This is a genomic window from Stenotrophomonas sp. ISL-67 (assembly GCF_018612915.1).
Classification (GTDB): Bacteria; Pseudomonadota; Gammaproteobacteria; order Xanthomonadales; family Xanthomonadaceae; genus Stenotrophomonas.
In genome coordinates this window covers 115,344-173,014 of record NZ_JAGGRL010000004.1, presented here as the reverse complement: position 1 = coordinate 173,014, position 57,671 = coordinate 115,344, and the positions used below count along the sequence as shown (strand labels likewise).

Below are 57,671 nucleotides of genomic sequence, written 5' to 3'. Positions count from 1 at the left end.
AATCGGCTCGCGTCCGCGCGCCGTGGAGGCGCAGATCACGCCGATTTCGGCCCATTCCGCGCCTGCTGCGGTGGCCGAACCGCTGGTGCCGTTCGCCGGCAACCTGGATTCGCACTACACCTTCACCAACTTCGTGGAAGGCCGCAGCAACCAGCTGGGCCTGGCTGCGGCGTTCCAGGCCGCGCAGAAACCGGGTGACCGGTCGCACAACCCGCTGCTGCTGTACGGTGGCACCGGCCTGGGCAAGACCCACCTGATGTTCGCCGCCGGCAACGCCATGCGCCAGGCCAATCCGGCCGCCAAGGTGCTGTACCTGCGTTCGGAACAGTTCTTCAGCGCGATGATCCGTGCGTTGCAGGAAAAGACCATGGATCAGTTCAAGCGCCAGTTCCAGCAGGTGGACGCGCTGCTGATCGATGACATCCAGTTCTTTGCCGGCAAGGACCGAACCCAGGAAGAGTTCTTCCACACGTTCAACGCCCTGTTCGACGGCAAGCAGCAGATCATCCTCACCTGCGACCGGTACCCGCGCGAAGTCGAAGGGCTGGAAGCGCGCCTGAAGTCGCGACTTGCCTGGGGCCTTTCAGTGGCCATCGAGCCGCCGGACTTCGAGACGCGTGCAGCGATCGTGCTGGCGAAGGCCCGCGAGCGCGGTGCTGAGATTCCCGACGATGTGGCGTTTCTGATTGCCAAGAAGATGCGCTCCAATGTTCGCGACCTCGAAGGTGCGCTCAATACCCTGACCGCCCGTGCCAACTTCACCGGCCGCGCGATCACCACCGACTTCGCCCAGGAAACCCTGCGCGACCTGCTGCGTGCCCAGCAGCAGGCCATCAGCATTCCCAACATCCAGAAAACCGTGGCCGACTACTACGGGCTGCAGATCAAGGATCTGCTGTCCAAGCGCCGGACCCGCTCGCTGGCCCGTCCGCGACAGGTCGCCATGGCCCTGACCAAGGAACTGACCGAGCACAGCCTGCCTGAAATCGGCGATGCCTTTGCCGGTCGCGACCACACCACGGTGCTGCATGCGTGCCGGCAGATCCGGACGTTGATGGAGACCGACGGCAAGTTGCGGGAAGACTGGGACAAGCTGATCCGGAAGTTGAGCGAATGATGCATGCACGCCGCACGGGCGTCATCGCATAAAACGGTGCAAAATCCGGGTGTAAGCGAGGGACAGGCTGTGGATAAAAAAGTCGTCTGACGGGCGTCGAAAGTTATCCACAGTCTTCCCCACCCCTTGGGGGGTAGTAGTGCAGAGGGTTTCGAGGCAATAAAAGCCTTTATTTACAAATACTTAGATGTGTTTTCCCGCAATTCTGGCTCTACCATCACCACCAAGCTTTTGATTTATTCCACATCTTTTTAAAGCATAGGGGCACGGAACCACATGCGTTTCACACTGCAGCGCGAAGCCTTTCTCAAGCCGTTGGCACAAGTCGTCAACGTGGTCGAACGCCGCCAGACCTTGCCGGTTCTGGCTAATTTCCTGGTCCAGGTCCAGAACGGGCAGCTGTCGCTGACCGGAACCGACCTGGAAGTGGAAATGGTGTCGCGGATCGCGGTGGATGATGCCCAGGACGGCGAGACCACCATCCCGGCCCGCAAACTGTTCGAGATCATCCGCGCCCTGCCCGACGGCAGCCGGATCACCGTCTCGCAGAGCGGCGACAAGATCACCGTGCAGGCGGGCCGCAGCCGTTTCACTCTGGCAACGCTGCCAGCCAACGACTTCCCGTCGGTGGACGAAGTGGAAGCTACCGAGCGCGTGGCCATTGGCGAAGCGACCCTGAAGGAGCTGATTGAACGCACCGCGTTCGCGATGGCCCAGCAGGATGTGCGCTACTACCTCAACGGCCTGCTGTTCGACCTGCGCGGCGATGCCTTGCGTACCGTCGCTACCGACGGCCACCGCCTGGCGCTCTGCGAAACCGACCTGGAAAAGGCCAGTGGGGCCAAGCGGCAGATCATCGTACCGCGCAAGGGCGTGACCGAACTGCAGCGCCTGCTGGAAAGCGGCGACCGCGAGATCGAACTGGAGGTCGGCCGCAGCCACGTGCGCGTCAAGCGCGACGATGTGACCTTCACCTCCAAGCTGATTGACGGCCGCTTCCCGGACTACGAGGCGGTGATCCCGATCGGTGCCGACCGCGAAGTAAAGGTGGATCGCGAAGCCCTGCGTGCCTCGCTGCAGCGTGCCGCGATTCTGTCCAACGAGAAGTACCGTGGTATCCGCGTGGAAGTATCGCCGGGCAATCTGAAGATCAGTGCGCATAACCCGGAGCAGGAAGAAGCCCAGGAAGAGATCGAAGCGGACACCACCGTCAACGATCTGGCCATCGGCTTCAACGTGAACTACCTGTTGGACGCCCTGTCGGCACTGCGCGACGAGCACGTGGTCATCCAGCTGCGCGATTCGAACTCCTCCGCCCTGGTGCGCGAAGCCAGCAGCGAGAAATCGCGTCACGTGGTGATGCCGCTTCGCCTCTGACCTGAAGCTTGGTTCCACGTGGAACAGCGGTAACCAGGAAGCCCGGCCAAGTGCCGGGTTTCTTTTTGCCCAAACGTTCCACGTGAATCATCGCAGCCGACTGTGCGGATCTGCTTCTTGGCGTTATCCAAGACGCCGGCGAACTGGCGTATCCGCTTTCTGTATTTTCCAGGACGCCAGCGAACCGCCGTAGAGCCACGCCCTGCGTGGCTGCTATTGCTTTGGATAGCCGAAGTTGCGATTGCGCTCAAGCAACATTGTTCGGTTGCAAGGCGAAGAGCAGCCACGCAAGGCGTGGCTCTACACGCGTCGGAAGAACGCTTTGATCTGCCCTGAATCACAGCTCTATGCTTCTAAAAACTGTATATAAATCTAAAGCTAGGTGGTGGTGGTAGAGCCAGATTTGGTTGAGAAGTACCTTATCTGTATGATTTATAAGGGATATATAGGCCTGAAACCCCCGGTAGAAGAGGGTCTGAGCCTGGGGTTGAACCTGTGGATATCTTTCAGGGGGGCCAAGGGCACCTGTTTTATCCACAGATTGCACAGAGATTGTGCATAAGTCATACAGACCCCCTGTGGATAGCGCAAAAACCGACTGGGTGAATCTCGCGACATCTGAGAAGACCTGCCTTGCCTCGCTCTTCAGATTTCAAAGAATTCAGCGCGTGCTCGGGAGTCAGCCGTCATGCCGTCGATCGCGAGAAAGTGAAAATTCCTTGAAATCCGCGCGACTACACCGCTACCGCGCCCGCAGAATTCAAGAAATTCACGGTGTTTCGAAGCCATGGCCCACGACATTGCCAACAACCCGCCCCCGTGAAACGACCCCCATGCAGTAAGCTGCTCGATTACCCGCCCCCTTCTGCCGCATCTGCGGCCTAGATCCGACCGCATGTTCATCCGTCGTCTGTCCCTGCACCAGGTTCGTCGCTTCGACAGCGTGGAGCTGGCCCCACAACCGGGCATCAACCTGATCACTGGCGACAACGGCGCGGGCAAAACCAGCGTGCTGGAAGCCCTGCATGTGATGGCCTACGGGCGCAGTTTCCGCGGGCGCGTGCGCGATGGGCTGGTCCGCCAAGGGCAGGAGGCGCTGGATGTGTTCGTGGAGTGGGATGAGCAGCGTTCTGGCGCGGATTCGGCCACGCGCCGCAAAGCTGGGCTGCGTCACAGCGGCCACGATTGGAAAGGTAGGCTCGACGGCGAGGACGTTGCCCAGCTGGGAAACCTGTGTGCTGCCTTGGCGGTGGTGACCTTCGAGCCCGGCAGCCACGCGCTGGTCAGTGGAGGGGGCGAACCGCGGCGCCGGTTTCTGGATTGGGGGTTGTTCCACGTGGAACCAGACTTCCTTTCTCTGTGGCGGCGCTATTCGCGGGCCCTCAAGCAGCGCAATGCCCTGCTCAAGCAAGGCGGCCACCCAAATGCGCTGGACGCGTGGGATAGGGAACTGGCGGAAGCCGGCGAACCGCTCACCAGCCGCCGCCAGCACTACCTGGACCGCCTGCAGCACCGAACCATCAGCCTCGCGCAGGATCTGGCCCCCCATCTGGGCATTCAGTCGCTGACCTTGAGCCCGGGCTGGCGCAAGCAGGAGCTTTCCCTATCCGACGCGCTGCTGCTGGCCCGCGACCGCGACGGCCTGGCTGGCTATACCTCCGTGGGCCCGCACCGGGCCGACTGGAGCGTGGGCTTTGCCACCATTCCAGGCCGCGACGCGCTCTCACGAGGGCAGGCCAAGCTCACCGCGCTCACCTGCCTGCTCGCCCAGGCCGAGGATTACGCAGAGCAGCGTGGCGAGTGGCCGGTGATCGCGCTGGATGACCTGGCCTCCGAGCTCGATCGCACCCATCAAGCGCGGGTGCTGGATCGTCTGCGCGCGGCCCCGGCGCAGATCTTCATCACTGCCACCGAAACTCCGGCAGCCCTGCAGGACCGCACCGACATCACCCGGTTCCACGTGGAACATGGCCACGTCCAGCTTGTGCCATAGTGCTGGCAGGGGCGGTCACGCCCGGCTGGTATAATTGCTGTTGCAACCCCTTATCCATCGGTGCCCCGCTCCCCGCGGCGGCCCGACCTGCGGAGCCTATGGCAAGCGCAATGACTGAAGAACAGAACACTCCGGCACCTACCGGCAACTACGACGCCAACAGCATCACCGCCCTGGAAGGCCTGGAGGCGGTCCGCAAGCGGCCCGGCATGTACATCGGCGACGTCCACGACGGCACCGGTCTGCACCACATGGTGTTCGAGGTCGTCGACAACTCCATCGACGAAGCGCTGGCAGGCCACGCCGACCACGTTGCGGTGACGATCCACGCCGACGGTTCGGTGTCGGTGTCGGACAACGGCCGTGGCATCCCCACCGGCAAGCACGCGCAGATGAGCCAGAAGCTCGGCCGCGAAGTGTCTGCCGCCGAAGTGGTCATGACCGTGCTGCACGCCGGCGGCAAGTTTGACGACAACAGCTACAAGGTGTCCGGCGGCCTGCACGGCGTTGGCGTCAGCGTGGTCAACGCCTTGTCGCAGAAGCTCACCCTGGACATCTTCCAGAGCGGCTTCCACTTCCATCAGGAATACGCAGATGGCGCCGCCGTAAGCCCGCTGGCGCAGGTGGAAGCCAGCACCAAGCGTGGCACCACCCTGCGCTTCTGGCCGTCAGTGGTCGCGTTCCACGACAACGTTGAGTTTCACTACGAGATCCTCGCGCGCCGTCTGCGCGAACTCTCGTTCCTGAACTCCGGGGTCAAGATTGTCCTGATCGATGAGCGTGGCGATGGCCGCCGCGACGACTTCCACTACGAAGGCGGCATCCGCAGCTTCGTGGAGCATCTGGCGCAGCTGAAGACCCCGCTGCATCCGAACGTCATCTCGGTCACCGGCGAAGCCAACGGCATCACCGTGGATGTGGCGCTGCAGTGGACCGATTCCTACCAGGAAACGATGTACTGCTTCACCAACAACATCCCGCAGAAGGACGGCGGCACCCACCTTGCCGGCTTCCGCGGCGCGCTTACCCGCGTGCTCAACAACTACATCGAGCAGAACGGCATTGCCAAGCAGGCCAAGATCAACCTGACCGGCGACGACATGCGCGAAGGCATGATCGCCGTGTTGTCGGTGAAGGTGCCGGACCCCAGCTTCTCCAGCCAGACCAAGGAAAAGCTGGTCAGCTCGGACGTGCGCCCGGCCGTGGAAAGTGCGTTCGGCCAGCGCCTGGAAGAGTTCCTGCAGGAAAACCCGAACGAAGCCAAGGCCATTGCCGGCAAGATCGTCGACGCCGCCCGTGCGCGCGAAGCCGCCCGCAAGGCGCGCGACCTGACCCGCCGCAAGGGCGCGCTGGATATCGCCGGCCTGCCCGGCAAGCTCGCCGACTGCCAGGAAAAAGACCCGGCGCTGTCCGAACTGTTCATCGTCGAGGGTGACTCCGCAGGTGGTTCGGCCAAGCAGGGCCGCAACCGAAAGAACCAGGCCGTGCTGCCGCTGCGCGGCAAGATCCTCAACGTGGAACGTGCCCGCTTCGACCGCATGCTGGCCTCCGACCAGGTCGGTACGCTGATCACCGCGCTGGGCACCGGCATCGGCCGCGATGAGTACAACCCGGACAAGCTGCGTTACCACCGCATCATCATCATGACCGACGCCGACGTCGACGGCGCGCACATCCGCACGCTGCTGTTGACGTTCTTCTACCGGCAGATGCCGGAGCTGATCGAGCGCGGCCACATCTACATCGGCCTGCCGCCGCTGTACAAGATCAAGCAGGGCAAGCAGGAGCTGTACCTGAAGGACGACCCCGCGCTGGATGCCTACCTGGCCAGCAATGCGGTGGAAAACGCTTCGCTGGTTCCGGCCGAAAACGAGCCAGCCATCGAGGGCGTCGCCCTGGAGAAACTGCTGCTGGCCTTCGCCTCGGCGCAGGAAGCCATCGGCCGCAACGCCCATCGCTACGATCGCCAGCTGCTTGAAGCGCTGGTTGATTTCACCCCGATGGACCTGGAGCACCTGCGCAAGGCGGGTGCCGATGAGGGCCTGGCGGCACTGGCCAAGCGCCTCAACCAAGGCAGCCTGGGCTCCCCTCGTTTCAGCCTTGAATTGCAGGAACCCACCGAACAGCGCCCCGCCGCTCTGCTGGTGACCCGTCGCCACATGGGAGAAGAGCTGATCCAGGTCCTGCCGCTGTCGGCGTTCGAAACCGGCGAACTGCGTGCCCTGCACCAGTCCTCGCTGCTGCTGCACGGCCTGGTACGCGAAGGCGCCAAGATCGTCCGGGGTGCCAAGTCGTCGGAGATCAGCGGTTTCGCCGATGCCCGCAACTGGCTGCTGGACGAAGCCAAGAAGGGCCGCCAGATCCAGCGCTTCAAGGGCCTGGGCGAAATGAATCCCGAGCAGCTCTGGGACACCACCGTGAACCCCGATACGCGCCGCCTGCTGCAGGTGCGCATTGAAGACGCCGTGGCCGCCGACCAGATCTTCAGCACCCTCATGGGTGACGTGGTGGAACCGCGCCGCGATTTCATCGAAGACAACGCGTTGCGGGTCGCCAACCTGGATATCTGACACAATCGGCTCAGGGCCGGCCGGTTGCGACCTGCAACCGGCCCGGCCATCGCCCTTTGCTGCCAGGAACCCGATGTCCGCTACCGCCCCGGCGTCCGCCACGCCTCCGCTGCCACCCGCCTTGCCCAAGGCGCCCCAACGGAAACCAGGCTCCCCCGTTGCGGGATTCCTGATCGATCTCGGTATCGCCACCGTGGCCCTCCTTGGGCTGAGCATGGCCAGTGGCCTGCTCTGGACCGCCTACCGTGCGGTCGTCGTGGTCCGCGACACCGGCGGCCAGCAAGCCGAAGCGCTGGCCCAGCAACTGGGCCAACCCGGTGCACTCGCGCAGATCCTGATGGCGGTGTTCGCCACCGGCGGCGCGGCCGTGTTCCTGTACTTCCTTCGCCGCCGCGCCGACGCTTCCGAACGCATCGCCTCGTTCCAGGCTGCACGCCGCCCGTCCACCTGGGGCTGGACCGTGTTGGTGGCCGTTGCCGTGATCATCGGCAGCAACGGCATCGCCTGGCTGGCCCGGCAGGCGGGCATTGAGCCGGTGCCCACCAACCTGGCCCTGATGGAACAGGCGTTGGCCCGCTTCCCGTGGTTCCTGGCCCTGTTCGCCATCGTGCTTGCCCCGGCCTACGAAGAACTGCTGTTCCGGCGCGTGCTGTTCGGGCGCCTGTGGCAAGCCGGCCGCCCATGGTTGGGCATGCTGCTCAGCAGCCTGGCCTTTGCCCTGGTCCACGAAGTGCCCGGCACCAGCGCCAACGGTCCGTGGGAAATCGCCCAGCTGTGGCTGGTGTACGGCGGCATGGGCGCCGCGTTCGCCTGGTTGTACCAGCGCACCGGCACCCTGTGGGCGCCGATCGTGGCGCACGCGCTGAACAATGCCATCGCCTTGGCCGCCCTGGTCTTCCTGGGCTTGCACTGACCCCACGGCTTGACGAAACCTTACATTCCAGCCCCCACACTACAGACATGAACACGGGAGTCCCCGCCTTGAAGCCCTTGCTGCTCGGACTTGTCATCACCCTGCTGGTCAGCGCCTGCGCCACCACCACCTCGCCCACCGGGCGCCGGCAGATGGTGGGCGGCGTATCGCAGGCCGAGCTGGACCAGCTCGGCGCGCAGGCCTTCGCCGAGACCAGGAAAAAAGAGAAAATCAGCGGCGATGGCCGTCAGAACGCTTACGTGCAGTGCGTGGTGAACGCGTTGGTCGCGCAACTGCCTCCACAGTACCGTGGCGTACGTTGGGAGACCGCCGTGTTCGTCGATCCCGAACCGAACGCGTTTGCCCTGCCCGGCGGCAAGGTCGGGGTGAATACCGGCATCTTCACCGTGGCCAAGAACCAGGACCAGCTGGCTGCCGTGATCGGGCATGAAATCGGCCATGTCATCTCGCGCCACCACGAAGAGCGGCTGACCCGCCAGATGGGCGCCCAGACCGGCTTGGCCGTGCTCGGTGCACTGGCCGGCGCCGCGTACGGCGACGGCGCCGCCAGCACGGTCAACCAGCTGGGGGGTGCCGGCGCGCAGGCCGCGTTCCTGCTGCCCGGTTCACGCACCCAGGAAAGCGAAGCCGACGTGGTCGGCCAACGGCTGATGGCCGAGGCGGGGTTCGACCCGGCCCAGGCGGTCAACCTGTGGCAGAACATGATGGCGGCCAGCGGCGGGCGCTCCCCGCAATGGCTGTCCACCCACCCCGATCCCGCCAACCGGATCCGGGAGCTGCAGCGCGATACCCCCGCCCTGACCGGTGTTTTCCAGCAGGCCCAAGCCGCGGGAAGGCGCCCGAAGTGCGGGTGATTCGACTAAAGGATGCTGTATTGCAGCATCGGAAACGATTTCTCACGCCATCGGTTTCTGATACGTTTGGCGGCTCAGATTTTTCTGACAGTCCGTTTTGATGCCGCCACGGCGGTTCGATCGAGGTGAAAGATGATTTTCCGCAACCACAAGCAAGCCGTGCTTTCCGTCCTCATCGCGACCGCCATCGGTGGCGTCGTTGTTACCGATGCCGTGGCCCAGAGCCGCAGTTCCGAGCGCAACAGCGAACGACGCGGTGGCAAGCAGTCCCAGGCCAAGGCAGAAGTGCTGTTCCCCAACGCCACCCGTGAAGAGCCCAGCGTCAAGGCGTCTCCGAAGCTGGGCAAGCAGTTGCAGAAGCTGATCGACAGCTACAACGACCAGAAGTTCCCGGAAACCCGCGCCGCGGCCGACGAGATCCTGGCCAACAGCGCTGCCAACGCCTACGACAAGTCGCTGGCCGCCCAGCTGGGTGCGCAGGCTGCGTACAACCTCGACGACAGCGCCACTGCCAAGAAGTACCTGCAGCAGGTGCTGGAATTCAACGGCCTGGATAACAACGGCCACTTCCAGTCCATGCTGATGCTGGCCCAGTTGCAGATCCAGGACGACCAGACCGCCGAAGGCCTGGTCACCCTGGACAAGTACTTCGCCGAATCCAAGTCGACCAAGCCCGAAGAGCTGATCATCAAGGGCCAGGCCCTGTACCAGCTGGAGCGCTACAAGGAGGCCGTGCCGGTGATCCAGCAGGCCATCGCCGGCGCCACCGAGCCGAAGGACAACTGGAACCAGCTGCTGATGGGCGCCATGTCCGAAGCGGGCATGACCGGTGAAGCGGTCGCGCAGGCCGAGGCGCTCGCCGCCAAGAACCCGAACGACAAAAAGGCCCAGATGAACCTGGCCAGCATGTACCTGCAGTCCGACCAGATGGACAAGGCCGCGGGGATCATGGACAAGCTGTTCGCCGCCGGCCAGCTGACCGACGAGCGCGAGTACAAGCAGGCGTATTCGATCTACGCCAACTCGGAGAACAAGGAACAGCAGGTCATCGCCGTGATCAACGACGGTCTGCAGAAGGGCATCCTGAAGCCGGATTACCAGGTTTACCTGGCCCAGGCCCAGGCCTACTACTACTCCGACCCGCAGCAGACGGAAAAGGCAATTGAAGCGTGGCAGAAGGCCGCCCCGCTTTCCAAGGACGGTGAAACCTACTTGAACCTGGCACGTGTCTTGCATTCGGAAGGTCGCATTCCGGAAGCCAAGACGGCGGCCCAGCAGGCGCTGGCAAAGGGTGTGAAGAACCAGGCGGATGCCAAGAAAATCATCAACCTGAAGTAAGTAGGAATAACGCCTGAACGCCTGCGAGAGTGATGCGCAGGCGCTCAGGATTGGTATAAGCTTGGAGGTTCCTGCGGTGTCATGCACCGCTGATCATGGGCTACCTGCCCCTGGGTATCCCGGCCCCACTAATGAGCTCTTGGCGCATGACGGAACAACTAGTCGTTCACAGGTACGAACAACGCGATGACACCGGCTTCAGCTGGCCGCGTATCGTGGGTATCGCTTTTGTAATCGCACTGCATCTCGCCGCCTTCATGATGCTTCTGATTCCTGCCGTGGCCCCGAAGGCCGTCGCGGAAAAGGAACGCAACATCATGGTGACCCTGGTCGACGCTCCGCCGCCGCCGCCACCGCCGCCGCCGCCGCCGCCGCCGACTGAAACGCCGCCGCCGCCGGTCAAGAACCTGTCGCCGCCCAAGCCCTCGCCGGTGCCGCCGCCACCGCAGGCGCCGGTGATCGATGTGCCGGAACCGCGTCCGAACGACATCGTCACGCCGCCGAGTCCGCCGAGCCCGCCGCAGCCGCCGAGTTCCATCGAGGCCAGCGTCGATATCTCGTCCAAGGCCATGAATCCCCCGCGCTACCCGCCGGCCGCATTCCGCGCAGGTATCCAGGGTGAAGTGATCCTGATCATTGATGTCGATGCCAACGGCAACGTCACCAATGTGTCGGTCGAAAAGTCCAGCCGTAACCGCGATCTGGACCGTGCCGCGATGGAAGCCGCCCGTAAATGGCGCTTCAACGCAGCCGAATCGGGCGGGAAGAAAGCTGCAGGTCGCGTCCGCGTCCCGGTCAACTTTGCGCTGAACTGACAGGCCGGGTGGCCGCCGGCCACCCCTCTGTCACTTGAACCTAGCTACAACATTCATCACCACACACAACAAAGGTAAGCGTCATGCTGCAGGAACTCTTCATCGCCGCTGCTGCCGGGGGCAACCCGTCGAATGCCCTCTCGCAGATGGGCTTCGAGCATCTGATCCACGAAATGACCTCCAAGCCGGGCGACTTCGCCGTCTCCTGGGTCGTGCTTCTGACCCTGGTGATCATGTCGGCCATGTCCTGGTACTGGACCGTCATCAACATCTTCCGTGCTACCCGCCTGAAGAGCGCTGCTGACAAGGTCGTGAGCCTGTTCTGGGATACCCCGAACGCACAGGACGCCATCCGCGCCATGGAAGAACAGCCGGCTTCCGAGCCGTTCTCCAAGATCGCCCTGGACGCAGCCCAGGCTGCCGCCCACCACCAGCGTGCCGAAGGTGGCGCCACCGGTGGCGTGGGTGAAAACCTGAGCCGTTCGGAGTTCGTCGACCGCGCCCTGCGTCAGGCCGTGACCCGCGAAAGCAACAACCTGCAGTCGGGCATGACCCTGCTGGCCACCGTCGGCGCAACCGCTCCGTTCGTCGGTCTGCTCGGCACCGTGTGGGGCATCTACGGCGCGCTGATCAAGATCGGTGCAACCGGCTCGGCCTCCATCGACGCCGTTGCCGGCCCGGTGGGTGAAGCCCTGATCATGACCGCCATCGGTCTGTTCGTGGCAATCCCGGCCGTGTTCGCCTTCAACTTCTTCAGCAAGATCAACAGCGCCACGATCAGCAAGTTCGATACGTTCGCTCACGACCTGCACGACTTCTTCGCCACCGGTTCGCGCGTCCGCTAATTGCGACGCGCTGTACCCAGCGAGAACGTAGTCAACACGATCTAGACGGAGCCCGTTATGGCTTTCAGTAGTGGTAACAGCGGCGGCCCCATGGCCGACATCAACGTTACGCCCCTCGTGGACGTGATGCTGGTGCTGCTGATCATCTTCATCATCACGGCGCCCCTGATGTCCCATAAGGTCAAGGTCGACCTGCCCGAGGCCAACCTGGTGCAGAACCCTGACGATGCGGCCGACCGCAAGGGTCCCATCACCCTGGCGGTGAAGGAAGACGGCTCGATCTTCTGGAACGACGAAGAGATCGACAAGCAGACTCTCGAGTCGCGCCTGGCGACCGCCGCCCAGCAGACCCCCCAGCCCCCGCTCAATCTGCGTGGTGACCGCACCACCAAGATGCGTGTCATCAACGAGATGACCAAGATCGCGCAGGAGCAGGGCATGCTCGACGTTGGCTTCGTGGCCACCAAAGAGAAGGGGCAGTAAGCCATGGCATTCAGTACTGGTGGTGGCAAGGGCCCCATGGCCGACATCAACGTTACGCCCCTTGTGGACGTGATGCTGGTGCTGTTGATCATCTTCATCGTTACCGCGCCGATCATGACGTACCCGATCGCCGTGGACCTGCCGCAGCGCGTGCTCAACCCACCGCCGCAGCTGGTCGAACCGCCGCCGCCGATCGAGCTGCGGATCGACGCCAGCAACCAGGTGTTCTGGAACAACAGCCCGGTTGCAACGGCTGAGCTCCAGCAGCGTATGGAACAGGAAGTGCAGCGTGACCCGACCAACCAGCCCGAGCTGCGCATCGACGCCAGCCCGGACTCCGAGTACGACGTGATGGCCAAGGTTCTGGCCGCCGCGAAGAACGCGCAGATGAAGAAGATCGGGTTCCAGCAGCAGCAGTAAGACGCAATACCAAGTCATGACGCGACTGGAAAGCGCCCCTGGAAACAGGGGCGCTTTTTTTCCAGCTATGATCCGCGCATGCTTGCCACCTACCCCGCGCTTGCCGACTGGCTCCACTGGCTGGACGCCGTTCCACACCTGCGCCCACTGCTGATTGCCGCCTACGTGCTGTACCTGCTGTGGTTGATCGGCTGGATCATGCTGCAGAAGCGCGAACCGGTGGCTACCCTCAGCTGGATCCTGTCGCTGGCCGCGCTGCCCTACCTGGGGCTGTTCGTGTACTACCTGCTGGGCCCGCAGAAAGTGAAGCGGCAGCGCCTGCGCCGGGGCCGCGCACGCTCCGGCATGGAGCACTACAGCAGCGTGTGCCCGCCCGATGACGACTGCACCGAGCTGGCCAAGATCGCCCAGGCCACCACGGGCCTGGCGCCCAGCTCGGCGACGGAAGTGGAGTGGCTGGTGGATGGCGCGCAGACCTACGCCGCCCTGTTGAAGGCAGTGGCCCAGGCACGCGACCACCTGCACGTGGAGTACTACATTTTCAATCCCGACCACGCCGGTACCGCGCTGCGCGACGCCCTGGTCGAGCGTGCCCTCGCCGGCGTGCGTGTGCGCCTCCTGCTGGATGCAGTGGGCTCCTCAAGCATCCGCAGCGCCTTCCTCAAGCCACTGCTTGAAGCAGGTGCCGAAGTCGCGTGGTTCCATCCGCGCCAACTGCTCAAGCCATTCAAACGGCCGTGGATGAACATGCGCACCCACCGCAAGCTGGTGGTGATCGACGGCCGCGTCGCCTTTACCGGTGGCATCAACATCACCGACGAAGAAGACGAAAGCCGTCGGCCCGATGCCTACCGCGACCTGCACATGCGCCTGGCCGGCCACGTCGTGCGCAGCCTGCAGCTGGTCTTCATCGAAGACTGGATCTATGCCACCGGCGAGCCGAAGGAACGCTTCAACATCGCCCAGCTGTGGCCCAACGACATGCCCGGCCGCCAGGACGGCGCGATCGACGCGCAGGTGCTGGTATCGGGCCCGGACTCGTCGTGGGAAACCATCCACCGCCTGCAGGTCGCCGCCATCCACGAAGCACGCGAACGCGTGTGGCTGGTCACGCCCTACTTCGTGCCCGGCGAAGCCGCGCGCATGGCACTGACCTCCGCCGCACTCGGCGGCCTGGATGTGCGCCTGCTGGTGCCCAAGATGAGCGACTCCTGGTTCGTCACCCAGGCCGCGCGCTCCTACTTCGACGAACTGCTGCAGGCCGGGGTCAAGATCTACGAATACGGCCCGCGCATGCTGCACACCAAGGCCTTCATTGCTGACCACGACGTGTGCATTGCCGGCAGCGCCAACTTCGACCACCGCAGCTTCCGGCTCAACTTCGAGCTCTCCATGATGATCAGCAACGACGCATGCGTGGCGGAACTGGAGAAGATCCTGGCGGCCGAATTCGCCGCCGCCAGCCCGGTACGCGACGACCGCCGCCGCTCGCTCTGGCTGCACCGCGTGCCCGAGGCGTTTGCCCGCCTGGCTTCGCCCCTGCTGTAGCCGCCCCACGTGGAACCCCGCCCTGCCCCGGCGCTACACTGCGCAGGTCAACGGGGAGAATGACAATGTATTGGCTGTTCCTGCTGCTGTCGCTGGGCTGTTTCACCTTCGCCATCAAGACACCGTCCACCGGCATGATGATGCTGTGGCTGGCCGGCGCACTGCTGTTCCTGCTGGCCTGGATCCGCGGCCGTTACCAGGCCAGCTTCGGCGGCAGCCAGCGCGATGCCGCCGGCACCCACGACATCTACAACGCGATCGACCCCGCCGAGCTGCGCCGGCTGCGCGAGCAGGCCCAGGCCCGCCGCGAAGCCGACCGCGACCCGAACGACCTTCCCCCGAGCCTATGACCCACCTCAGCGTCAACGTGAACAAGATCGCCGTCCTGCGCAATTCGCGCGGCGGCCAGGACCCTGACGTACTGCAGGCCGCCACCGCCTGCCTGGACGCCGGCGCCCACGGCATCACCGTGCACCCACGCCCCGACCGCCGGCATATCCACGCCGAAGACGTGCTCGCGCTCTCCGCGCTGACCACCGCGCGCGGCGTGGAATTCAACATCGAAGGCAACCCGTTCGCCCCGCCGCGCCCCGGTTACCCCGGCCTGCTGCCACTGTGCGCGCAGACCCGCCCGGCCCAGGCCACCCTGGTGCCCGACAGCGAAGGCCAGCTCACCTCCGACCATGGCTTCGACTTCAGCCGCGACGCCGAGCGCCTGCGCCCATTGATCGCAGAGCTGAAGCGTTACGGCTGCCGGGTCAGCCTGTTCGTGGACGCCGGCAACCCCGACCTCGCCCAGGCGGCAGCAATTGGCGCCGACCGCATCGAGCTCTACACCGGCCCCTACGCCGACGCGCACGCCGCAGGCGACGCCACCGTCATGCTCGCCCTGTTCGCCGACGCCGCCCGCCGCGCCCAGGCCGCCGGCCTCGGCGTCAACGCAGGCCACGACCTTTCCCAGGAAAACCTCCGTGATTTCCTGCAAACGGTCCCGAACGTCCTCGAAGTCTCCATCGGCCACGCCCTCATCAGCGAAGCCCTATACACGGGCCTGGACACCACGGTAAGGGGCTATCTCGCCCTGCTCTGACCACCCGGCGGTCGCTGGCGCCGCATCGGTAGCGCCGGCCGTTGCTCGGCCCACGCACTGCACAACCGTGCGGCATGCCCAACGCATCTGTTCCTGCGCAATCACGTAGATCCGGGCCCTGCCCGGATGCCTTTCGCGCACTCCAACAACGCACCTGGTCCCCCTGTGGATAACCCTGGGGAACAAACCCGAACGATTCAGCCCAAACCCAACAGGGCCGCACATTCCGCTTTCCTCCGGGCCTGTGGTTAGTAATACTACTAACCCAAGAGCGCCGCAAAGGCCTCCACCCTGTCCCGCTCAACGTCTCAACCCCTGAGACACCCAACCGATAGCCTCAACGCAATGGGTATCGCAATCAAAGGCCGTGGTTCCACCACGCACCTCGCAGGCCGCTTCGAAGTAACGGTCAGCGAAGCCATGGACGACGGCTGGGAACCGGAAACCAGCGAAGAATTCGCCGCCCCGCGCCTGCGCACCGAAGTGCGCGCCGAAACCGCGCGCAGCATCATCAGCCGCAACAAATCCCCCGACGTAGGCTTCAGCCAATCGGTGAACCCCTACCGAGGCTGCGAACACGGCTGCTCATACTGTTTCGCCCGTCCCTCACACGCCTTCCTCAACCTCTCCCCCGGCCTGGACTTCGAAACCAAGCTGTTCGCCAAGACCAACGCCCCGCAGCTGCTGCGCAAGGAACTCTCGCGGCCCGCCTACACCCCGCAACCCATCGCACTAGGCATCAACACCGATGCCTACCAGCCGATCGAGCGCAAGCTGAAACTCACCCGCCAGCTGATCGAAGTGATGCTGGAAACCCAGCACCCGTTCTCGCTCATCACCAAGAATGCCCTCGTCGAGCGCGACATCGACCTGCTCGCCCCGCTGGCGGAGAAGAACCTGGTCAGCGTGCACTTCTCGGTGACCTCGCTGGACCCGCATCTGTCGGCGCGCCTTGAGCCGCGCGCATCGGCCCCACACGCGCGCCTGCGCGCCATGCGTCGCCTGCACGACGCCGGCATTCCGGTGGGCGTGATGGTGGCCCCGGTGATTCCCTGGATCAACGATGCGGAACTGGAAGCAGTGCTCGAAGCATCACGCGACGCCGGCGCCAGTACCGCCGGTTACGTGCTGCTGCGCCTTCCATTGGAAGTGGCGCCCCTGTTCCGCGACTGGCTCGATACGCATCACCCCGACCGCGCCGCGCACGTGATGAGCACCATCAACCAGCTGCGTGGCGGCAAGGATTACAACAGCGAGTTCGGCACCCGTATGCGCGGCGAAGGCGTCTACGCCGATTTGCTTTCCAGCCGCTTCAAGCTTGCCCGCAAGCGGCTGGGCTTCGATGCGCAGAACAGCCATTGGCCGAAGCTGGATTGCACGAAGTTCGTGCGGCCGCTGCCGCCGCGCGAGGATTCGCCGCAGGGAAGTTTGTTCTAGACGCCGGCGTGCACGCACCGCCTTCTGATTGGTTCCGCGCAATCAAGATGCCATTTCCCGCCCACCGCCTACCGCCGGCCTGAACTCCATCAACGACTCGTCCCAGGTCAGCCCAGAAGAGTTCGATGCCCAGTTCAGCGCCAACGCCAGGGCCGTGTTCGGCCAACAGAACGTCGCGCCCATCATGCGCATCGGCGGCTGTGACTCGCGAGCATCGCCAATCGCTATGGATACCTGACAGAGCACGCAACCAGCAGGCCATACGTCAAGGAGCCGAGTACCGCTATAGCCATTACCCAAAAAAAGCTGAAACGGCCATCAAACAGCGCGCTGTACGCCAAGAAGAAGGATCCCCACGAGGCCATGAACTCGAACGCGTTGATGAGCAGAATGGCTGAAAACGGCACCCGAGGATAGCTTGACGAAGAGGAGCTCCCCAGCCTTCTCAATATCCAAAGCGCAACGGTGGGATTTCGAAAAACAAAAACAGTCATGCGCACCTTACGTCGAACAGCGGCGGATTCCGCGAGGCCAAACTCAACCAGCGCATCGGCTCTGTCCAATTCAAAAACCTGATCCCACACTGTGTAGTGGAGAGATAATCGCTTTGAGACACCTGGAAGTGTCGTCTGCGACCTCTGGCGCGCGGGAAGCGTCTTCGCACACGGCCCATGAGCCAGATTTCCGCCGATCAAGGACGGATGCTTTCGGCAACCGGAGATCGAGCTCACGGCAGCGGTAGAGGTGTGGACGGGCTTCCTACTCCTCGATCTGGTGCCGGCACCGACCTGATTGCGCTGCGGGCGCGCCGCTACAGGTTCATCTTCATGCGGCGGCACTTCGCAGCGGCGGCGAACTCAAGCAGCCAGGGCAGCACGGTCAGCACGCCCGCCGGGACAACCAGCGCTATCCAGACTGAAAGGGCGCGGGGCTGCCAGACCCACTGCCAGCCGGCGTCGGCCATGACAAGAACGCCCACTGCGAAGACCCACGGGCAGGCGTCCAGCACGCTGTGAACGTGCTGCTCCACCGGCGCGATGCGGCGCACGCCATCGGCGCTGGCCGTGTCCCAGTAAGCCAGCAGGACGTGCACCGCCGCCAACGCAACCAGCACCGTACCGAGCAGGCGGTTAGGCACAAAGGACAGCCACGCCAGCACGCCAGCACCCACGCAGGCCAGCTGCGCCCCATGTAGTGCGCTCTCGCGAACGCCCGAGGTCACAGGCAGATGGGTACGCCGGTGCAGATGGAAGTCCCCGGTACCCGCAAGGAGCCAGAGCAGATAAAGGCCGTAGGCCAGGTAAACCAGCGTACCGCTTTCCACCATCACTCAATTCTCCGCCGCCCGTTGCACTGTTGTGGCCCCGCGCATGTACAAGACGCGTGAATTGCCAACGAGGGCGATCCGGCCAATCGCGTGGCGGCCATCGCCAATCAGGCTCGCGACGTCATTGCAGGGCTTGATCCGTGTGGCGAGATCGCCACACTTGCAGCATCGACGACCAGAGGGCCTGTTCATGCGCGTTGCCATCCTTGCCTATGACGGCTGCATGGGGGCCGAGGTGCTGGGCCTGTCCGATCTGTTGCTGGTGGCCAACCGCCTGAGCGCGGCGCGTTTGCCGGATGCACCGCCGCCGTTCTCCGTCACCATCATCGGCGCCCGGGAGGGCGAGGTGCGCCTGGCGGGCAACGTGCGCATGTCGGTCGGCGCGCCCGGCCGCTTCGATCTGCTCGTCGTGCCCGCCTTCGACTTCAATTCATTCCAGGATATGGACGCAGCGCTGTCCCATCTGGAAGATGAAAAAGCGCTGATCCGCAGCGCCGCCGACCAGCATGGCGTCGCGGCAATCTGCGGTGGCAGTCTGCTGCTGGCCGAGGCCGGCGTACTGGCCGGTCGGCGTGCCACCACCGCGTGGGCCTTCGCCGACGAAATGTCGCGACGCTACCCGGATGTGGACGTACTGCGCGACGCCATGCTGGTGCGCGATGGAAGCATCATCACCTGCGGTGCATTCACCGCTTATGGCGAGCTGGCACTGCAGCTCATCCGTGACCGCGCAGGCTCAAGCCTGGCCCGGGCAGTAGGCCGGTTCAGCCTCATCGACGGCAATCGCGGCAGCCAGGCACCTTACCTGGATGCGCGGCTACGGCCAAAACGCCACGAATCCATCGCACGCACCGCAGCCAGCTGGTTCGCAACGCGCCTGGCCGAGCGCTACGAACTGGCTGCGCTGGCGGCCACCTTCCATCTATCGAACAGGACCCTGCTGCGCCGGTTCCGCGCCGAAACCGGACAGTCGCCGCTGGAACTGCTGCAGGACCTGCGGGTGGAGCGGGCCAGGCATCTGCTCGAAACCACCACCTTGAGCGTGGCGCAGGTTGCCATGGAGGTTGGTTACCACGACGTCTCCACGTTCTCACGCCTGTTCGCACGGCGCACGCATCTCACACCGGCCGTATTCCGCCGGAAATTCCAGACGCCCGACCACAAGGTGTTCTGAGCCTCTGCTGGGTGCTGGCCGGATTGCCCAGCGATCTGGCGGCCGCGCCAATTATGTTCATCCGCTCGGGCGACTAGCATTTCCCTTGTCACGCCGCTCCCGCGTGGTCACCAGGAAACCACCTTGAACGAGCACACGTGCCCCGCGCAGCCACACGCGCCTGCTGCGCCTGAAACCGCCGCCCCCTGGCTCAAGCCCAACCTGCGATTGAGCCTGCTGCGCGCGGCAATGCGCGTACTGGGTCGCATCAGTGTTCGCCACGCCGCGAGATGGATGGACCATCTGTGGTTCTCGGCACCCAGGACCAGACCGGTCGATACCGACCAGGCTTGGCTCGACAGTGCAACGCCGCTCACGTTCGACGTACACCGTCGCCCCGTGGCCGGCTGGGCCTGGGGTGACAGCGGGCCGACCATCCTGCTGGTGCACGGCTGGGGCGGGAACGCCGGCCAGCTGTGTTCGCTCGTGGCCCCGCTGCGCAGACAGGGATTCCGGGTGGTCGCCTTCGATGCACCCGCGCACGGCGCTTCGGCGCCCAGCCGCTTGGGCGGCAAGCGCGTGACCTTCTTTGAAATGGCCGAAGCCGTGCGTGTCGTGGCGGCCCGCGAACCGGCGCTGTACGGGGTGGTTGCCCATTCGGGAGGTTGCGCCGTGGTCGCATTGGCAATGCGCGAGGGGTGGCGCCCGCCGCCGCGGCTTGCCTTCATTGCGCCCTTCGCCCTGCCGTCGACCGCAATCAACAGTTACGCCCGCGCCATCTCAGCGGCTCCAGCCGTTGTCGATGCATTCCGCGCCAGGGTGCAGGCTTGGCTCGGGCACCCATGGTCCTACCTCGACATCGCCAACATTCCGCAACAGCAGCAACGCCCGCTGCTGGTCCTGCACGACCTGCAGGACAAGGAAGTGCCCGTGCAGCACGCACAAGCCATCCTTCGCACCTGGCCGAACGCCAGGCTTGCAACCACCCGTGGGCTGGGCCATCGCCGCATCCTGCGCGACGCTGGCGTTGCACGGGAACTGTCTTCGTTCATGGCGGCCTCAAATGACCGTGCGCAGCCTGCTGCCGACGCTACGCCTGCGGCCTCGCGCGATGAACTCGACCTTGCCTACGAGTCCAGCGGAGCGATCTGGAGCAACGCCCGACGGCGCTGAACCTTGCTACTCACGACGACGGTGCAATCCATGATCCTGGGCCCCGTAATACAACGTAGCCCCGGCGCTAGCGCACGAGCGTCGCCTGCTCCCTATTCACCCGCGGCAGCGCCAGCTCGAATCTCGCGCCCTCGCCCGGGGAGGAAATGATCTCCACGAAACCGCCGGCTTGGCGCACCGCGCTATGCACCTGCGGCAGGCCCAGGCCGGAGCCTTCGCCAGGCGGCTTGGTGGTGAAGTACACCTCGAACACGCGGGCCAGCACGTCCGGGGCCATGCCGGCGCCGGTATCGGTCACCGTCAGGGTGACGTACTCACCCGGGACCCGGGCGCCGCCGTCTGGTCCCGGTGGCACCGTGCGCTGGCCGGTGGTGATGCGGATGACATCCTTCGGCGTGCATGCGTCGCGGGCATTCACCACCAGGTTGAGCAGCGCGCGCTCCAGCGTGTTGCGGTCCACCATCGCGCAGCAGCCCGAATCGCAGGTATCGATCTCCAATTGCGCGCGTGAATCCACCGCGTGCACCAGCAGCGGCCGCATCGTCTGCACCAGCGCCGCAAGCTCGACCGACTCCGGGTGGTACGGATGCTGGCGGGCAAACCCCACCAGCCGTTGCGACATCTCCGCACCCTGTTCCAAGGCACTCTCCGCGACCGTCAGCAGATCGGTATTGCGGGCACCCAGCTCGTCGCTTGCCAGCACCAGATCAATGGCCGTGGTAGCCGACTGCAGGAAGTTGTTGAGGTCATGCACCACGCCGGCGAGCAGCTGGCCCACCGCCTCGCCCTTCTGTGCGTGTTCGGCGATCACTTCAGCCGCGCGCCGCGCCGCAAGCGCGAAGTCGAGGTTGCGCGCCGCCGCGAAATGCCGGACCTCCAACTCCTGATACGCCATGTTGGTCGCCACCAGGCGCGAATGGCTGCTGCGAAGGTCGTTGATCAGGCCGGCTTCGCGCCGGGCCGCATGGGCCAGCTGCGCGTCTACCGCCTCGATCTTCGCGTCGAACGACGCACCCAGCACCCCCGCAGCGGCCAGCGCCGCGTTGCGTGCGGTCACGTCCGAGCTGACCGCAATCAGCCCCACCACCTGGCCGGACACCTGCAGCGCACCGATCTTGACCCGCCAGTCCCGCATCGAACCGTGGAAATCCATGCCCAAGGCTTCAAACTGGGCGCGGCCATTAGCCACCGCCTCGGCAAGCGCTTTCTCCACAACGGGGCGCGTCTCGACGGGCCAGAAATCCCGCCAGACCTTGCCCATCACCTGCGACGGATGCGTGGCGCCCAACAGCTTCAACCCGCTGTCGTTGATGTCAACGATCACTCCATCCAGGTCAAGTTCCTTGATGCAGGTATCCGACAGTTCAACGATCTGCTGGTAACGATCCATTCTTCCCGGGTGGCTGTCCTTGTTCATCGGAACGAATTGTCGCCGGATTTACCGCAGGAACACCAAGCGCCGAGCCGCCCGCTACACGGGTCAGCCTGAACAATTCATCTGCACATGCGCCCGAAGCGGGTCAGAAACAACCACTGAGATGACGCGTGGCGGACGGCGCTGTCTACGGATCGTCGGGTGCCGCATGAAACCCACCGGACCGTGGGGTCAGCCTGCCCTGTCCGCCGGATGGTGGACCCCATCCTCCACGGGAACGTTGGGTATGGCGAAGGGGTTGATGCCCTCCAGGCACCCGACGTTGAAGCCGAACTGGTGAGGATTCGAGCGGCGCTGGTGATGCGTATAGATTCCGCAGATGCCGCAGAAGTAGTGCTTGGCGGTGTGGGTGTTGAACTCGTACAGCTTGAGGTGTTCGGCACCCTTCACCAGGCGGAGCCCGGACAACAGCACGGAAGCCACCACCGCCCCCTTGCGCCGGCAGATCGAGCAGTCGCATCGGCGTGGGCTTTCGATGCCGTTGGGCAGATCAAGCTCAAGCTCCACGGCACCGCAATGGCACGTGGCGCGGTGCGTGGGCTGGACGGGGACACCGCCAACTTCCTTCAGCATATGCAGCTCTCCTTGGCGCTACTCGAAACTTATCTGATGCGCGGTCCGCATCCATGTCGCATCCACAGGGCCTGTGAACCCCACCACGGCATCCACACCGCAGCGCGGACAGAGTGCGGTCTGATCCTGATCATCGCCATCGCACCACGCGTCGACGGCGCTGGGTGGGAACTCACCCCCCGGCGCTAGCCTGGATTGACCCGACAGCGAAGGTTAGCACCCGTCCAATCGGTGCGGTAGGGAGGCAGCTATTGGGCGCATTTCCGGCATGCCCACGTGATCAGCGACAGAGACACAAGGTGTCCAGCGCGTTGAACCAGGTTCGTGAACTACGCAATCGAGTCTTCCATCACGAGCCGCTGCTCTGGTTGATGCCGGACCTATGCGAGCAGCATGGCAAGAGCGTGACATTGGTTCGGTGGCTGGATCCGCACCTTGCGGATTGGTTGGCTCGCCATGACCGTCTTCCGGTCACCTGGGCGGATCAGAATCGAAGCTCAGTTGCGTAGTGCGCAGATCAACCTGGGCGGACCGGAGCAGGTCCATAAAGGAGCGACGTATGAAGTTCAGTCTCTCCACCCCCAAAGAGATTGAGGCCGAGTTCGCTGAGCGCATCCGGCTCGCCCGAATTGCCCGCCGTATGACGCAGGGCGAACTGGCCGAACGCGTGGGTGTTTCGGTCGGCACCATCCGCAACCTGGAGCGGTCTGGCGACTGTGCCTTCAGCACCATCATCAAGGTCGCACAAGCGTTACACCTGGAGCGCGGCCTCGGAGACCTGTTCAAGATCGGGGTGAATTCCATCGACGAACTGATCGAAATGAATCGCGCCAAGGACCTCGTGCGCAGACGCGTAAGCAGGAGATGATCAATGGCCGTGCGTCTACTGGATGTCATCTACGAGGGATGGGGCGAGCAGTGGCCTGCAGGACGGCTTGCGGACGATGGCCAACGCCTTCTGTTTGAGTACTCAAGCGAGGCAATGGGCGAAGGTCTACAGCTGTCTCCCCAGCTTCCCCTGCGGCCAGGGGTATTCGAGGGGTATTGCGCCCGGTACTTCAGCACATCAACTCCAGCAAAGCGGTGCGGTGAAAACACTTTCCCGGCAAACCTTGTGGCTCTTCGGCCAGCTCGAACGTGCCTTGGTCAAGAACTGCATGAGCCTTATCCGTCGATATGACATGAGCATACCGCTCAACAAGATAGGCACTGGTGGAGGTGCGCGTGAAGCTCGACGCTGCATCCCAAGTACAGGAGCGATTCTCGGGACGCCGATTCCCATGCCCATCGACAAGTAGGACAGCCTTGCCGCTCCCAGGAGGAACTCCCAGAGCTCATGCACAGGTTCCTGACACGCGTCACATCGCATACTGCGCCAGTCCATGGCCGAAGGACCAGTTCTCGCGCTTTACCTCCACCAGGTTGATGAAGACATCCTCAAGGCGAATGCCCACCGCTTCGTGCAGGCCATGGGCGACGGCGCTGTAGAAGTCCTTCTTCTGCTCCAGCGTGCGGCCCTCGTTCCAGGTGACCTGGATGCAGATGAAGTCGTCGGTGCGCGTAATGCCCAGGTAGCCTGGGTCATAGATGAGTCCATCCGCGTCGTGCTCCTGGATGATCTGGAATCGATCATCCTGGGGCACCCCGACGCTGAGCATGGCGTCGTACACCACCTGGCCAACCTTCTGCCGGTAGGCGGCGGTCTTGCCCTTGCGGAGGTCAATGCGGGCTAGCGGCATGGCGGGGTTCTCACGGAGGTGTGAATAGGCGTGTTCTGTAACGGAAGCCTATGCGGGTAATGACCCTGAGGGAACCCTCAACGATGCAAGGCGTCGATGATCACGCCGGTGGCGATCTCCACAAGCAGATACTCGGTATCGGACTGCCGGACCCAACGATGACCACGGCCAGGCGCATGCAGGCGATAGTGGGCGTAATCGTCTACCCAGTAGCGCCGGTCCACTTCACCCCAGGGCAGCCGGTCACCGCGGCGCCATGCCTTCTTCTGCCATCCCGGCGGTGGCGCTTCTCGGTTGTGGGGCCCACCGGCGTGGATGGGGGGGCCCTTGCCCTGCGCGTGGTGCGGCGGATCGGCCCAGGCGGGGGCAACAACCGCCAGCAGCGCTGCGGCGGTCAGGGTGATACCCAGCAGATGTCCGGTTTTCATACAGACCTCCAAGCCCAACCGCACCATGCGGTGTCATGGTGCGGAATATAGATCAACTGATGTGAACGAACCTCAGCTCCGTACCCGATGATGGGCAGCCGCCGGGTACCGGAAAGTAGCGCAGCCTGAACGCGTTCGTTGCCCATTTACTTCGGAGCAACCCCGCAGTCCATCTGGATCAACCGCGCACCTGGAAGCTGGCACCGGGTCCCGCATCTCTCCCTAATGCACCACGCTATAGGCGGCTTCTGGTTATTGGAAGATGCCTGAGTGCGTTTGCTCCAGCGTGCGGCCCTCGTTCCAGGTGACCTGGATGCAGATGAAGTCATCGGTGCGCGCAATGCCCAGGTAGCCTGGGTCATAGATGAGTCCATCCGTGTCGTGCTCCTGGATGATCTGGAATCGATCATCCTGGGGCACTCCGACGCTGAGCATGGCGTCGTACACCACCTGGCCAACCTGCTGCCGGTAGGCGGCGGTCTTGCCTTTGCGGAGGTCAATGCGGGCTAGTGGCATGGTGGAGTCCTCGCGGATATGCGTGCTCGGCAATGGAAGCATACGGGCTGACGCGGCGCCACTGCATCGCGCTGCGTGAGTCCGCCCAGCCTCGCGCCTTAGCGGTCCTTCACTTCCGCGCGCCACACGATGGGCTTGTCTGCCGCCGTGGCCTGGGTGTTGAACTGGCCGTCGTTCCACAGCGGCCTGACGGTGATCTGGCCGTGGACAACTTCAATCCTTATATGGACACCCACTTCAAAGCCGAACTTGCGCAGCCAGGTGCCGCGCAGCATCACAAAGGGGACGGGGCCAAAGTGGTCCCGGTCCCGCTCGCCGATCTGCGGCACGGCGCGTACGTTGTTTATCTGGCTGTACTGCGTCCACCTTTCGCGCGGGACGGGTTGGTCTTCAGTCGGCTGGGCCGGATCATTCTTCATGGTTTGCCTCCAACGGGGAATGGCCCTCGCCGATTAGGGCGAGGGCGTCGGGAGGTCAAAAACCGTACAAGACAACGGCGGGCGTATTCCCCCATTGAGGGTGTTGTATTAGCCACCCTCCCGACATGGGGCATCCGGATATTGCGTCTTGTGGAGTTTTTGAGCTCCGGCGCCCACATTGCAGACGAAGGTCGACCAACACAAAGCGATTGTTTCTGTTGGATTTTCAATTTCAGTAGGCACAGCCTACTGATTGACGCGTCCGCCCCGTTGCAGCATTCCGAATGGTGTTTCCCTGTGAACCACACCACAGATCTCACCCACCCCCGTAAAGCTTCTCCGCGTTCTGGAACAGCATCCAGCTTGTCGCAATGAACTTGCCTGCCTCCGACTAGTTTCCCCGAGCTCGAACTCGTTGTTGCGTTGGAGCGTCCATGCCAGGTGCCGGGGCAGGGCTTCCCCGACTGGGTCGCGTGGGTACAGCTCGAAGTGCCGATAAGGGTAACGGCCCCCCTGCCGCGTACGCCTGCAGCTTGATGGCGCCGGCTTGGACAAGGCGTCATCACTCAAATAGTGCGCCCGTACGCGAGCGAGTCGCGAATGATGGAGACGAGGGAGTCACGCCGCGGAGCCCAGCCAAGGGTCTCCTGAATCAGCCGGATGTCCGCAACCATAAATGGAACCTTCCCCCACCTACGCGGGAGCAGGCTCTTTGGGATGGGTACAACGGCCTCGCCCTCTACAGCCCCGAGAACCTCAAGAACCGAGTGGCCGTGTCCGGACCCGCAGTTCAAGACGATCGAAGGGCCTCCATCATCAAGATAAGACACTGCATTGACATGCGCCCTGGCGACATCATCCACATGAACGTAGTCCCTTACCCAAGTACCGTCCGTCGTGGGACAGTCCGAGACGAATACGGGCACGAGCGTTCTTCGGCCAGTGGCAACCTCACAGGCCATGTTTATCAGCCTCGACGGATCTCCCGCAGATCCAAGGAATCCATCTCCACGGTGTACGCCGGCCACATTGAAGCACCGCAGCGAAACGCATTTGAGTCCAGCATCGTACGATAGGCTCAACAGATGCCGCTCGACGGCCAGCTTGTCTGCGCCGTACTGGCTTAGCGGTACTGTCGTGAACTTCTCATCCACTGTTCGCCCAACCCGCGAAGGTTCGTACACCGCGCAGGTCGAGGTAAACACAAGCTTCGAGACTCCAGCCCTGACGATGTCATCAAAGATGGCTGCCAAGGGTGGTGCGCCTTCTGAGCGACCAACGGTAATAGGTGATCGTTGGGGCTCATGATGGGACGTCGCGGCATGAACTACCGTTTCGACTCCATGCTCGGCAATTATCTTTAATAGCATTTTTGGACTAAACAGATCACACGTGTACAGGCGTGATCCGGCAACCCCGTCAGGAGATCCAGTGCTCAGGTCATCGACCACCAACACGCCCCGATCTGCTGCCAAGAGGTGACGTACGATGTGGCTACCAATGTACCCAGCTCCTCCAATCACCAGGACAGGTCCGGCCATGCTGGATCAACTCCAGGTCAGTGCAACAAGATCGCCTTCAGCGCCGGATCCGTAGAGAACACAAACCGGCTCTGGAACTGATCACCGGTACGCTCGATCGCCTCAACGAAGCCATAGGTGTGAGCACCAGGGTCCTCTTGCAGGCGGCTCAGCCAAGCGTCGTGATCCGCTATGGATCCCGCTCTTACAGATCCTACGCAAACGCTGAGGCCGCACGAGAGATTCTCTACGGCACCGTTTGTTCCCACAGCACGCTCAAAGGGGAGCTGGTCTGCAAACGCAGCGTGCGCGTAGTCGTCTTCTACCGTCCAGTTGAGTGTGTTGAGCTCCAATCCGTTCAGGTCGTCATGGAGACAGCGGCCGGCAACGCGGTCGTCGTCCATGACCTATCGATTCAGGACATCATTACGCTCGCTGAAACGACTCACCTGGAACTTCTTTACGAGCATTCCTCCGGTCCCCAGGAGCTCCCTGTGGCATTCGTCGTTGAAGCGGTTACGAGTCACCCTGATGCCCAGCAGTTCTTCTCTGTGGTGGCGCAGGAGGTTGAGTGCTAGGTGGTCGCCGCTGCCCTTGCCTCACCCACCCCCGTACAGCTTCTCCGCGCTCTGGAACAGGATCCAGCTTGTCGCAATGAACTTGTCCCCGCCCTGCGGGCGGTTGCCCCGGTGGGTGTGGGTGAAAGCAGTAGGCGCAATCAACAGGCTGCCAGTACGCGGCGCCACCTTGCGGTCCTGGAACAGGAACTCGGTTTCCCCCGCCTCGAAGTCATCGTTGAGGTACAGCGTCCACAGCAGGTGCCGGTGCAGGGTTTCGCCGGCCGGGTCGCGCGGGTACAGCTCGCAGTGCCAATAGGGGTAACCGCCCTCGCCCGCCGCATACCACTGCAGGTTGATCGCCCCCGGGCGCAGGCACGTACGGGCCAGTCCGGACAGGGCGTTGTCGTCCATGCCCGGAAAATCTTCGGCTTTCAGCCGGCGTGCCGTGCCATCGGTGTCTTGCACCTGCAACATGAGCGGGGAGATCAGCGCCTGTGGATAACGGCGTAGATAACTCAAAACGCCGCTGAATACTGCCTGTTGCAGCTGCATTTCGACCTGGCGCCACTCGGGCCGCCCACTGATGCGCAGATCCTTGCTGTGCTTGAGCTCCGGGAACACGCCGCTGCCTACTTCGCCGGGTTGGAGCTGGGCGCTGGAGCGCATTTGCGCCTGAATTGCGGCACAGGTCTCAACCGGGATGGCGTTGTGGATTACTTCGATGAAGTCGAGCGGGGTTTCGGCCTGCATGGGGTCATCCGTGGGCATTTGAGCCCGATGGTGACCTGTGTTGGTGCGGGTGTCACCCCGTTGCCATTATGGGGAACGGGGTCGCATATGGTCGCGCGTGGTGAGAGCAGCCGGGCAGAGCCCGGCTCTACGGCGCATTATCAGGCGTTCGCGGCGTCGTGCTCGCGGTGGTAGCGGGTGGCTTCGACCACTTCGTTGCGGGAGCCGAGGAACACCGGCACGCGCTGGTGCAGGTGGTTGGGCTGGATGTCCAGGATGCGCTCGCGGCCGGTGGTGGCGGCGCCGCCGGCCTGTTCCACCAGCAGGCCCATGGGGTTGGCTTCGTACATCAGGCGCAGCTTGCCGGCCTTGCTGGGGTCCTTCTTGTCCCACGGGTAGATGAAGATGCCGCCACGGGTAAGGATGCGGTGCACGTCGGCCACCATGCTGGCAATCCAGCGCATGTTGAAGTTCTTGCTGCGCGCGCCTTCCTTGCCGGCCAGCAGGTCCTGCACGTAGCCCTGCATGGGGGCTTCCCAGTGGCGCTGGTTGGACATGTTGATGGCGAATTCCTGGGTGTCTTCGGGAATCTGCATGCCGCGCTGGGTAAGCACGAATTCGCCGGTTTCACGGTCCAGGGTGAAGGCGTGGGTGCCGTGGCCGGTGGTGAGCACCATCTGGGTGCTGGGGCCGTAGATGCAGTAGCCGGCGGCGATCTGGGCGGTGCCCGCCTGCAGGAAGCTTTCGTCGGTGGGCTGTTCGGTGCCGGCCGGGCTGCGCAGTACGGAGAAGATGGTGCCGACCGAGACGTTCACGTCGATGTTGGAGCTGCCATCGAGGGGGTCGAACAGGAGCAGGAAGTCGCCGCGCGGGTAGGTATCCGGCACGGGCTGGGAGTGGTCCATTTCCTCGGAGGCGCAGGCGGCAAGGTGGCCGCCCCAGGCGTTGGCTTCGAGCAGGATCTCGTTGCTGATGACGTCGAGCTTCTTCTGCGCTTCGCCCTGCACGTTGCCGGTGCCGGCATCGCCGAGCACGCCGCCCAGGGCACCCTTGCTGACCGCGATGGAGATGTTGGTGCAGGCGCGGCCCACCACCGCGATGAGCTGGCGCAGGTCGGCGTTGATGCGGCCTGCGTGCTGCTCTTCGATCAGGTACCGGGTAAGCGACGTACGGGACATGGAATGGCTGCCAAAGACATTTCGGGGGCCGTATTGTGGCCCGTTCGGCAAGGCATTACGAGGTAAGCGGACACGTAAGCGGTTACAGGGAGTTATCGGCTTTCGGCCGGCATCGTGTGGGCCGGCCAACGGCCGGCGCTACCGGTGGGTGTGTCGCCGGAACGAACAACGGCCGCACTGGGCGGCCGTTGTGGGACACATCTACGTGCTGCATCAGCCCTTGGCGACGGTCGACACGGCCTTGGCCACGTATTCCAGGTTGCCCTGGTTCAGCGCGGCCACGCAGATGCGGCCGGTGCCGACGGCGTAGATGCCGTACTCGTCGCGCAGGCGGTCCACCTGCGGGCGGCTCAGGCCCGAATACGAGAACATGCCGGCCTGGTCGTTGATGAAGGCGAACTCCGGTGCACCGGCGGCCACCAGCTTGTCCACCAGGCCGTGGCGCAGGGCGTGGATGCGCTCGCGCATTTCGGTCAGTTCCTGCTCCCACAGCTGGCGCAGCTCGGGGCTGGTCAGCACGCCGGCCACCAGGGCCGCGCCGTGGGTGGAGGGGCTGGAATAGATGGTGCGGATGATGCGCTTGACCTGCGACTGCACGGCCTTGGCGGCGTTCGCATCCGGGGCCACCACCGACAGCGCGCCCACGCGCTCGCCGTACAGCGAGAACGACTTGGAGTACGAGTTGGCGACCACGAAGCTGTCGATGCCGGCCTCGGCGATGATGCGCACGGCGGCGCCGTCTGCGTCGATGCCCTTGTCGAAGCCCTGGTAGGCCATGTCGATGAACGGGAACAGCTTGCGTTCCTTCAGCAGCTGCGCCACCTGCTTCCACTGGGCCACGGTGAGGTCGGCGCCGGTGGGGTTGTGGCAGCAGGCGTGCAGCAGCACCACGGTGCCCGGCTGCAGCGTGTTGAGGTCGGCCAGCATGGCGTCGAAGTTCACGCCGTGGGTGGTCGGGTCGAAGTAGGCGTACTCCACCACGTCAAAGCCGGCCGCACCGAACACGGCGCGGTGGTTTTCCCAGCTGGGGTTGCTGATGGCGATGGTGGCGTGCGGCAGCAGGCGGTGCAGCAGGTCTGCGCCAACGCGCAGGGCGCCACTGCCGCCCACGGTCTGCGCGGTGGACACGCGGCCAGCGGCCAGCAGCGGCGAATCTTTGCCGAAGACCAGTTCGCGGGTGGCCTGGTTGTAGGCGGGCAGGCCATCGATGGGCAGGTAGCCGCGCGGTTTGGCCTCGTTGGCCAACTGCTGCTCGATCTGCTTGACGGCGCGAAGCAGCGGAATGCGGCCGCTTTCGTCGTAATAGATGCCCACGCCCAGGTTGACCTTGGTGGGGCGGCTGTCGGCGTTGTATGCCTCGGTCAGGCCCAGGATCGGGTCGCCCGGGACCAGTTCCACATTTGCAAAGAAGGACACGGCGGTACTCATTCGGATGACGGATGGGGGAGGTTGGCGCGAAACTAACTCATCGTAACAAAGCATTGGCGTGGGCGCGGTGCCTGCCGTCACGCTCGGAGCCGTACCCTGTCGTGCGGTGCCCCTTTTCCGGAGAAGCCCCTCTGCGCACGTTCCGTCTTACCCCGCTGGCCATCGGTTGTGCGCTGCTTTCGGCCACCGCCCTGCCGAACCCGGCACAGGCCCAGGCCGCCCCCGTTTCCCCTGCTCCGATCGAGCGGCTGCCCACGGTTCAGGTGCAGGCCGCGCGCGGCCAGCAGGTGGCCGATGTGGACCTGCCGGCTTCGCTCAGCACCGTGTGGCTGGATGACGATGCCAACGGCAACCTGGCCCAGATCGCTGACGCATTGAGCGGGGTACCCGGCGTGGTCGCCCGCGACCGCCAGAACCTGGCCCAGGACACCCAGCTCTCCATCCGCGGCTTCGGGGCGCGGTCCACCTTCGGGGTGCGCGGGGTGCGGGTGCTGGTGGACGGGGTGCCGGCCACCATGCCCGACGGGCAGGGCCAGCTCTCCCACGCCAGCCTGCTCTCGGCCCAGCGCGTGGAGGTGCTGCGCGGGCCGTTCTCGACGCTGTACGGCAATTCCTCTGGCGGCGTGGTGCAGGTGTGGAGCGCCGATGGCCAGGCCGGCGACCCGTGGCGGCTGCGTGTGGCCGGCGGCAGCGACGGTACGCTCAGCACCGGCGCGCAGCTGCGCGGCGAGCAGGGCCCGGTGCGCTACAACGTGGCGGCCAACCATTTCCGCACCGACGGCTGGCGCGACCACAGCGCGGCGCGGCGTGAATCGGTGAACGCGCGGCTGGGCACCGAGGTGGGCGGCGGCCAGCTGGACCTGGTGCTGAACTACTTCGATTCACCCGATGCGCAGGACCCGCTGGGGCTCACCCGCGAGCAGGTGCGGCAGGACCCGCGCCAGGCCACGGCGGTGGCCACCCAGTACAACACCCGCAAATCGGTGCGCCAGGCCCAGGCGGGGCTGGTCTTCACCCGCACCGAGGGCAGCCAGACCTGGCGGGCGATGGGCTATGCCGGGCAGCGCAGCGTGGAGCAGTTCCTGGCCATTCCGCCGGGGCCGCAGGCCAACCCGCTGCATGCCGGCGGGGTGATCGACCTGGAGGGCGGCTACGGCGGGTTGGACCTGCGCTGGGCCTGGCAGGGGAATTGGGCCGGGCGGCCGCTGGAAGTGGTGATCGGCGCCAATGCCGACCAACAACAGCAGGATCGGCGCGGTTACGAGAATTTCGTGGGCGATACGCTGGGCGTGCGCGGGGCACTGCGGCGCGACCAGAGCGACCGCGTGCGCAACGTGGACCAGTTCGCACAGGCCTTCTGGCAGTGGGCGCCCCGCTGGTCGCTGCTGCTGGGGGTGCGCCACAGCGAGGTGCGGTTCCGCTCCAACGACCACTACATCACCGCGCGCAACCCGGATGACAGCGGCTCGCGCGACTACTCGGCCACCACGCCGGTGGCCGGGGTGGTGTTCCACGCCAGCGATGCCTGGCGGGTGTACGCCTCGGCCGGGCGCGGGTTTGAAACGCCCACCTTCAACGAGCTGGGCTACCGCGCGGATGGCGCGGCCGGGTTGGCGCTGAACCTCTCTGCCGCGCGCAGCCAGAACCTGGAGCTGGGCGGGAAGTGGCGTGGCGAGGGCGGCGCGGCCTTCGACGCGGCGGTGTTCCGCGCCGATACCGATGACGAGCTGGCCGTGGCCAGCAATACCAACGGGCGCAGCACCTACCGCAACATCGGCAGGACCCGCCGCCAGGGCGTGGAAGCCAGCCTGCAGGTGCCGATTACCCCGGCGCTGGAGGCCACGCTGTCCTACACCTACCTGGAAGCCACGGTGCGCGAGCCCTACCTGGTCTGTGCCGGTACGGGCTGCGCGACCCCGAGCACCGTGGTGGCGGCCGGCGCACGGCTGCCGGGCGTGCCGGAGCAGCAGTGGTTCGGGCGGCTGCAGTACCAGCCCGGGGCGTGGCAATGGGCCGGGGAGGTGGTGGCCTCCAGCGATACGGTGGTGAACGATCTGGCCACCGACACGGCGCCGGGGTATGCCCTGTTCAACCTGGAAGCGGCGCGCAAGTGGACCACCGCGCAGGGCGCGTTGCGGGTGTTTGCACGGGTGGACAACGTGTTGGACCAGCGCTATGTCGGTTCGGTGATCGTCAACGACGGCAACCAGCGGTTCTTCGAGCCGGGGCCGGACCGGCGGTATGGCGTGGGCGTGCAGTGGGCGTGGCAATAGCCCGCCCATTCACTTGGGAATCTTGGCCGGCACGAACGGCGAAGTCGGGTCGCTGGCGGGGAACGTTTCCTCCAGCGCCTCATCCTGGTTGTCGCTCTCGTGCGCCTTGCGTGCGCGGCGTTGGTGCTCGAGCTCTTCCTCCCCGCCTGGACGCGGCGCGGCGGCCGGGTCCTTGCGGTCGCGGGAGGCGTGCACCGGGTCGACACCGGTGCGCATGTGCTCAGGCGCCTCGGAGGGCGACATGCCCGCGCCCCGGTCTTCTTCGTTCTGCAGGTCGTGCTTGGCGCGCTGCTCACCGGGAACCGGGGTAGTGGCTTCGCGCAGGGGATCGCGTTGCATGGGGGGTGTCTCCGTAGGGGGATGGCTGGAATGTACGCACCCCTGAGGGGAGGCCGACGTGAAGCCAAACCGGGCGGTCTCAACAGATCTGTCACGGCTGGCTAACGGCGCCGGGGCTATTCCTGCCAGCCCCACTCCTGCCGGAGACGTGCCATGCCCCGCCTGGACCGCCGTGCCGCACCCGCGCTGTTCAACACCTACCTGCAGCCGGACCGGAACGCGCGCCGCGGCCGCCGCCCGCGCGCCGAGGAGCCGGAAGCCGTGGCGCAGGATTACCTGCAGTACATGCGCAGTGACTACGAACGCCGCCGCAGTCAGGGTCGGCGCAGCTGGAAGGATCTGTACCCCGCGTATGCCTTCGCGCTGACCACGCATTACGCCGATTGGCCGCGTGGCAACGACGACGACACCAACGGCGAACTGGCCGAGCACTGGGAACAGATGCGCGGGCAATCGCGCTTGGGCTGGCCGCAGGCCCGCGCCATCGTCGAAGACGCCTGGCTGGCGCTGGACCACATGCCCGCTGCAGCGGTGCACGGCCTGCTGCAGTAAGGCCGTGCAAGCGGCCTGCACGGGCCGGACACAGCCGTTTCACGCCTGTGGCGGTACAGGTGGCGTCCCGCTTTGCACTGGAGTGGCGCCGCCATGGCCCGACCGATCTGGACCGGAACGCTGTCATTCGGGCTGCTGAATGTGCCGGTGTCGCTGATGTCGGGCGAGCGCAAGACCGACCTCAGTTTCCGCATGCTCGATTCGCGTGACCGCAAGCCGATCCGCTTCGAACGGGTCAACGCCGATACCGGCGAAGAAGTGCCGTGGAAGGATATCGTCAAAGCCTACGAGTACGACAAGGGCAGCTATGTCGTGCTGGACGAGAGCGACATCAAATCCGCCGCGCCGGAAAGCCATGAAACGGTGGAAGTGGAAAGCTTCGTCGATGCCAGCCAGATTGACCCGCGCTACTTCGAAAAGCCGTATGTGCTGGTGCCCGGCAAGAAGGCCGAGAAAGGCTACGTGCTGCTGCGCGAAACCCTGCGCAGCACCGGCAAGGTGGGCATTGCGCGCGTGGTGGTGCGCACCCGCGAGTACCTGTGCGCGGTGATGCCGCAGGAACATGCCCTGGTGCTGCTGATCCTGCGCTACCCGCAGGAGCTGGTGGACCCGGAAGAACACAAACTGCCCACCGGCTCGCTGTCCGACTACCGGATCAGCAGCAAGGAAACGCAGATGGCCGAGCAGCTCATCGAATCGATGTCGGGCCAATGGAAGCCCGACGACTACCACGATGAATTCCGCGAACGCCTGCAGGCCGTGCTCACCAAGCGCATCAAGGAGAAGGGTGGCACCACCAGGGTGGAAGACGAACCGGCCACGCCGCACGATGCCACCACCAATGTGGTGGACTTCATGTCGCTGCTGCAGAAGAGCCTGGATGCGAAGAAGCGCACGCCGGCCAAGAAGAGCGCGGCAGTGTCGAAGGTGGTGAAGAAGGCAGCGCCTGCCAGGAAGGCTGCGAAGACCACCAAGGCCGCCAAGGCTGCGGGCAAGACGACGAAGACCGCGACCAAGGCCACCAAGGCCACGAAGAAAACCACCACGCGTGCGCCTGCGCGCAAGGCCGGGTAAGCGCTCATGTCGCTGCAGGAATACCGGCGCAAGCGCCGCATCGGTGAAACCCCCGAACCCGATGACGCGCGCCGTGGTGCCGCCGCGCGCCGCCCGATCTTCGTGGTGCAGCTGCACCACGCCAGTTCGCGCCATTACGATTTCCGTCTGGAGGCCGACGGCGTGCTGAAGAGCTGGGCGGTGCCGAAAGGGCCGTCGTTGCGGGTAGGCGAGAAGCGGTTGGCGGTGGAGGTGGAAGATCACCCGCTGTCATACGCCACCTTTGAAGGCGATATTCCCGAAGGCCACTACGGTGCCGGGCATGTAGACGTATACGACCACGGCACCTGGTCCTGCGAAGGCGAGCCGCTGGAGGCGATTGCCGCCGGCAAGCTCGACTTCGTGCTGCATGGGAGCAGGCTAAAGGGCGGCTGGAAGCTGGTACGCACCAACATGAAGGGCAAGCAGCACCAGTGGCTGCTGATCAAGCGCGATGACGAAGAGGCGCGGGACACGGACGCTGATGCGCTGCTGGAGGACGTAGTTCCATCGAAGCGCCAGGCGACCAAACCCGCAGCACGCCGCAATGCCGACGCGCGCTGGAACAAGCGCGCGCTGGCACTGGAGCATGCACGCAATACACCCTACCCGCACGCCTTCAAGCCACAGCTTACCGACCACCGCGACAGCGCGCCGAACGGCGATGCCTGGCTGCACGAGATCAAGTGGGACGGTTACCGCCTGCTGGCCGACGTAAACGACGGCGTCGTGGCACTGCGCTCCCGGAACGGTCTGAACTGGACCGGGGACTTCCCCGAAGTGGTGCAGGCGATCGAAGCGCTGCCGGTGACCGACCTGCGCCTTGACGGTGAACTGGTGGTGCTGGATGCGCAGGGCCACAGCGATTTCACCGCCCTGCAGAAGGTCATCGATGGCACCGCCAGGCAGCCGCTGCGCTACGTGGTGTTCGACATGCCCGGCGTGGCCGGTGTGGATATCAGCCGCTCGCCGTTGCTGGCCCGCAAGGCGCTGTTGAAGGAACTGCTGGGCGATACGCCCGGCACGCTGGCCTACAGCGAACACGTGCTCGACCACGGCCCGGCGGTCTTCGACGCCAGCGGACAGGCGGGCTTTGAAGGCATCATCAGCAAGCGGGTGGACGCGCCGTACATCAACGCGCGCTCGCCCAGCTGGGTGAAGGTGAAGCATGAGAACACCGATGAGTTCCTGGTGGTGGGCTACACCGACCCGAAGGGATCGCGCAGCGGCTTCGGTTCGCTGCTGATGGCCACCCCCGATAACGGCGGCCTGCGTTACGTGGGCCGCGTCGGCACCGGCTTCGACGACGCCAGGCTGGCCGCGATGCACCGCCAGCTCAAGGCGCTGGACACCGACAAGGCCGCCGTTGAACTGCCTTCGCATGTCCCGTTCAAGGCCAGCAGCGTGCACTGGGTCAAAGCCACGCTGGTGGCCGAAGTGGCGTTCCGCGGCTGGGCCAAGGAAGGACTGCTGCGCCAGGCCAGCTTCAAGCGACTGCGCGAGGACAAAACTGCCAAGGACCTGGGCGCTGCCGGCGCGCCACCCTCTGCCAAGGCGCGCAGCAGGGCAAAGGCAGCCGACACCGCGCCGGCAAAAGCCGCCAAGTCACGCACCAGCACCACGGCCGCCGGGACCGCTGACGGCGTGAACATCTCCCACCCCGAGCGGGTCGTCTTCGCCAAGGCCAAGCTCACCAAGGGCGACGTGGCCGATTACTACCGGCAGATGGCTCGCTGGATCCTGCCCGAAGTCGCGCGCCGCCCGCTCTCACTGCTGCGCTGCCCCGATGGCGTGGACAAGCAATGCTTCTTCCAGAAGCACCACGGCACCGGCCTGGGCGACGCGGTGGAAGCCATCCCGCTGGAACAGAAGAGCGGCCGCGAAGATTACCTGTACATCGAAGATGCGGAAGGTCTGCTGCAGTTGGTGCAGATGAACACCCTGGAGCTGCACCCGTGGGGTGCCACCGTGGATGACCCCGAACACCCCGACCGGCTGGTGTTCGATCTGGACCCGGGTGAAGGCGTGACTTGGATAGCGATCAAGGCCGCAGCGCGGGATGTGCGTGACCGCCTGCAGGAGCTCGGGCTGGAAAGCTTCGTGCGCCTGTCCGGCGGCAAGGGCCTGCACGTGGTGGTGCCGCTGAAGCCCAAGGCGGATTGGGCGCAGGCCAAGGATTTCTGCGAGTCGTTCGCCCAGGCCATGGCCGAGCACGCACCGGACCGTTACGTGGCCACGATGAGCAAGGCCAAGCGCAGTGGCGTGATCTTCATCGATTGGCTGCGCAATGCACGCGGCGCCACCAGCGTGTGCTCATGGTCGCTGCGTGCGCGGCCATCGGCCGGGGTAGCGGTGCCGTTACGCTGGGAAGAGCTGGGGCGGATCACCGCGGCCGACGCGTTCCCGTTGCCCAAGGCATTGCAGCGTGCCGGGAAATTGAAGCAGGACCCGTGGGAAGGCATCGATCAGATCAAGCAGGTGTTGCCGACCTTGTGATGGGGTACCGGCGTAGAGCCACGCCCTGCGTGGCTGCACGCGGATTCACCGAGGCCGATACCGCGCCCCCAACCAGATCCCGATCGCCTGTACCGGCAACGACACCAACAACGTCACCACGAACCAGAACGGGTAATCGCTCCCCAGATCCCACGCGGCAAACACGGAAGCGGCAGCAATCAACACCCACACCACCCCGCCATGCACATGCGGCCACACCGGCGCATAGCGCGCAGCGAACGCTATAGCGGCAACGCCACCCAGAATCGTCCAGCCCAGATCCCACGCCAGCCGCACCTCGCCCTCGCCCAACCCCAGCCAGGGCGCGATCCATCCGCCGGCACCGCTCACCATGCCCAGCACGAACAGCGCCACCCCCACGCACAGCACGGAGAGCACAACGGTCTTGGCAGTGGACAATGCGGACATCGACCTTACCCCACCAGCGCGGCCGATTCCCGCGCCAACTGTTCGATCCCGGCCCAATCGCGTGCCTGCAGCAAGGCCCGCGTGGTCAACCACGAGCCACCCACGCACAGCACGTTGGGCAGGTGCAGGAAATCGCGCGCGGTCTGTGCGCTGATCCCACCGGTCGGGCAGAAGCGCACATCGCCGAACGGCCCGTTCCACGCCGACAGCATCGCGGTGCCACCGGCCTGCACGGCCGGGAAGAACTTGAACGTATCCAGCCCGTGTTCCAGGCCCAGCATCAGTTCGGACGAGGTGGCCACGCCGGGCAGGAACGGCAGGTCGGTATCGCGCGCAGCGGCATACAGCTGCCCGGTCGCGCCGGGCGCCACCGCAAAGCGGCCCCCCACGGCCTTCACCCGCTCCATCTGCTTCGGGGTCAGCACGGTACCCGCGCCCACCACCGCATCCGGTACGGCCTCCACCATCGCCTGGATCGCATCCATCGCAATGGCGGTACGCAGGGTCACTTCGATCACCGGCAGCCCGCCGTTGAACAGCGCCTGGGCAACCTGCACCGCCTCGTCCACGCTTTCAGGGGTATACACCGGAATCACCGGGGCCAGTTTCAGGACTGCGCGTACGCGCGGATCAGCGCCGGACATCGAATCGCTCCTCGCCCGTCAGGGCCAGTACGTCAGCTTCACTGACGGGGTTGAAATCACCAGGGATGGAATGCTTCAGGCTGGCCGCAGCCAGACCGAAACGCACGATCGCATCCGGTTCGAAGCCTTGCATCATGCCATGCAGGATGCCGGCGGCGAATGCATCGCCACCGCCGATGCGGTCGACGATACCGATCATCTCGCGCGTTGGCGCCACCGCGCGGGTGCCGTCGCGGCCCAGCAGCATGGCACCCAGCCTGTGGTGATCCACGCTGACCGGGCTGCGCTGCGTGCATGCCATCCACTGCAGGCGCGGGAACGCGGCGAAGGCCTGCACGGCGGCGGCGTCCACGCGGTCGGCCAGCCCGGTCTGCTCGAACTGCCCGCCCAGCACCACGCCGATATCGCGGTAGTCGGCGAAGGCCACCGTGGCGCAGGCGAACAGCTCGCGCAGGATGCGCGGCGCATCGCCTTCCCAGCGCGCCCACAGTGACGGGCGGAAGTTGCCATCGAACGAGACTTTGACCCCGCGTTCGCACGCCGCGCGCGCTGCGACCAGGGTGGCGTCGGCCATCGCCGGGTTCAGTGCGGGGCTCACCCCGGACAGGTGCAGCCACTGCGCGCCGCGCAGCAGCGCGTCCCAGTCGTAATCGGCGGCGCTGCCCAGCGCGAACGCCGAATCCACGCGGTCGTACACCACTTCGCTGGCGCGCTGCACCGCGCCGGTGGTGAGGAAGTACAGGCCCATGCGCCCGGGGCGGGCCTGCACGTTGGAGGTATCCACGCCATGCCTGCGCAGTTCGCCGGCCACGAACTGGCCCAGGGGATTGGCCGGCAGCGTGCTGACCATGTGCACCGTATGCCCGAAGTGGGCCAGCGAAACCCCTACGTTGGCCTCTGCGCCGCCGGCATGCACGGCCAGCTGCGGCGTCTGCAGCAGCAGCTCACGGCCCGGCGCACTCATGCGCAGCAACAACTCCCCGAAACAGACAACACGACTCATGGCGATGGATCCCTTCGTGGTGGGCATGACCTGCGGGTCAAGGCCCGGACAGTAATGGCTAGCGGTGTCATTCTAGCGGCGCGGGGCCGTCCGTCCACCCGCCCGGTTTGTCGGAACCTATGTCCCGCAAGCGTCTACGGGACATTGAAAGTCTGTTGCGGTGCAAGATGCTCAAGCCCCAACGGACTGTTAACGTCCGCCCTGACCAGCGGTGTCATTGCACTGACATGTCGCCGGATAGCTGTTTCATGTAGCACCTTGGGAGAGGGAAAACATGCAATATCGAAACACACAGAAAAAGACACCGGTTACCTTGCTCGCCCTGTCCATCGGCCTGGCGCTGAGCGGTACCACCCTGGCGCAGGACCCGGCCCCGACCGCGGCCACCGACCTGGACACCGTCACCGTCACCGGCTACCGCGCCAGCGTCGAGAAGGCGCTGGACATCAAGCGCAGCGAATCGGGCGTGGTCGATGCCATCGTTGCCGAGGATATCGGCAAATTCCCCGATCTGAACCTGGCCGAGTCGCTGCAGCGCGTGCCCGGCGTGGTCATCACCCGTGAAGCCGGCGAAGGCCGCAACATCTCGGTGCGCGGCCTGGGCCCGGATTTCACCCGCGTGCGCATCAACGGCATGGAAGCGCTGACCACCGTGGGCGCCGGCGACCAGAGCGGCGGCACCAACCGCGGCCGTGGATTCGACTTCAACGTGTTCGCCTCGGACCTGTTCTCGCAGCTGATCGTGCGCAAGACCGCATCGGCCGACGTGGAAGAAGGTTCGCTGGGCGCCACGGTCGACCTGCGCACCGCGCGCCCGTTTGACTACGACGGCTTCACCTTCGCCGCCAGCGGCCAGGCCAGCTACAACGCCATGGCTGAAAAGGCCGACCCGCGCGTGGCGGCATTGATCTCCAACACCTGGGCCGATGGCACCTTCGGTGCCTTGGTGTCGGTGGCCTACTCCGAGCGCCAGGCGCTGGAAGAAGGCTCCAACACCGGCCGCTGGGCCAACGGCCCGAGCAACGGCAACTTCAGCGCGGACTCGCCGTTCACCGAAGCACGTTCGGCCGATGTTTACCACCCGCGCTTCCCGCGCTACGTGCAGATGGAACACGAGCAGAAGCGCCTGGGCGTGACCGGCACCCTGCAGTGGAAGCCCACCGACGCCACTGAAATCTCGCTGGATGCGCTGTACTCCAAGATCGACGCCGAGCGCGACGAACACTACATCGAGGCGATTTCCTTCAGCCGCGGCACCAGCAGCAACCCGCGCCTGGTCGGCAAGCCGAACACGATCGTCAATAGCGGCGTGATCGAGAACAACGCGCTGGTCTACGGTGAGTTCGACAACGTCGACATCCGCAGCGAAAACCGCCACGACGAGTGGAGCACCGAGTTCAAGCAGATCGCGCTGAACGGCCAGCACCGCTTCGGCGACAACTTCACCTTGTCCGGCAAGGTCGGCATCTCGCGCTCCAAGCACGAGAACCCGGTCCAGACCACGATCATCATGGACAAGTACGATGTCGATGGTTACAGCTACGATTACCGCGGCAACAGCCGGTTCCCGACGCTGAACTACGGCATCGATCCGACCGATCCGAACGGCTGGGAACTGGCTGAAATCCGCCTGCGCCCGCAGTACGTGGACAACGACTTCGACACCGGCCAGGTCGACTTCAACTGGAACATCAGCCCCGGCTTCCGCCTGAAGGGCGGCATCCTGGCCAAGAACTACACCTTCAGCACCGTGGAACTGCGCCGCGCCAGCGAGCTGGCCGTGCCCAACTTCGCCGACGGCACCAAGATCGTGCCGGTGGACATGACCAGCCAGACCGGCCTGAAGGGCATCACCGGCAGCCCGGACCAGTGGGTGGTGCCGGACCTGAACGCCTTCGCCAACCAGTTGGACATCTACAGCAACTCCGGTATCTACGCTGTCGCCCCGCGTGCCAACAACGTACGCAGCGTGGACGAAGAAGACCGCGGTGGCTACCTGATGGGCGAGTTCTCCACCGACCTGGGCAGCATTCCGTTCTCCGGCAACTTCGGCGTGCGCTACGTGAAGACCAAGCAGAGCTCCACCGGTCTTTCCACGCTGTCCAGCGGTACGGTGTCCACCACGGTGGATCGCAGCTACGACGACACCCTGCCCTCGTTCAACCTGGTGGCTGAAGTGGCGCCGGACTTCCTGATCCGCCTCGGCGCGGCCAAGGTGATGAGCCGCCCGGGCCTGGGTAGCCTGACCCCGGGCGCTACGGTGGCAGTGGCCGGCGGTGCCCGCACGATTTCCAGCGGCAACCCGAACCTCGACCCGATCCGCGCCACCAACGTCGACCTGGGCTTCGAGTGGTACTTCAGCGAAGGCGCGATGGCCGGTATCGGCCTGTTCTACAAGGACATCGAAAGCTTCGTGCAGACCACCCGCGAAGTGGCGCCGTACAGCGCCAGCGGCCTGCCGGACTCGCTGCTGATCGGCACCGGCGCCTCGCCGGCCGATGACTTCACCTACACCAAGCCGGTCAACACCCCGGGTGGCGAGCTGCACGGCGTGGAAGTGAACTACACCCAGCCCTTCACCTTCCTGCCGGGCAACTGGTCCAACCTGGGCGTGCAGTTGAACTACACCTGGGTGGAATCGCAGATCCAGTACATCAACTCCAGCGGCCAACCGGTGATGAAGGCCGACCTGACCGGTCTGTCCAAGTCGAGCTGGAACGCCACGCTGTTCTACGAAGGCAAGGTGTTCTCCGGCCGTGTGTCGGCCACCAACCGCGACGATTACCTGACCCAGGTGCCGGGCACCGAAGCGGGCTTCAACGTGGACGGTACCCACGGCATGACCGGCACCACCTTCATCGATGCCTCTATCCGCTACGCGATCAGCGACAAGCTGGAGCTGAGCCTGGAAGGCATGAACCTCACCAACGAAGCCAGCGACGAGTGGGTGTACTCGCCGTCGACCGGTCGCCTGCCGCTGCAGTACACCGAGACCGGCCGGCAGTTCATGCTGGGCGCGCGCTACAAGTTCTGATCCATCGCAACCGGCAGCGGCGTGGGCAACCACGCCGCTGTTGCGGCGCAAGATGCCGCACCGCTTCCCCTTTGCTAGTTTCTGACGGCCCTGCGCTGGCACTGCGGCCGTGGCGTTGCGCCATGTTCCGCTGACGAGGATGGCGTGTCGTGCCGCACGTTCTCGCTGTGGAAAGGAAAGGTCACATGCTGCTTTGCGTTGATGTTCGGGCCCCGGTGTTGTTGCACGATGCAGGGGCTGTGAGGGCCGGCCAACGGCCGGCGCTACCGAGGGCGATCGCACTTGCCCTGCTCCTTGCCGCTGGCGGTACCGCCTCGGCGCAGACGGCGCCGGAACTGCTGTTCCATGTGTCGGCCGACAAGGGCTTTACCGCCGACACCGCCCACGGCGACGCCATTCCGAACTTCCAGGACAAGGTCAAACGCGTGCCCGATAGCGCGCATGGTTCGGCCATCCAGTGGGAAGACGATGGCGTGCTCTCCTGGAACGCCCCCGGCAACATCCAGGCCCAACGCGGCACCCTCGGCTTTTACTGGCGCCCGCGCTACGCAGTGGGCGAAACGCCGTTCGTGATCTTCCGGGTCGGCTACGCCGACCACAGCAGCTGGGACATGGCCTGGCTGCGCATCGACTGGAACGGCCATGGCTTCGATGCCTTCGTGACCGATGCCAACCTGGCGCGCACCCGCGTGTCGTTCAAGCTCGACCAGAATCCCTCACCCAGCCAGTGGCAGCACATCGCCTTCGGCTGGGATGAAAACCATGGCGTGCGCCTGTACGTGGATGGCAGGGAGGTCGCCCGCCAGGAGACCACCGCCGACTACGACGCCGCGCTGGACCAGCTTGGCCTTGCCGGCCGGGTGATGGCGCCCTACCAGGTGCAGAGCCGCTACAACTTCCTGCGCGGCAGTGATGTCGACGAAATCCGCGTGTACGACCGCCTGCTGGATCCGGCCGGCATGGCCGCGCTGGCCGCCAACCAGGCGCCGACCTCCGCCGCGGCCGATACCGGCGCGCTGCGCGCCTGGAACCACCGCTTCGGCTGGGACCGTACCGCCCCGCCCGCGCTGGCGACCCCGACCACCAGCATCCGCAAGATCGAATTCGCCGACACCAAAGACCACAAACAGTGGATGTGGAAGGCCACCGACGGTATCGCCGAGACCACCTGGCCCGGCGTGTACAACCGCTCGCGCCTGCCCGGCCGCAACGACTATTTCCAGCTGCCGGACTGGAACACCTACGTGGAAGGCGGGCAGCAGCTCGACCTGACCCTGCCGGCTGGCGAGCGCGTCAACCGCATTGAAGTGCGCGGTGCGGCGTTTGGTTCGCTCAGCCACAGCAGCGGTGACGCTGCCGCCACGACGCTGCTGCAGCGCCCGCAGGGCGTGGTGCGCAGCGTGGACGACATCCCCACGCAGACCGGCGGCGTGCTGCACTTCCGCAACACCGCGCAGGAAACCCCCATCCAGGAAATCTGGGCGTACCAGGTCAGCGATGCGGCCGAGCCGGAAGGCACGGTCAAGCAGCGCTATCGGGTCGACAGCCAGGCCCTGCCCGATTACCTCAACATCACCACCCTGCGCGAGTACATCGACGGCCGCTACCCGGCCGCCGAGCGCAGCACGGTGATGGCGCTGCCCAAGGGCGCCGGTTCGCGCCGGCGTGGTGCCGACACGCTGCCGGCCAACCCGTTGCCGATCGTGCACGTGCTGGTGCCGTCCGGCGTGGGCGACGCACCGGCCGCGCAGCCGCTGATCCGCAGCTGGGCACACAGCTGGGAAAACATGTACGACGGGCTGGATGGCGTGGCCATCGACCTGCCGGCGCTCGATCTGCCCGCCGCGCGCGATGGGCTGATTCCGCTCAACATCCGCATCAAGGACCCGATCTGGCCGGCGCGCGACATGATCGATGTGTCGGTGTCGGTGAAGCCCAACGAAAAGTGCACGCTGTGGCTGGACCTGCGCGACCGCATCCTCACCGCCGACAGCCTGTGGATCAGCGTCGCCTCGGGCGCGCCGGGCTTCAACGCCGGTTCGCTGGATGGCGCGGAGATCCGCATGGTCTACAAGGCGCGCGAGGAGGCGAAGCAGGAACACGTGGCCGACCGCTTCAACCAGGCCCGTGACAACTGGGGCTTCCTGGTGGAAGAACACACCACCTCCAAGCGCCAGCGCCTGTATGCGCGCGTGTACGCCGACCTGACCGACCTGCTGCGGGTGGACCCGGACCACGCGCTGGGGCGGCTGTACTGGAACTACATCAGCTACAACAGCCAGGGCAAGCCGCCGTTCACCCAGCCCGAAGCGCCCAAGGGCGTGCCGCTATGGGCGTTCCGCCAGACCGAAGACCTGAAGTACGTGCGCCGCTTCGTGGACTGGTGGATCGACAACCGGCAGATCGCCTACGGCGATTTCGGTGGCGGCATTTCCGACGATACCGACCTGACCCAGCAATGGCCCGGCCTGGCCCTGATGGGCGTGGAGCCGGACCGGCTCAACCGCTCGCTCACCGCGCTGTCCGATGCGGTGTACCGCAACGGCATGTTTTCCAACGGCCTGAGCACCATCGAAACCGATGAATTGCATTCGTACGAGGAAGGCATCAACGCCAACAGCGCGATGCTGTACCTCAACTGGGGCGACCCGCTCACCGTGGAGCGCCTGATGGAAACGGTGAAGGCGTTCAATGAGCGCATCATCCTGCCCAACCCGCAGGGCCACCTGCTGTTCTCCAGCAACTGGTTTGGCGGCAACAAGGTCTATCGCGAGCCGAACTGGCAGTGGCAGAAGCCGTATTCGTTCCCGGCGCTGCACCCTGCATTCCTGATGGGCCAGTACAATGCCGACCCCACCGGCCGCAAGCTGGTCACCGGCCTGGCCGACAGTTACCTGGCCCACGCCTACACCGACGACAAGGGCCGCTGGGCGTTGCCCAACGAGATCAACTGGGCCACCGGCAAGGTACGCGGCGGCGAGCTCAACAACGGCTCGGGTGGCGGCGATGTGATGCACACGTTCTGGGCGGCGTGGCGCTGGAGCGGCGACGACAAGTACCTGAAGGCGCTGGACTACCGCGTGGCGCGTGGCGGGCCGGGAGCGCTTTCCAACCTTGGCGAGAACTACGTGGAGGTGCTGGGAAAAGCGCAGGCATGGAACCCGACGCTGATCGCCGATGCCGACGCCGGCAACACCGGGTTCTCCAGCCTGATGGCGTGGCAGGCCACCGGTGACAAGAAGTACCTGGAAGCACTGCACGCCGACGGCATCCAGGCCAAGGCGCAGCGCGAGTACATGAACACCGAGGGCCACTGGTGGTCGGACCGCGTGGAAGCGCCCAGCGAGTTCCTGCAACGGGCACGTTTGGGTGGCATTGCGCTGAAGCGCAACCAAAGCTGGCCGGGGCATACGGTGAGCTGGCGTTTCGCGCAGCCGGATGCGGCCGGGCAGGTGGCGTTGCTGGTGCATGCGCCGTCGACCGAGCGGTTCAAGGTGATCGGTTACAACCTGGGCAAGCGCGCGGCGGATGCGGAGATGAGCACGTGGAATGTCACCGCCGGTACGTGGCGGATGACCAGTGGGGTAGACCGGGATGGGGATGACCGGATTGATGGCAAGGGTGAAACGCGCGAAGTAACGCTGGAGCGCAGTGCGTCGATTCCGCTGCGTTTTGCACCGGGTGTCGCGCAGGTGTTCGAGTTCGAGCTGATCAAGGCGGGTACGCCGGTGGAGCAGCGGCCGGACCTGGGGATTGGGCGGGGCGATGTGCGGGTGGATGGCCGGCAGGTGCAGGTGACCGTGCACAGCCTGGGGCATGTGGGCACGCCGTTGGGGACGGCGGTGCTGGAAGATGCGGGCGGGCGGGAGCTGGCGCGGATCGAGATTCCGGCGATGGATGCGCCTACCGATCTGGTGCCGAAGACCACCACGGTTGGGCTGCCCCTGCCGGCGGGAGACCGTAGCGGCCTGCGCGTTCGGGTGATGCTGGCTGATGGTGCCGCAGAAGTGACCCAGCGCAACAACGTGGTGCCGGTGGAGTAGCCGCAGACGGCGTGGCTCCGGTTGGGGGCACGCCGTTACCGCGCCAATGCGTTGGCCGCCGGTAGGGTCGCATCCCAATCGACTGCCGGTAACGCTTCAACGTGCGATGGCGGCATGACCCAAAACAAACGCCGCCCTACAACGTCACCGATCCCTCAATACACGTCACGCACGCACCCCCGATCCACAACGTCTCCCCCACCCGCTCCACCTGCACTCGCCCGGCGCGCCCCAATACCGTGCCCTGGCTGACCACATACCGGTCCGGTGCCGCGCCCTCACGCAACAACCAACGCGCAATGCCGGCGTTGAGGCTTCCCGTCACCGGATCCTCCGGCGCAGCGTCACCCGCGATGAACGCACGCGATTCGAACTGCGCGTCCACGCCCGCGTCCCCGTCGCACGCAGCGAACACGCCAATCATCAACCCCTCCAGCGCCGCGTAATCCGGCCGCACCGCCAACACCGCCGCGCGGCTGCGCAACCGCACCGCCAACCACGGCGGCCCGTTGTCCACCCACTGCGCATCCAGCACCTCGCCCGGCGCCACCCCAAGACCCGCAACAACCCGTTCGCGCAACGCCGGCTCCAACGGTCCCTCGCGGCGCAACGGCGGCGCCTCGAACGCGAACCCGTTGGCTGTACGCCGAATCCGCACCAGCCCGATCCCGCACTCCTGCACGATCTCCGCACCGCGCGGCACGCCGCCACTGGCCAACCACGCATGGCAACTGCCCAGCGTGGGGTGCCCGGCAAAGGGCAGTTCACCCACGGTGGTGAAGATCCGCACGCGGTAATCGGCACGCGGGTCGGTCGGCGCTGAAACGAACGTCGTCTCGCTCAGGTTGGTCCAGCGCGCAAACGCGGCCATGCGCACATCGCTCAGCGCGCCGGCATTGAGCACCACTGCCAGCGGGTTGCCCAGCAGCGGGTCTGTGCTGAACACGTTGACCTGGAGGAAGGGGTGGCTGGACACGGAAGATACCTGCGGGGCATCGGGCTCGCGCTCATCTTCGCCTGCTCCGCTCCCCGCCGGTAGGGTCGCATCCCAATCGACGCGGTGCATGGATGCACAAGTGGTGCGGCCGCAGGACGCGGAGGAGCATCCACCGCCGGTACCGCGCCAACACGCGGTAATGGCATGACCACAATCGACATCGGCTGTACCCCTACCCGGTGAACCCCACATCAAATCTAGGAACTTCTTCAACGCACCACCCCGACGGGCGCAGATAGCATCAAGTCGTGATCGCCGCTCCGATGCACAGCGCTCAACTTTCCGGGGAAACTACCTAATGAACACCAACGTCGCCGCCGACCTCGACGAGGTGGCGCGGACCCATGTACGCCCGCGCCCGCAGACTGGCGCTTCCGGCACACGTCGCGGCTGGCGGGTGCGGGAGTTCGAGGACGGTGGCGTTGACCACGTTGAAGTGCGTGATGGCAGCGGGCGCGTGCAGCTGGTCATCGCGCACGCTGCAGGGGTGTTCTGGGCGCTGCACGTAGGGTTTCCCACGGCACGGGTGTCGTTCCCGAACTGGCGCCTGAAGTTGCCGGACGGTGCGGGACCTACGGTGGTCTACGTCAGTCCCAGCTTCTCCCTCACCCGTTTCAGCAACGGCGATGAAGCGGTGTGGTGCATACAGCCCGCATGACCGGCAACGCCCTACGCGGCGTCTGTTTCCATTTCCTTCATGCGGCGCTCGTACCAGCCGTCGTGGCCGGGTTCGAAGACCGCGCTGCGGGTCATCTCGCCCTGGTAAACGTGCACGGAGATCGCCAGCCGTTCGTCGCTGGTGTTGCGGATGGTGTGGTATTCGTGCGGCGGAATCAGGCTGCCGGCGCTGCCGCAGTCGCCAATGACGGTGGCCTCCTGCTGGAAGCGGAAGCGTTCGCCATCGCGCTCCAACAGGCTGTACTGGGTGACTTCCAGCTGCCCCAGCCAGACGCCTTCCACGCACCACAACCCGCTGTGGTCATGCAGCGGCGTGCCCTGCCCTGGTGCCCAGCTCATGGCGACGATGCTGTAGCCATGGTCCGGGCTGCGGTACAGCTCGCGGCGGGCGTAGTGGTCGCTGATCGGGCGGTGGCAGCAGGCCGGCAGCTGGATGCGGCTGTCGGCAATGGCCTCGCGCAGTGCGCCGCGCAGGATCTTGGCGATCTGCTGCGGATCGTCATGCTGTACCGCCTGGTCCACGGCGGCGATCAGTCGATCGCGGCCATGGAACGGCGGGAAGGGAGTGCATTGATCGTGCATGCCCGCAGTCTAGGCGATGCAGGTGAATAAGTTGTTTGCTCTGAATCACGGCTGATCGCAGTGTTTTGGCCGAAGAAGCTATCGAATTACGTTCATTGGTTGACTGTGCCTATCGGTGATGGGGTGCGCAGGACACGCAGGGCGTGTCGCTACGCGGTGCCGCGCTGCACGAACGGGGCCTGTTGATACAACCGCCGCTCGCCTCCGCGCGGGTCGTTTTCCTGCCGGGACGGCACATTGAACAGCATCGTCTGCCGCTGCTCCAATCCGTACTGCTCCCATTCCGGCAGCCCGGGATGTTGCGGATTGCCGGTGCGCGCGAAGGCCAGCAGCGCCTCGCTCATCACGTCGGCCATCTGCTGCGCATCGGCGCCCTCCCCGGTTCGCGACCCTTCTGCCCGCACGTTGTCGAACACGAGTGGGATATCCAGCGTATGGAACGCGCCCAGCTTGCCTCCCTCCAGCGGAGATCCCCAATCGAGCTGGTAAGCCCAGGTGGGCGCCCCCTGCCGGGCGCGTGCTTCCAGTTCCTCCACCGCACCGCGCCAGGATCGCCCGGCGGTAGTGGCGGCAAAAAACACGTCTGAGGCGGTGTAATGTGGGTAAAGGCGGCGATATTCGGCAATCACCACCGAAGGCAGCAGGTCCACGAACTGTTCCTTCTCCAGCTGGGCCGGCAGCGTTTCCCAGCTCAGCGCGAAGTTGGCCGGGTCGTGGCCGAGGAAGGCGCGCGTTTCGTCATGGGTATTGCCGATCACCATCGGGATCCGGGCGGACTGCGCAGGCGCCTGTGGCCAGAACGGGTGCACCGGCAATACGCCGCCGTCGACCACGGGGCCGACATACAGGCCGGTGCTCTCCACCCGCGACGGGTCGCGCGCGCGGGTGGCCGCCAGCAACGCCGATGCCGGCAGCGCCAGCAACGCCTCCACATCCTGCGCACCCACCGCCTGCATCGCGATCTGCGCGCGCTGTGTGGCGGCGCGGGGGCCAGCGGCGGTGACCTGCTGGCCGCTCATGGTCCACGCACGATGGAACAGACCGCGCGCGGCGGGCATGGCCATCAAGGTGGCGATCTTGGCGCCGCCGCCGGATTGCCCGAACACGGTGATGTTGTCGGCATCGCCACCGAATTCCTGCGCATGCTCGCGCACCCACTGCAGCGCCTGGATCAGGTCGAGCTGGCCGACATTGCCGGAATCGGCGAAGCGCGCATCGCCCAGCTGCGCCAGGTACAGGTAGCCGAATACGTTGAGCCGGTGGTTGACGGTAACCACCACTACATCGCCACGCCGGCACAGCGCGCTGCCGTCGTACTGGGGGTCGCTGCCGGAGCCGTTGTTGTAGGCGCCGCCGTGGATGTAGAACAGGATCGGCCGGCGCTTGCCGTCGCGCAGCGCAGGCGTCCACACGTTGAGGAACAGGCAGTCTTCGCTGCCGGGACCCTCGGTGCCGCCCTGCGGTGCCGAAGCTCCGTAGGCCAGTGCATCGCGCACGCCACGCCAGGGCGCTTCAGGCAGCGCCGGCTGGAACCGCCGGGTGGACGTGTCCGCGCCATAGGCCACGCCACGGAAGCTGTGCACGCCCTGTGCGTAGCGGCCACGCAGGCGCCCGCCGCGCACGCGGGCCAGCGAATCCGCCTGTGCTGCAGGGGTGGACGCACTGGCCAGCGCCGGCAGCAGCGGTAGCGAGCTGGCCGCAAGCAACATGGCATAGCGGGCGCTGTCGCGCAGGAAACGTCGGCGCTGCAGGTCGGCCGGGCTGAGGGTCATGGCGTACTCCCGGTGTTCTGCGCCCGCATCCAGCGCAAGGCCAGCGTGGGCCACTGCGCGGCAAGCGCATCGGCCGGCAGGCGCACGCCAAAGCCATGCCCGCCATGCGCGAACAGGTGCATTTCACCGGGTACGCCGGCTGCCAGCAGTGCCTGGTAGTACTGCAGGCTGTTCTGCACCGGCACCACCTCGTCATCCTGCGCATGCACCAGGAAGGTGGGCGGCGTCTGCGCGCTGACCTGCGCCTGCATCGAATACTGCTGTTCCAGTGCGGGCGTGGGATGCTCGCCCAGCAGCCGCGTGCGCGAGCCGGCGTGCGCGTGCCTGCCCATGTCGATGACCGGGTACAGCAGCAGGGCGAAATCGGGACGCGCGCTGAGCGTATCGATCGCATCGCCAGTGCCGGGCAGTGCGGTCGCATAGCCGTTGCTCAGCCGGGCGGCGACGTGACCACCGGCCGAGAAGCCCATCACGCCGATCCGCGCTGGATCCAGCTGCCACTTCGCCGCGCCCGCGCGGATCACCCGCAACGCGCGCTGCGCATCGGCGAGAGCCGCCTGGCGATCTACGCGCCCGGCCGGCAGCCGGTAGCGCAGCACGAACAGGGTCACCCCGCCCTGCTCCACGAAGGCCGGCACCAGCGCGGTGCCTTCGTTGTCCAGCACGATGCGCTGGTAGCCACCGCCGGGAATGACCAGCAACGCGGTGCCGTTGGGTTTGGCCGGGGGGTAGGCGACCAGGTAGGGCGCGCTGACGTTGTCGATGTAGCGGTCGGGCAGCGCGGCATCGGCGCTGCGTTCGATGACGTTGGGCAGCGTGGGGCGCCTGGGCTCACCGGGGACCTTGCCGGCGGGCCAGAGCTCAATCCGGGTCGGGGTGCCCAAGGCGGGCTCGGTCTGCGGCACCGGCCGATCAACGGCGTGGGCCGGGGCAACGGTGGCCAGCAGGCAGCCGGCCAGCAGGGAGATCAACACAGCACAACGCATCCGCGGCAGTCCTCGTCGGGGGTGGGTAAACGGTAACGCGCCGGCCCGTGCGGGTTCTGACGCGCTGCACATTGCCAATGACACCGGTTTACCATATACAGCTCATCCAAGCGCTGTCGATGGGCAGTGCAACAAATCACCGGGAGACCCGCTTGAGCAACGATCAAGGCAAACAGGACCTGCCAGAACAGGGGTTGGGCGACATCGCCCGCGCGTTCGTCACGGCCCGCCAGCAGGGTCGGTCACTACCGGAATTCCCGGGAACCATCCCGGCTGACCTGGTGACCGCCTACCAGGTACAGGACCAGGCCATCGCGCTCTGGGACGACCAGGTGGTGGGCTGGAAGGTGGGCTACATCGCGGCCGAGCGCCGTGACAGCTCCGGCGACGACCGCCTGCTGGGCCCGATTTTCTCTCAGCGGTTCTGGAATGCTACCGGTGGAACAGTGGATATTCCGGTGTTCGTCGGCGGCTTTGGCGCGGTCGAAGCCGAGTACGTGATCCAGCTCCAGCAGGACGCCCCGGCCGACAAGCTGCACTGGACCGCCGAAGAGGCCGAAGCCCTGCCCGCCAGGCTGTTCATCGGGGTGGAAGTGGCCAGCAGCCCGCTGGCCACGATCAACAAGCTGGGCCCGCGTGTGGTGGTGTCGGACTTTGGCAACAACAACGGCCTGGTGCTCGGCCCGGAGATTCCGGACTGGACCGCGCTGGACGACGCCGACCTGCGCGCTGAAACCCGTATCGACGGCGAGGTGGTGGGTACCGGCGGTGCCACCCTGCTGCCCGGCGGCCTGCGCACCGCGTACGCGTTCGCGCTGGCCCGTTCGGCCCAGCGCGGCCGCCCGCTGAAGGCCGGCGATCTGATCGCCAGTGGCAATGCCACCGGTATCCATGACATTGCCGTAGGCCAACAGGCACTGATCCGTTTCGCCGGTTACGGCGACATTACCTGCAGGGCCATCGCCGCCGGGTAACCGTGCGGCCATGGCGAGTACGCTTGGGAGGGCGCAGATGATTACTCGCAGAAGTTTCCTTGCCACCAGTCTGGGCGCGCTGAGCGTGCCCGCGCTGTCGGCATGTTCCGGCTCCAGCAGCACCGCGCCCGACGGCGCGCGGTTGCTGACCGCCACCGATGTGCATGTGGCCGACTACCCCACCGTGACCGCGGTGAAGTGGATCGGCCAGCAGCTGGAAGAAAAAACCGGTGGCCGCCTCAGGCTGCGCCAGTACCACTCCGGCCAGCTCGGCCGCGAGTCCGAGGCGATCGACATGGCCCGCTTTGGCGTCATCGACATCACCCGCGTGTACTCGGGCGCACTCAACAACGCGTTCCCGCTGACCCAGGCGCTGTGCCTGCCCTACGTGTTCGAATCGGTGGCGCACATGCGCCGTGCGCTCGACGGTGGCGTGGCCGATACGGTGCTGCGCGGATTTGAAACGCGCGACCTGGTCGGCCTGGCGATCTACGATTCCGGCGCGCGCTGCTTCTACAACACCAAGCACCCGATCGTGCAGCCGACGGACCTGCACGGCCTGAAGCTGCGCGTGGCCAACTCCGACATCTTCATCCAGCTGATGCGCCTGCTCGGTGCCAACCCGACCCCGATGTCGCTGGGCGATACGTTCTCGGGCATGGAAACGCACATGATCGACGGTGCGGAAAACAACATGCGCAGCTTCCACTCCAGCCGCCATTTCGAGGCCGCGCGCTACTGGTCGCAGAGCGAGCATTCGTATGCGCCGGACGTGCTGTTGATGTCACGCCGCAGCTTTGAAACGCTCAACCCGGAAGATCGCCAGCTGCTGCTGCAGACCGCGCGCGAGTCGGTCGGGGTGATGCGCCAGCAGTGGGATGCCTCGGAAAGCACCGCCCGCCAGGCCGTGGCCGACTTCGGCATCCAGTTCAACGAGGTCGACATGCCGGCCTTCCGCAAGGCCGCCGACCCGTTGCTGCAGCAGTACCTGCAGCGGCCGGAGCTGGCTGCCCTTACCCGTCGCATCCGCGACTTCGCCTGAGGCCCGCCGCGATGTCCGACACGACTTCCGAAACCGTAGTAGACCTCCGTTCGGCGCCACAACGCGCGCTGGATGCCATTGCCGACGTGGCCATTTACATCGCCGTACTCGCCCTGCTCGGGCTGGTGGTGGTGCAGGGCTGGCAGGTGTTTGCCCGCTACGTCATCAACGATTCGCCCAGCTGGACCGAGCCGGTGACCCTGCTGTTGCTGGCCACGGCGATGAGCCTGGGCGCGGCCACCGGCGTGCACACCCGCCGTCACTTCGGCTTCTTCCTGCTGGCCGCGCACATGCGCCCGAACCTGCGCCGCGCGGTGGATGTATTCGCTGCGCTGGTGGTGGCCGTGCTGGGCGTGGTCATTGCCTGGTGGGGCGGTGTGCTGCTGATCGACGGGCTGGATATCAAGACCGCCGGCGCCAACCTGCCGCAGAGCATCAACTACCTGCCATTGTCGATTGGCGGTGCGCTGATGGCGGTGTTCGCGTTGAACCAGATGGTGCAGGCCGCGCAACCGGCGGTTGTTGAAGCAGAGGGAGACCGCTGAGTCATGGGTATCACGATCCTTTTCACTGTATTTGCGGTACTGCTGCTGCTCGGCGTGCCGGTGGCGTATGCGCTGGCCGCAGCGGCGCTTGCCACGCTGTGGTACCTGGACCTGCCGACGCTGGTGCTGGTGCAGCAGATTTCGGCGGGCACCGGTTCTGCCTCGCTCATCGCCATTCCATTGTTCATCTTCGCCGGTGAAATCATGATGCGTGGCGGCATTTCCGAACGGCTTATCGCGCTGGCGTCGTCGCTGGTGGGGCGCATGCGCGGCGGCCTTGGCCAGGTGTCGATCCTGTCGTCGCTGTTCTTCGGCGGTGTGTCCGGTTCGGCGATCGCCGACGTGTCGGCGGTGGGCGGCACCATGATTCCGCAGATGGTCAAGCGCGGCTATGACCGCGATTTCGCCGTGAACGTGAGCATCACCGCCGCGCTGGTGGCGTTGCTGGTGCCACCGTCGCACAACCTGATCCTGTTCTCGGCGGCCGCCGGTGGCGGGCTGTCCATCGCCGACCTGTTCGCAGCGGGCATCGTGCCGGCGCTGCTGATGACGGTGACGCTGATGGTCACCGGCTACGTGGTGGCGCGGCGCCGTGGTTACGGGGTGGAAGTGTTCCCGGGGTGGCGCGCGGTACTGCTGCGCATGGTCTCCGCCCTGCCCGGCCTGGGCCTGGTGGCGCTGATCTTCATCGGTATCCGCGCGGGCATCTTCACCGCGGTGGAGAGCGCGGCCATTGCCGTTGTCTACGCGCTGCTGGTGACTACGGTGCTGTACCGCCAGCTCAACTGGCGCGAGTTCCTGGGCACGGTGACCCATGCCGCGCGCAGCACGGGCGTGATCCTGTTCGTGATCGCGGCGGCGGCGGTGTTCGGCTGGCTGCTGGCGTTCCTGCAGGTGCCGGCGGCGGCGGTGGCGTTCCTGCAGTCGTTCGCGCACAGCCAGTTCATGGTGCTGCTGATGATCGTGGTGATGTTGCTGCTGCTGGGCACCTTCATGGACCTGGCGCCGATGATCCTGATCTGCACGCCGATCTTCCTGCCGGTGGCCAAGGCCTACGGGATCGACCCGATCCACTTCGGCCTGGTGCTGGTGCTGACCGGTGGCCTGGGCCTGGTGACCCCCCCGGTGGGCTCGGTGCTGTTCATCGGCACGGCGATCGGCAAGATCAGCGTGGGCGAAAGCATGCGCTCGATCTGGCCGTTCTGGTTCGCCGCGCTGGGCGTGCTGTTCATCGTGACCTTCTTCCCGCAGCTGTCGCTGTGGCTGCCGGCGCTGCTGCGCGCCTGACCGCGGGGCGGCCCCGTGCCGCCACCGCTGACGTGGACCCGCCTGCGCGGGCGGGTCCTGCACCGAACAAGGGAGACCCCGCATGCGTATGAAGACCCTGCTGGCCGGGCTGGCCACCGCTGGCGTGTTGTTGGCCGGTGCCCTGCACGCCGCCGATGCGCCCGCTACCTCCTGGAAGCGCGGCATCGAGAACCAGCGCCAGGCCGACCTGGGCAACGGCACCTTCCTCAACCCGGTGTTCGCCGGCGACCGCCCGGATCCCTCGGTGCTGAAGGATGGCGACGATTACTACCTCACCCTGTCCTCGTTCGATGCCTACCCGGGCCTGCCGATCTGGCATTCGCGCGATCTGGTGAACTGGCAGCCGATGGGCCACGCGATCACGAAGAACGTGGGCGCGATCTGGGCGCCGGACATCGTCAAGCACGAAGGCCGTTACTACATCTACTTCCCGGCCCGCACCGGCGAGACCCGCAGCAACTTCGTGGTGTGGTCCGACAGCATCCGCGGGCCGTGGAGCGAGCCGATCGACATCGGCCTGGGCGGCTACATCGACCCGGGCCACGCGGTGGGCGAAGACGGCAAGCGCTACCTGTTCCTCAGTGGCGGGGCCTACGTGCAGCTGGCCGACGATGGCCTGAGCGTGGTGGGCACCCCCAAGCACGTGTACGACGGCTGGAAGTACCCGGAAAGCTGGGACGTGGAGGCATACGCGCAGGAAGGCCCCAAGATCAATTTCCACAACGGCTGGTACTACATGACCACCGCCGTGGGCGGCACCGCCGGCCCGCCCACCGGGCACATGGTGATCACCGCGCGCTCGCGTTCGATCCATGGGCCGTGGGTGAACGCGCCGAACAACCCGATCACGCGCACGAAGTCCGCCAGTGAGCCGTGGTGGTCGCGCGGCCACGCCACCGTGGTGGAAGGCACCGACGGGCGCTGGTGGATGATGTACCACGGCTACGAGAACGGATATTGGACGCTGGGCCGCCAGGCGCTGCTGGAGCCGATCGAGTGGACCGACGATGGCTGGTTCGTAGCCAAGGGCGGCGATCTGGGCCAGCCGCTGGCCAAGCCGTCGGGCGAATCGGTGGGCCCCCACGGCATGGCGCTGTCCGACGACTTCACCGGCAAGACCCTTGGCGCGCAATGGTCGTTCTTCAATCCGGCCCAGGACGAGTACAAACGGCTGGGCTTCGGCAGCGGGGGGATGACCCTGCAGGGCAAGGGCGACACCCCGAAGGACAGCTCGCCGCTGACCGCCATCGCCGGTGACCAGGCCTACCAGTTCGAGGTCGAAATGGACATCGAACCCGGTGCCATCGGCGGCGCCCTGCTCTTCTACAGCGACAAGCTGTACGTAGGCGTGGGCAGCAACGGCGAGAAGTTCATCATGCACCGCTATGGCGAGGAGCGACCCACCCGGCTGGCGCCCAGTGCGAAAGGTGGCAAGCTGTGGCTTCGGGTGACCAACAACCGGCACATCGTCACCATCCACTCCAGCTCCGATGGCAAAACCTGGCAGAAGTACCCGGTTCAGATGGAAGTCTCCGGCTACCATCACAATGTGGTCGGCAAGTTCCTCGCCCTGAAGCCGGCCCTGTACGCCGCCGGCGACGGCAAGGTCCACTTCCGCCAGTTCCGCTACCGCGCCCTCGATTGAGTGGCCGGCAGCCTCCATAGACCTCCATTGGTTTGAACACATGTCACTGCGCACCAAGACCGACGCTGCTTCACCGTACGGGTTGACCAAAGGCAAGGCCGCCACGATCAACGACATCGCGCGTCTGTCGGGGGTATCCAAGAAAACGGTTTCGCGGATCATCAACAACTCGCCATTGGTGCGCAAGGACACCCGCGAGAAGGTGGAAACGCTGATGCGCGAGGTGGGCTACACACCC

At 65.4% G+C, this 57,671-nt stretch carries 51 protein-coding genes and 1 pseudogene (2 of these 52 cut by a window edge); 31 read left to right on the top strand and 21 right to left on the bottom strand.

All coding sequences use genetic code 11. The features are described from left to right. The 15 genes from dnaA to J7J08_RS06590 all read left to right on the top strand — a co-directional run. On the top strand, positions 1-1,117 hold the 3' portion of the coding sequence (dnaA, locus tag J7J08_RS06660; protein ID WP_214902955.1) for a chromosomal replication initiator protein DnaA. 218 nt of this gene lie to the left of the window's left edge; 1,117 of the gene's 1,335 nt are visible here — the last part of the coding sequence; its start codon lies off the left edge, out of view; it ends in the stop codon at positions 1,115-1,117. A 276-nt stretch (positions 1,118-1,393) separates the two neighbouring features. Then, complete coding sequence (gene dnaN, locus J7J08_RS06655) at positions 1,394-2,494, top strand: DNA polymerase III subunit beta (protein WP_214902953.1); 1,101 nt, start codon at positions 1,394-1,396, stop codon at positions 2,492-2,494. Between the two features lie 895 nt (positions 2,495-3,389). Beyond that, a complete protein-coding gene (gene recF, locus J7J08_RS06650) occupies positions 3,390-4,487 on the top strand; it encodes a DNA replication/repair protein RecF (RefSeq protein ID WP_214902950.1) in 1,098 nt (365 codons plus the stop codon). Between the two features lie 110 nt (positions 4,488-4,597). Beyond that, positions 4,598-7,057 (top strand): DNA topoisomerase (ATP-hydrolyzing) subunit B, encoded by a 2,460-nt coding sequence (gene gyrB / locus J7J08_RS06645; RefSeq protein WP_214902948.1) that lies wholly within the window; start codon positions 4,598-4,600, stop codon positions 7,055-7,057. Positions 7,058-7,130: 73 nt separating this feature from the next. Beyond that, a complete protein-coding gene (locus J7J08_RS06640) occupies positions 7,131-7,970 on the top strand; it encodes a CPBP family intramembrane glutamic endopeptidase (protein WP_214902945.1) in 840 nt (279 codons plus the stop codon). A gap of 68 nt (positions 7,971-8,038) precedes the next feature. Beyond that, positions 8,039-8,845 (top strand): M48 family metallopeptidase, encoded by an 807-nt coding sequence (locus tag J7J08_RS06635; protein WP_251006469.1) that lies wholly within the window; start codon positions 8,039-8,041, stop codon positions 8,843-8,845. A 132-nt stretch (positions 8,846-8,977) separates the two neighbouring features. Further along, a complete protein-coding gene (locus tag J7J08_RS06630; RefSeq protein ID WP_214902939.1) occupies positions 8,978-10,183 on the top strand; it encodes a hypothetical protein in 1,206 nt (401 codons plus the stop codon). A 146-nt stretch (positions 10,184-10,329) separates the two neighbouring features. Next, positions 10,330-10,998, top strand: a complete 669-nt coding sequence (locus J7J08_RS06625) for an energy transducer TonB (protein ID WP_343237713.1) — start codon at positions 10,330-10,332, stop codon at positions 10,996-10,998. Positions 10,999-11,081: 83 nt separating this feature from the next. Further along, positions 11,082-11,843, top strand: a complete 762-nt coding sequence (exbB, locus tag J7J08_RS06620) for a TonB-system energizer ExbB (protein ID WP_214902936.1) — start codon at positions 11,082-11,084, stop codon at positions 11,841-11,843. A gap of 57 nt (positions 11,844-11,900) precedes the next feature. Then, positions 11,901-12,326, top strand: coding sequence for a biopolymer transporter ExbD (locus tag J7J08_RS06615; protein ID WP_214902933.1), 426 nt, complete (start codon positions 11,901-11,903; stop codon positions 12,324-12,326). Positions 12,327-12,329: 3 nt separating this feature from the next. Next, complete coding sequence (locus J7J08_RS06610) at positions 12,330-12,746, top strand: biopolymer transporter ExbD (protein WP_214902930.1); 417 nt, start codon at positions 12,330-12,332, stop codon at positions 12,744-12,746. A 78-nt stretch (positions 12,747-12,824) separates the two neighbouring features. After that, a complete protein-coding gene (gene cls / locus J7J08_RS06605; protein ID WP_214902928.1) occupies positions 12,825-14,294 on the top strand; it encodes a cardiolipin synthase in 1,470 nt (489 codons plus the stop codon). A gap of 65 nt (positions 14,295-14,359) precedes the next feature. Then, positions 14,360-14,644 carry a hypothetical protein gene (locus J7J08_RS06600; RefSeq protein ID WP_214902924.1) on the top strand — a complete coding sequence of 95 codons (285 nt, stop codon included), beginning with the start codon at positions 14,360-14,362 and terminating at the stop codon, positions 14,642-14,644. Continuing rightward, a complete protein-coding gene (locus J7J08_RS06595; protein ID WP_214902922.1) occupies positions 14,641-15,384 on the top strand; it encodes a pyridoxine 5'-phosphate synthase in 744 nt (247 codons plus the stop codon). Before J7J08_RS06600 ends, J7J08_RS06595 begins: the two co-directional genes overlap by 4 nt. Positions 15,385-15,729: 345 nt before the next feature. Beyond that, positions 15,730-16,821: a PA0069 family radical SAM protein gene (locus J7J08_RS06590; RefSeq protein ID WP_214902920.1), complete on the top strand. Its 1,092-nt coding sequence runs from the start codon at positions 15,730-15,732 to the stop codon at positions 16,819-16,821. 811 nt (positions 16,822-17,632) lie between these two features. Here the strand turns inward: J7J08_RS06590 and J7J08_RS06585 are convergent. Beyond that, the gene (locus tag J7J08_RS06585; RefSeq protein ID WP_214903109.1) at positions 17,633-18,148 is read right to left on the bottom strand and encodes a hypothetical protein; all 516 of its coding nucleotides are present in this window, start codon (positions 18,146-18,148) and stop codon (positions 17,633-17,635) included. A gap of 43 nt (positions 18,149-18,191) precedes the next feature. Between J7J08_RS06585 and J7J08_RS06580 the strand changes: the two genes are divergently transcribed. Next, positions 18,192-19,322, top strand: a complete 1,131-nt coding sequence (locus tag J7J08_RS06580; protein WP_214902918.1) for a helix-turn-helix domain-containing protein — start codon at positions 18,192-18,194, stop codon at positions 19,320-19,322. Between the two features lie 207 nt (positions 19,323-19,529). Further along, complete coding sequence (locus J7J08_RS06575; protein ID WP_214902916.1) at positions 19,530-20,474, top strand: alpha/beta fold hydrolase; 945 nt, start codon at positions 19,530-19,532, stop codon at positions 20,472-20,474. A 67-nt stretch (positions 20,475-20,541) separates the two neighbouring features. On the opposite strand, the gene J7J08_RS06570 is transcribed toward J7J08_RS06575, so the two are convergent. Both J7J08_RS06570 and J7J08_RS06565 read right to left on the bottom strand, forming a co-directional pair. After that, complete coding sequence (locus tag J7J08_RS06570) at positions 20,542-21,891, bottom strand: PAS domain-containing sensor histidine kinase (protein WP_251006468.1); 1,350 nt, start codon at positions 21,889-21,891, stop codon at positions 20,542-20,544. Positions 21,892-22,080: 189 nt separating this feature from the next. Continuing rightward, complete coding sequence (locus J7J08_RS06565) at positions 22,081-22,482, bottom strand: GFA family protein (protein WP_214902915.1); 402 nt, start codon at positions 22,480-22,482, stop codon at positions 22,081-22,083. Between the two features lie 559 nt (positions 22,483-23,041). Here J7J08_RS06565 and J7J08_RS06560 point away from each other — a divergent pair. Further along, positions 23,042-23,350 (top strand): helix-turn-helix transcriptional regulator, encoded by a 309-nt coding sequence (locus J7J08_RS06560; RefSeq protein WP_214902912.1) that lies wholly within the window; start codon positions 23,042-23,044, stop codon positions 23,348-23,350. 490 nt (positions 23,351-23,840) lie between these two features. Here J7J08_RS06560 and J7J08_RS06550 read toward each other — a convergent pair whose 3' ends face one another. From J7J08_RS06550 to J7J08_RS06510, 10 genes and pseudogenes are all read right to left on the bottom strand, one after another. Continuing rightward, positions 23,841-24,221, bottom strand: a complete 381-nt coding sequence (locus J7J08_RS06550) for a tautomerase family protein (RefSeq protein ID WP_214902907.1) — start codon at positions 24,219-24,221, stop codon at positions 23,841-23,843. A 77-nt stretch (positions 24,222-24,298) separates the two neighbouring features. Then, complete coding sequence (locus J7J08_RS06545; protein WP_214902904.1) at positions 24,299-24,649, bottom strand: RcnB family protein; 351 nt, start codon at positions 24,647-24,649, stop codon at positions 24,299-24,301. A 252-nt stretch (positions 24,650-24,901) separates the two neighbouring features. Next, entirely contained in the window at positions 24,902-25,165 is a 264-nt protein-coding gene (locus J7J08_RS06540; protein WP_214902901.1) for a tautomerase family protein, read from the bottom strand. A gap of 98 nt (positions 25,166-25,263) precedes the next feature. After that, positions 25,264-25,584 carry a SymE family type I addiction module toxin gene (locus J7J08_RS06535; protein WP_214902899.1) on the bottom strand — a complete coding sequence of 107 codons (321 nt, stop codon included), beginning with the start codon at positions 25,582-25,584 and terminating at the stop codon, positions 25,264-25,266. Between the two features lie 316 nt (positions 25,585-25,900). Continuing rightward, a pseudogene (locus J7J08_RS13365) lies at positions 25,901-26,094 on the bottom strand (2OG-Fe(II) oxygenase); the annotation flags it as partial. Positions 26,095-26,150: 56 nt separating this feature from the next. Beyond that, positions 26,151-27,125, bottom strand: a complete 975-nt coding sequence (locus tag J7J08_RS06530) for an NAD-dependent epimerase/dehydratase family protein (RefSeq protein ID WP_214902897.1) — start codon at positions 27,123-27,125, stop codon at positions 26,151-26,153. Positions 27,126-27,142: 17 nt separating this feature from the next. Beyond that, entirely contained in the window at positions 27,143-27,508 is a 366-nt protein-coding gene (locus J7J08_RS06525; RefSeq protein WP_214902894.1) for a hypothetical protein, read from the bottom strand. 195 nt (positions 27,509-27,703) lie between these two features. Further along, on the bottom strand, positions 27,704-28,414 hold the full coding sequence (locus J7J08_RS06520; protein WP_214902893.1) for a 2OG-Fe(II) oxygenase: 711 nt from the start codon (positions 28,412-28,414) through the stop codon (positions 27,704-27,706). Between the two features lie 140 nt (positions 28,415-28,554). Then, positions 28,555-29,571: a class 1 fructose-bisphosphatase gene (locus tag J7J08_RS06515; RefSeq protein ID WP_214902891.1), complete on the bottom strand. Its 1,017-nt coding sequence runs from the start codon at positions 29,569-29,571 to the stop codon at positions 28,555-28,557. Between the two features lie 213 nt (positions 29,572-29,784). Next, complete coding sequence (locus J7J08_RS06510) at positions 29,785-30,987, bottom strand: amino acid aminotransferase (protein WP_214902888.1); 1,203 nt, start codon at positions 30,985-30,987, stop codon at positions 29,785-29,787. Between the two features lie 173 nt (positions 30,988-31,160). Between J7J08_RS06510 and J7J08_RS06505 the strand changes: the two genes are divergently transcribed. Further along, complete coding sequence (locus tag J7J08_RS06505; RefSeq protein ID WP_343237712.1) at positions 31,161-33,272, top strand: TonB-dependent receptor; 2,112 nt, start codon at positions 31,161-31,163, stop codon at positions 33,270-33,272. Between the two features lie 9 nt (positions 33,273-33,281). Here J7J08_RS06505 and J7J08_RS06500 read toward each other — a convergent pair whose 3' ends face one another. Then, positions 33,282-33,611 (bottom strand): hypothetical protein, encoded by a 330-nt coding sequence (locus J7J08_RS06500; protein ID WP_214902886.1) that lies wholly within the window; start codon positions 33,609-33,611, stop codon positions 33,282-33,284. A 153-nt stretch (positions 33,612-33,764) separates the two neighbouring features. On the opposite strand from J7J08_RS06500, the gene J7J08_RS06495 reads away from it, so the two are divergent. The 3 genes from J7J08_RS06495 to ligD all read left to right on the top strand — a co-directional run bounded on the left by J7J08_RS06495 (position 33,765) and on the right by ligD (position 37,751). Next, positions 33,765-34,163 (top strand): hypothetical protein, encoded by a 399-nt coding sequence (locus J7J08_RS06495; protein ID WP_214902885.1) that lies wholly within the window; start codon positions 33,765-33,767, stop codon positions 34,161-34,163. Between the two features lie 93 nt (positions 34,164-34,256). Continuing rightward, positions 34,257-35,237 (top strand): Ku protein, encoded by a 981-nt coding sequence (locus J7J08_RS06490; protein WP_214902883.1) that lies wholly within the window; start codon positions 34,257-34,259, stop codon positions 35,235-35,237. A gap of 6 nt (positions 35,238-35,243) precedes the next feature. Further along, positions 35,244-37,751 (top strand): DNA ligase D, encoded by a 2,508-nt coding sequence (gene ligD, locus J7J08_RS06485; protein WP_214902882.1) that lies wholly within the window; start codon positions 35,244-35,246, stop codon positions 37,749-37,751. A gap of 45 nt (positions 37,752-37,796) precedes the next feature. Here the strand turns inward: ligD and J7J08_RS06480 are convergent, their stop codons facing one another. The 3 genes from J7J08_RS06480 to J7J08_RS06470 are packed head-to-tail and all read right to left on the bottom strand — an operon-like array spanning position 37,797 to position 39,833. Next, positions 37,797-38,180: a hypothetical protein gene (locus J7J08_RS06480; RefSeq protein WP_214902880.1), complete on the bottom strand. Its 384-nt coding sequence runs from the start codon at positions 38,178-38,180 to the stop codon at positions 37,797-37,799. Between the two features lie 5 nt (positions 38,181-38,185). Continuing rightward, complete coding sequence (eda, locus tag J7J08_RS06475; protein ID WP_214902878.1) at positions 38,186-38,824, bottom strand: bifunctional 4-hydroxy-2-oxoglutarate aldolase/2-dehydro-3-deoxy-phosphogluconate aldolase; 639 nt, start codon at positions 38,822-38,824, stop codon at positions 38,186-38,188. After that, positions 38,811-39,833 (bottom strand): sugar kinase, encoded by a 1,023-nt coding sequence (locus tag J7J08_RS06470; protein ID WP_214903100.1) that lies wholly within the window; start codon positions 39,831-39,833, stop codon positions 38,811-38,813. The genes eda and J7J08_RS06470 overlap by 14 nt, the downstream gene beginning before the upstream one ends. A 268-nt stretch (positions 39,834-40,101) precedes the next feature. On the opposite strand from J7J08_RS06470, the gene J7J08_RS06465 reads away from it, so the two are divergent. Together J7J08_RS06465 and J7J08_RS06460 are read left to right on the top strand one after the other, a co-directional pair. Beyond that, positions 40,102-42,861, top strand: coding sequence for a TonB-dependent receptor (locus J7J08_RS06465; protein WP_214902875.1), 2,760 nt, complete (start codon positions 40,102-40,104; stop codon positions 42,859-42,861). Between the two features lie 185 nt (positions 42,862-43,046). After that, positions 43,047-46,904, top strand: coding sequence for a LamG domain-containing protein (locus J7J08_RS06460; RefSeq protein WP_214902872.1), 3,858 nt, complete (start codon positions 43,047-43,049; stop codon positions 46,902-46,904). A 136-nt stretch (positions 46,905-47,040) separates the two neighbouring features. Here J7J08_RS06460 and J7J08_RS06455 read toward each other — a convergent pair whose 3' ends face one another. Further along, on the bottom strand, positions 47,041-47,880 hold the full coding sequence (locus tag J7J08_RS06455) for a PhzF family phenazine biosynthesis protein (RefSeq protein ID WP_214902869.1): 840 nt from the start codon (positions 47,878-47,880) through the stop codon (positions 47,041-47,043). A gap of 319 nt (positions 47,881-48,199) precedes the next feature. Here J7J08_RS06455 and J7J08_RS06450 point away from each other — a divergent pair, with 319 nt between their 5' ends. Continuing rightward, entirely contained in the window at positions 48,200-48,559 is a 360-nt protein-coding gene (locus J7J08_RS06450) for a hypothetical protein (RefSeq protein ID WP_214902866.1), read from the top strand. An 11-nt stretch (positions 48,560-48,570) separates the two neighbouring features. On the opposite strand, the gene J7J08_RS06445 is transcribed toward J7J08_RS06450, so the two are convergent. The 3 genes from J7J08_RS06445 to J7J08_RS06435 form a co-directional block, all read right to left on the bottom strand. Next, entirely contained in the window at positions 48,571-49,161 is a 591-nt protein-coding gene (locus J7J08_RS06445) for a cysteine dioxygenase family protein (RefSeq protein WP_214902863.1), read from the bottom strand. Positions 49,162-49,310: 149 nt separating this feature from the next. Further along, entirely contained in the window at positions 49,311-50,933 is a 1,623-nt protein-coding gene (locus tag J7J08_RS06440) for a carboxylesterase/lipase family protein (protein ID WP_214902860.1), read from the bottom strand. Next, positions 50,930-51,919 (bottom strand): alpha/beta hydrolase, encoded by a 990-nt coding sequence (locus J7J08_RS06435; protein ID WP_214902857.1) that lies wholly within the window; start codon positions 51,917-51,919, stop codon positions 50,930-50,932. The genes J7J08_RS06440 and J7J08_RS06435 overlap by 4 nt, the downstream gene beginning before the upstream one ends. A 152-nt stretch (positions 51,920-52,071) precedes the next feature. Between J7J08_RS06435 and J7J08_RS06430 the strand changes: the two genes are divergently transcribed. From J7J08_RS06430 to J7J08_RS06405, 6 genes are all read left to right on the top strand, one after another. Next, positions 52,072-52,893, top strand: coding sequence for a 2-keto-4-pentenoate hydratase (locus J7J08_RS06430; protein WP_214902854.1), 822 nt, complete (start codon positions 52,072-52,074; stop codon positions 52,891-52,893). 37 nt (positions 52,894-52,930) lie between these two features. After that, positions 52,931-53,935: a TRAP transporter substrate-binding protein gene (locus J7J08_RS06425; protein WP_214902851.1), complete on the top strand. Its 1,005-nt coding sequence runs from the start codon at positions 52,931-52,933 to the stop codon at positions 53,933-53,935. An 11-nt stretch (positions 53,936-53,946) separates the two neighbouring features. Beyond that, the gene (locus J7J08_RS06420) at positions 53,947-54,480 is read left to right on the top strand and encodes a TRAP transporter small permease (protein ID WP_214902848.1); all 534 of its coding nucleotides are present in this window, start codon (positions 53,947-53,949) and stop codon (positions 54,478-54,480) included. 3 nt (positions 54,481-54,483) lie between these two features. After that, entirely contained in the window at positions 54,484-55,767 is a 1,284-nt protein-coding gene (locus tag J7J08_RS06415; protein ID WP_214902845.1) for a TRAP transporter large permease, read from the top strand. Positions 55,768-55,855: 88 nt separating this feature from the next. After that, positions 55,856-57,433 carry a family 43 glycosylhydrolase gene (locus tag J7J08_RS06410; protein ID WP_214903098.1) on the top strand — a complete coding sequence of 526 codons (1,578 nt, stop codon included), beginning with the start codon at positions 55,856-55,858 and terminating at the stop codon, positions 57,431-57,433. 40 nt (positions 57,434-57,473) lie between these two features. Further along, positions 57,474-57,671, top strand: partial view of a LacI family DNA-binding transcriptional regulator gene (locus J7J08_RS06405; RefSeq protein ID WP_214902842.1) — the beginning only. 864 nt of this gene lie beyond the right edge of the window; 198 of the gene's 1,062 nt are visible here — the first part of the coding sequence; the start codon lies at positions 57,474-57,476; its stop codon lies off the right edge, out of view.

Bases quoted from the DNA above. Each gene is read 5' to 3' on its own strand.
- J7J08_RS06440 (WP_214902860.1), bottom strand. From the start codon at position 50,933: ATGACCCTCAGCCCGGCCGACCTGCAGCGCCGACGTTTCCTGCGCGAC.
- J7J08_RS06640 (WP_214902945.1), top strand. From the start codon at position 7,131: ATGTCCGCTACCGCCCCGGCGTCCGCCACGCCTCCGCTGCCACCCGCC.
- J7J08_RS06490 (WP_214902883.1), top strand. From the start codon at position 34,257: ATGGCCCGACCGATCTGGACCGGAACGCTGTCATTCGGGCTGCTGAAT.
- J7J08_RS06415 (WP_214902845.1), top strand. From the start codon at position 54,484: ATGGGTATCACGATCCTTTTCACTGTATTTGCGGTACTGCTGCTGCTC.
- J7J08_RS06540 (WP_214902901.1), bottom strand. From the start codon at position 25,165: ATGCCACTAGCCCGCATTGACCTCCGCAAAGGCAAGACCGCCGCCTAC.
- J7J08_RS06595 (WP_214902922.1), top strand. From the start codon at position 14,641: ATGACCCACCTCAGCGTCAACGTGAACAAGATCGCCGTCCTGCGCAAT.
- J7J08_RS06615 (WP_214902933.1), top strand. From the start codon at position 11,901: ATGGCTTTCAGTAGTGGTAACAGCGGCGGCCCCATGGCCGACATCAAC.
- exbB (WP_214902936.1), top strand. From the start codon at position 11,082: ATGCTGCAGGAACTCTTCATCGCCGCTGCTGCCGGGGGCAACCCGTCG.
- J7J08_RS06525 (WP_214902894.1), bottom strand. From the start codon at position 27,508: ATGGACGACGACCGCGTTGCCGGCCGCTGTCTCCATGACGACCTGAAC.
- J7J08_RS06500 (WP_214902886.1), bottom strand. From the start codon at position 33,611: ATGCAACGCGATCCCCTGCGCGAAGCCACTACCCCGGTTCCCGGTGAG.
- J7J08_RS06410 (WP_214903098.1), top strand. From the start codon at position 55,856: ATGAAGACCCTGCTGGCCGGGCTGGCCACCGCTGGCGTGTTGTTGGCC.
- J7J08_RS06580 (WP_214902918.1), top strand. From the start codon at position 18,192: ATGTACAAGACGCGTGAATTGCCAACGAGGGCGATCCGGCCAATCGCG.
- J7J08_RS06520 (WP_214902893.1), bottom strand. From the start codon at position 28,414: ATGCAGGCCGAAACCCCGCTCGACTTCATCGAAGTAATCCACAACGCC.
- recF (WP_214902950.1), top strand. From the start codon at position 3,390: ATGTTCATCCGTCGTCTGTCCCTGCACCAGGTTCGTCGCTTCGACAGC.
- J7J08_RS06590 (WP_214902920.1), top strand. From the start codon at position 15,730: ATGGGTATCGCAATCAAAGGCCGTGGTTCCACCACGCACCTCGCAGGC.
- J7J08_RS06550 (WP_214902907.1), bottom strand. From the start codon at position 24,221: ATGCCGCTAGCCCGCATTGACCTCCGCAAGGGCAAGACCGCCGCCTAC.
- gyrB (WP_214902948.1), top strand. From the start codon at position 4,598: ATGACTGAAGAACAGAACACTCCGGCACCTACCGGCAACTACGACGCC.
- cls (WP_214902928.1), top strand. From the start codon at position 12,825: ATGCTTGCCACCTACCCCGCGCTTGCCGACTGGCTCCACTGGCTGGAC.
- J7J08_RS06530 (WP_214902897.1), bottom strand. From the start codon at position 27,125: ATGGCCGGACCTGTCCTGGTGATTGGAGGAGCTGGGTACATTGGTAGC.
- J7J08_RS06420 (WP_214902848.1), top strand. From the start codon at position 53,947: ATGTCCGACACGACTTCCGAAACCGTAGTAGACCTCCGTTCGGCGCCA.
- J7J08_RS06630 (WP_214902939.1), top strand. From the start codon at position 8,978: ATGATTTTCCGCAACCACAAGCAAGCCGTGCTTTCCGTCCTCATCGCG.
- eda (WP_214902878.1), bottom strand. From the start codon at position 38,824: ATGTCCGGCGCTGATCCGCGCGTACGCGCAGTCCTGAAACTGGCCCCG.
- J7J08_RS06560 (WP_214902912.1), top strand. From the start codon at position 23,042: ATGAAGTTCAGTCTCTCCACCCCCAAAGAGATTGAGGCCGAGTTCGCT.
- J7J08_RS06585 (WP_214903109.1), bottom strand. From the start codon at position 18,148: ATGGTGGAAAGCGGTACGCTGGTTTACCTGGCCTACGGCCTTTATCTG.
- J7J08_RS06450 (WP_214902866.1), top strand. From the start codon at position 48,200: ATGAACACCAACGTCGCCGCCGACCTCGACGAGGTGGCGCGGACCCAT.
- dnaN (WP_214902953.1), top strand. From the start codon at position 1,394: ATGCGTTTCACACTGCAGCGCGAAGCCTTTCTCAAGCCGTTGGCACAA.
- J7J08_RS06515 (WP_214902891.1), bottom strand. From the start codon at position 29,571: ATGTCCCGTACGTCGCTTACCCGGTACCTGATCGAAGAGCAGCACGCA.
- J7J08_RS06610 (WP_214902930.1), top strand. From the start codon at position 12,330: ATGGCATTCAGTACTGGTGGTGGCAAGGGCCCCATGGCCGACATCAAC.
- ligD (WP_214902882.1), top strand. From the start codon at position 35,244: ATGTCGCTGCAGGAATACCGGCGCAAGCGCCGCATCGGTGAAACCCCC.
- J7J08_RS06465 (WP_214902875.1), top strand. From the start codon at position 40,102: ATGCAATATCGAAACACACAGAAAAAGACACCGGTTACCTTGCTCGCC.
- J7J08_RS06435 (WP_214902857.1), bottom strand. From the start codon at position 51,919: ATGCGTTGTGCTGTGTTGATCTCCCTGCTGGCCGGCTGCCTGCTGGCC.
- J7J08_RS06545 (WP_214902904.1), bottom strand. From the start codon at position 24,649: ATGAAAACCGGACATCTGCTGGGTATCACCCTGACCGCCGCAGCGCTG.
- J7J08_RS06625 (WP_343237713.1), top strand. From the start codon at position 10,330: ATGACGGAACAACTAGTCGTTCACAGGTACGAACAACGCGATGACACC.
- J7J08_RS06600 (WP_214902924.1), top strand. From the start codon at position 14,360: ATGTATTGGCTGTTCCTGCTGCTGTCGCTGGGCTGTTTCACCTTCGCC.
- J7J08_RS06460 (WP_214902872.1), top strand. From the start codon at position 43,047: ATGCTGCTTTGCGTTGATGTTCGGGCCCCGGTGTTGTTGCACGATGCA.
- J7J08_RS06445 (WP_214902863.1), bottom strand. From the start codon at position 49,161: ATGCACGATCAATGCACTCCCTTCCCGCCGTTCCATGGCCGCGATCGA.
- J7J08_RS06495 (WP_214902885.1), top strand. From the start codon at position 33,765: ATGCCCCGCCTGGACCGCCGTGCCGCACCCGCGCTGTTCAACACCTAC.
- J7J08_RS06570 (WP_251006468.1), bottom strand. From the start codon at position 21,891: ATGAACAAGGACAGCCACCCGGGAAGAATGGATCGTTACCAGCAGATC.
- J7J08_RS06565 (WP_214902915.1), bottom strand. From the start codon at position 22,482: ATGCTGAAGGAAGTTGGCGGTGTCCCCGTCCAGCCCACGCACCGCGCC.
- J7J08_RS06535 (WP_214902899.1), bottom strand. From the start codon at position 25,584: ATGAAGAATGATCCGGCCCAGCCGACTGAAGACCAACCCGTCCCGCGC.
- J7J08_RS06480 (WP_214902880.1), bottom strand. From the start codon at position 38,180: ATGTCCGCATTGTCCACTGCCAAGACCGTTGTGCTCTCCGTGCTGTGC.
- J7J08_RS06425 (WP_214902851.1), top strand. From the start codon at position 52,931: ATGATTACTCGCAGAAGTTTCCTTGCCACCAGTCTGGGCGCGCTGAGC.